The sequence below is a fragment of the Pseudomonas sp. Teo4 genome (assembly GCF_034387475.1).
GTDB lineage: Bacteria > Pseudomonadota > Gammaproteobacteria > Pseudomonadales > Pseudomonadaceae > Aquipseudomonas.
On sequence record NZ_JAXCIL010000002.1, the window covers coordinates 1,494,544 to 1,552,214 of the forward strand.

Below are 57,671 nucleotides of genomic sequence, written 5' to 3' on the forward strand. Positions count from 1 at the left end.
CCCGGAACAAGCCGTGGGTGGGGCGGGGGCGATGCTGGGGTTGGCGCGTAACAACCTGAGCGGCGACGACTTGGCCAGCTGACCAAGGCCGTGCCTGGGCTTGACCTGTTGGCAGGTGCCAGCGCGTTGGGTGGGCTGAGTGGTTTGGGTGAGTTGCTGGGCAAGAACAGTGAGAACCCGTCGGCCTTGAGCAATGCCCTGGGCAACGACGTGCAGAATCGCAGCGACCTGGACACCGCCTTCAAGGCGCTGGGCATGGATACTGGGATGATCGGGCAGTTTGCTCCGCTGATTCTTTCGTACCTTGGCCAGCAGGGGATTGCCGGGTCGTTGTTGCAGAACCTGGGTAGCCTGTGGACAACCCCGGCGGTGGCTGCCGTACCTTCCGTCTAAAGGCCTGGCGGGGCCCCTGTGGGAGCGGGTTTACCCGCGAAAGCGTAGGTGAATTCGCCGACGTCTTCGCGGGTAAACCCGCTCCACAGGGAGGCGCGCTGTTCAAGCGGTCTCGGAGAAGTCGACAAGCTGCATTGGCCGACGGAAGCCCGCGGTAAGTACAGCCAGGTAAGCCAGCCCCAGGGCGAACCAGCACAACCCAATCACCAATGTCAGCGCCGACAGGCTGGTCCACAGCCACAACGTAAGGCTCAATCCCACCAACGGCACCACGCCATAGCACAGCAGCCCCTTGAGGTTGCGCTGAGCGCCGTCGCCCATCAGGTGCGTCTTCACCACCGCCAGGTTCACCGCCGAGAATGCCACCAGCGCGCCAAAGCTGATCAGCGAGGCCAGGGTAGACAGGTCGATCACCAGCGCCAGCAGTGAAAACGCCGACACCAGCAAAATGGCAAACACTGGCGTGCCAAAGCGCGGCGACAGGTAGCCGAAGCTGCGCTGCGGCAGCACGTTGTCGCGGCCCATGGTGAACAGGATGCGCGACACTGCCGCCTGCGAGGCCAACGCCGAACCCAGACTGCCGGCGACATAGGCGGCGGTGAAGAAGTTGGTCAGGAACTGCCCACCCGCCTTGAACATCACCTCGTTGGCCGCCGCATCGGCGTTGGCGAAGCTGCTGCCCGGCAGCACCAGCTGGCTTACATAGGCCAGAACTGTGAACAGCAAGCCGGCGAACAGAGTGGTGAGGATGATCGCCCGAGGCACGTCGCGGCGGGCGTCGCGGCATTCCTCGGCCAAGGTCGAGACGGCGTCGAAACCGAGGAACGACAGGCACAACACCGCAGCGCCCGCCATCAGGTGGCCGAAGCCTGGCTTGCTATCGTCGCCCAGCAGCGGCGACAGCAGGTCGAGAGGCTGGCCCGCCAAGGTTTTGCACGACAGCGCGACGAACACGCCGATGAACACGATCTGCGCGCCGACGATCAGGTTGCTGGTCTTGGCCACCGAGTTGATGCCGACCACATTGAGCAGGGTCACCAGCGCGATCGAGGCGAGCACGAAGGCCCAGGCGGGTACCGCCGGGAACGCGATGTTGAGGAACAGGCCGATCAGCAGGTAGTTGATCATCGGCAGGAACAGGTAATCGAGCAGCAGCGACCAACCGGCGAGGAAGCCTGCGTTAGGGCCGAAGGCCATGTTGGTGTAGGAATACGCCGAGCCCGCGACCGGGAAGCGCTTGACCATGAAGCTGTAGGAAGTGGCGGTGAACAGCATGGCCAGCAGGGTGACCAGATAGGCCCCGGCGGTGCGGCCTCCGGTGATTTCGGTGACGATGCCGTAGGTGGTGAAGATGGTCAGCGGGACCATGTACACCAGGCCGAAGAACACCAGGGCGGGTAGGCCAGGACGCGGCGGAGTTGGGCGGGGGCGGAGCTAGGTTGGTTGGCCATCGATCGATCCAGGCATTTTTGTAGTTGTGCTTTGGTCGATTTTTATCCAGCTAGGTGGGTGATGACAAAAAAGTAATCCTTATGCTGATTATTAGCCTGGGTTTTAATTGGGTTTTTTATAGTGGGTTTACTGGCCCTATCGTCGGCAAGCCGGCTCCTACAGGTATTGCGCCGATCTCAACTTTGTGGGAACCGGCTTGCCGGCGATAGGCCATGAGCCTCAGCCCATTTCGTTGCGCAACTGCTCGATCCGCTGGTCCTTCTCCACCCACAACTGGTTCACCCAGGCCTGCACGGTCTGGCGGAATTCGGGTCGTTCTCGTAATCCCCAGCCCACAACGCCGGGTCTAGCTCGCGCACTTGAATGTCGATAATCACCCGACTAATGCTGCCATTGAGCAGGTCCCAGAACCCGGGCGCCTTGTTGCCTGGGTAAACGATGGTCACGTCCAGCAGCGCGTCGAGCTGCTCACCCAGAGCCGCCAGCACGAACGCCACGCCGCCTGCCTTGGGCTTGAGCAAATAGCGGTACGGCGACTGCTGCGCCTGGCGCTTGGCTTCCGTGAAACGCGTGCCCTCCAGGTAGTTGACCACCGTCACCGGCTGGCGCTTGAACAGCTCGCAGGCGGCCTTGGTGATCTCCAGGTCCTTGCCCTTCAGCTCGGGGTGTTTTTCCAGGAAGGCCTTGCTGTAGCGCTTCATGAAGGGATAATCCAGCCCCCACCAGGCCAGGCCCAGCAGCGGCACCCAGATCAGCTCCTTCTTCAGGAAGAATTTGAAGAATGGGGTACGGCGATTGAGGCTTTCGATCAACGCGGGAATGTCGACCCAGGTCTGATGGTTGCTCACCGCCAGATAGGACGTGTCCCGACGCAGATTCTCGACGCCACGGATGTCCCATTGTGTGGGGATGCACAGCGAGAAGATGACCTTGTCGATCTCCGACCAGGTCTCGGCAATCCACATCACCGCCCACGAGGCATAGTCCCGTCCACGGCCTGGCAACACCAGTTTGAGCAGGGCGAAGACCAACAGCGGGCAGATCATCACCACCGTATTGAGCAACAGCAGGGTGGTCGTAAGAATGCCGGTAAACAGGCGACGCATAAGGAGACTCTTGTTGTGTGAATTTTGCGGTCGGCAATGATAAGCAGGGTAGTGCTCTACGCCAAACGTCGAATGCCCGGTGGTTGGTACAAATGTTTCACATTGTGTTGTTTAAGGTGTGACAACGAACCTATCCTCCTCGTGCAGTCTAAGCACTGACCCTTCTCAAGGAAGTTTGCCCGTGAAACGTCTGCTTGCCCTGTTGTCGCTGTTCGCACTGCCGGTGATGGCCGCTGAGCCCACCCTTTACGGTCGCTATGAAAACATTGCCCTGCCTGAGATCGGCGAAACCCTGAAAGCCAAGATGGATACGGGCGCCTATACCGCCTCGCTGTCGGCCAAGGACATCGAACTGTTCACCCGCGATGGCGAAGAGTGGGTGCGCTTCCGCCTGGCGACCAAGGATTCCGACGGCAAGGTCTACGAGCACAAGCTGGCGCGCATCAGCAAGATCAAGAACCGTGCTGACGAAGAGGAAGAAGGCGATGCGCCGGAGCTCTCCAAACGGCCGGTGGTCGACCTGGAGCTGTGTTTGGGGGATGTGAAGCGTACCGTCGAGGTCAACCTGGTCGATCGCAGCAGCTTCAACTATCCGCTGCTGGTTGGCGCCAAGGCACTGCGTGAGTTCAAGGCTGCGGTGAACCCGGCCAAGCGGTTCACGGCGGGCAAGCCGGATTGCTGATAGCTCTTGGTCTGTAACGGCCCTATCGCCGGCAAGCCGGCTCTCACATGATCGTGGCGAACCTTTAGGAGCCGGCTTGCCGGCGATGGGCCGGTAGGCTAAAAATCCAGCTTTGCCTCAGCAAGGCCGGATTCCATGCCCCATATCCTTATCGTCGAAGACGAAGCGGCCATTGCCGATACCCTCATCTATGCCCTGCAGGCCGATGGCCACAGCACTGAATGGGTGACGCTAGGCAGCGCAGCTGTCGAGCAGCAGCGTCTGAAACCTGCGGACCTGGTGATTCTGGACATCGGCCTGCCCGACATCAGTGGTTTCGAAACCTGCCGCCAGTTGCGTCGCTTCACTGAAGTCCCGGTAATGTTCCTCAGCGCCCGCGATGGTGAGATCGACCGGGTGGTCGGCTTGGAAATCGGTGCCGACGACTATGTGGTCAAACCCTTCAGCCCCCGTGAGTGACTGCCCGGGTTCGGGCAATCCTCAAACGCATGGCGCCACGTGTCGAACCGGTGGCCGAAACGGCACTGTTCCAGCTCGATACCCTGCGCATGCTGATCACTTACCGTGGGCAGCCGCTGACGCTCACCCGCCATGAGTTCCGCCTGCTGCAATGTCTGCTGGAACAGCCGCAGCGGGTGTTCAGCCGCGAGCAATTGCTCGATGCCCTTGGCGTGGCCTCGGACGTGGGTTACGAGCGCACCATCGACAGCCACATCAAGAGCCTGCGAGCCAAACTGCGCCTGGTGCGCGCCGATGCCGAGCCGATTCAGACCCATCGCGGCCTCGGCTACAGCTACAGCCGGACCACGCCTGATGCGCCTGGGTATCCGAATCTTCCTCGTGTACTTCCTGTTCGTCGGGTTTGCCGGCTATTTTCTGCTCAATACGGTGCGCGAGCAGATTCGCCCGGTGGTGCGCCAGTCGTCGGAGGAAACCCTCGTGGATACCGCCAACCTGCTGGCCGAGATTCTTCACGATGACGTCAAGGCGGGCACCTTGACGCAAAGCCGCTTGCCGCAGGTGCTCAAGGCTTACGGCCTGCGCAGCCCTGGCGCGCAGATCTGGGGCTTGGCCAAGAACCAGGTCAGCCACCGTATCTACGTGACCGACGCCAAGGGCATCGTCCTGCTCGATTCCAGCGGCCAAGACCTGGGTAAGGATTATTCGCGCTGGAATGACGTCTACCTGACCCTGCGTGGCGAATATGGCGCCCGCTCCACGCGCAGCGTCGCTGATGATGAAAGCACCTCGGTCATGCATGTGGCGGCCCCAATCCTCGACGAGGGCAAAATCATCGGTGTGGTCACGGTGGCCAAGCCCAATAGCTCGCTGCAACCCTATATCGACCGTTCCGAGCAGCGTCTGCTGACCCTTGGGCTTGGCCTGATCGGCCTGGGGTTGTTGATCGGTGCGGCGCTGTCATGGTGGCTGGCCCGTTCGCTGCGCCGGTTGACTGCCTACGCCCAAGCGGTCAGCGAAGGCCAGCGCGCGGCGCTGCCGCACTACAAGGGCGGTGAGTTGGCGCAGTTGGCCAATGCGGTCGAGCGTATGCGCACGCAACTGGAGGGCAAAGCCTATGTCGAGCGCTATGTGCACACCCTGACCCATGAGTTGAAGAGCCCTCTGGCAGCGATCCGTGGCGCGTCCGAGTTGCTGCAGGGCGACATGCCCATGGAGCAGCGGGCGCGCTTTGCGGGCAACATCGAACGCGAGAGCGAGCGCCTGCAACAAATGATCGAACGGCTGCTCAACCTGGCGCGCGTCGAGCAGATGCAGGCGTTGGAGGATGAGCAGCAGGTGACGCTGGCGCCGCTGGTCGATGGGTTGCTGCTGGCCCATGCGGCGCGGATCGAAAGTGGGGGCTTGCAGGTTCGCCAGCGGGTGCCGACGGGGTACGGTTGTTGTGCGACCCGTTCCTGATGCGTCAGGCGCTGGCAAACCTGCTGGACAACGCGCTGGACTTCACGCCGCCCGGTGGGGCGCTGTTGTTCGAGCTGGAGCGCGAGGGCGAGCGGGTGGCGCTGAGCCTGTTCAACCAGGGGGCAGGAGATTCCCGCATATGCCATCGGGCGGGTTGCCGAGCGTTTCTACTCACTGCCGCGGCCTGGGAGCGGGCGCAAGAGCACTGGGCTGGGGCTCAACTTCGTGGCTGAGGTGATGCAGCTGCATGGCGGGGCGCTGGCGGTGGAAAACATCGAGGATGGGGTGCGGGTAAGGTTGTGGCTGCCTTTGGGGCGGTTCAGTTAAGGCAGATGGCTCTCTATCACCACTGAATCTACACACATTCTCCACAGGCCCTCCCCAAGGCCTCGCCGCCGGCGCACACACGCCCATCGCTAACGGAGGCCCCATGAACAAGACCCTTGGTTTCAAGCTCGGCATGATCGCCCTGCTGATGATGTTGCTGCTGATTCCCCTGATGCTGATCGACGGCTTGATCGACGAGCGCCAGAACCTGCGCGACGGCGTGCTGCGCGACATTGCCCAGAGCGCCAGTTTCGACCAGCAGATCAGCGGCCCGCTGCTGGTGGTGCCGTACCGCAAGTACCAGCGTCGCTGGATCGAGAAGGACGGTCAGAGTGTGCAGGAGACCAGCACGGTCACCGGCCAGCTGTACTTCCTGCCGGAAACCTTCGACACCGACCTGGCCGTCGACACTGAACTACGGGCCGGGGTATCTACCAGGCGCGCCTGTTCCACGCCAAGGGGCGCATCAGCGGGCGCTTCAAACTCCCTGAACGTTGGGGTATCGACAAGGATTTCGACGATTACCGTTTCGACAAGCCGTTCCTGGTTGTCGGGATCAGTGATATCCGTGGCATCGAAAACGGTTTGGAGCTGAGCGTGGACGACCAACGCCAGCCTTTCGAAGCAGGTTCCGGGCTGAGCTGGATGCGCGGTGGTGTGCACGTGGTACTGCCGCAGTTCGATGGCGTGCAGGCACGGGAATTCAATTACGGCTTCGACTTGGCACTGCAGGGCACCGGACAACTGCATGTGCTGCCGGTGGGGCGCACCAGTACCGTCGAGATGCACGCCAACTGGCCGCACCCGAGCTTCATTGGCAGCTACCTGCCGAGCCGCCGCGAGGTCAACGAGCAGGGCTTCAGCGCTCACTGGCAAACCTCGTTCTTCGCCACCAACCTGGAAGAAGCTTTGGTTCAGTGCGCCACAGCCGGGCAGTGTGAGGAGTTCAGCGCACGCACGTTTGGCGTGAGCTTCGTCGACCCGGTCGACCAGTACCTCAAGAGCGAGCGGGCGATCAAATATGCCCTGCTGTTCATCGCCCTGACCTTTGCCGGCTTCTTCCTGTTCGAGGTGCTGAAGAACCTCAGCGTGCATCCGGTGCAGTACATCCTGGTCGGTGTGGCACTCGCGTTCTTCTACCTGCTGTTGCTGTCGTTGTCCGAGCACATTGGTTTTGGCCTGGCGTATGGGCTGTCGGCGTCGGCGTGTGTGCTGCTGATCGGCTTCTACTTGAGCCATGTGCTACGCAGCTTCTGGCGTGGGGTCGGGTTCGCGATGGGGTTGGCGGTGCTGTACGCGCTGCTCTATGGGCTGCTCAGCGCTGAGGACTATGCGCTGTTGATGGGGTCGTTGCTGTGCTTTGGCTTGTTGGGAGTGTTCATGGTGCTGACCCGGCGGCTGGATTGGACGCGGGTGGGGAGGGTGGCGTGAGGGAGGATAGGGAGATCGGGCGGTGGTTGGCCCGGAAAATTGGGCAGTTGTTTCCTGTGATATCGAGTTGAGCTCTTCGCGGGTAAACCCGCTCCCACATTTACGGTGCAAATCTCAGGATCTGCACTGCGCCTGTGGGAGCGGGTTTACCCGCGAAAAGGCCGTCAGACAACCGGTGCTGTAGCCACCATCGACGGCCGCTTGGCCACCTCGGCGTACCACGCCGCCAGCCCAGGCTGGCGCTCACGCCAACCGAACTCCGGCTGGCGCAAGTCCAGGTACCCCAGCGCGCAGGCCACACCAATGGCCGCAATGTCGAAGCCTGACACCAGCTCAGCCAGGTGCTCCTGCTCCAGGTTGGCCAGGCTACGGCGAATCTTCTCGCCTTGGGCGGCAACCCAGCCATCCCAACGTTTGTCCTCAGGCCGCAGGAAGGTCTCGTAACGCGAAGATACCGCCGCATCCATGATCGCATCGGCCTGGGACGCCAGGGTCATGCGACGCCAGCGTGCCGAGCCTTCACGGGGATCAGCGGGGTGCCGACGTGCTGCAAGTCCAGGTATTCGCAGATGACCCGGCTGTCGTGCAGCACCGTGCCGTCTTCCAGGCGCAGGGCCGGGATCTTGCCGATGGGGTTGCCCCGGTTGAGCTGCTCGTCACCGCTCACCGGGCTGATGTTCACCGGCTGCAGCGCCACGCGGTCAAGCTGACCGGTTTCGTGCAGCACCACCATGACCTTGCGCACGAACGGCGACAGAGGCGAATGGAACAGGGTCATCGTGCTCATGGTTCAGTTGCCTTGCAGGCTGGGTGGCAAGCAAACGCCGGTGCCACCGATGCCGCAGTAGCCATCGGGGTTCTTGGCCAGGTACTGCTGGTGGTAGGCCTCGGCGAAGTAGACGGTTGGCGCCTGGTCGATTTCGGTGGTGATTTCGCCGAAACCGGCCTTGCTCAGCTCGGCCTGGAAGGCATCGCGGCTGGCCTTGGCCTGCTCCAGTTGCTCGGGGCTGGTGCAATAGATGGCCGAACGATACTGGGTGCCAATGTCGTTGCCCTGGCGCATGCCTTGGGTCGGGTTGTGCAGTTCCCAGAACATGGCCAGCAGTTCGCGGTAGCTGACTTTGTCTTTGTCGAACACCACCAGTACCACTTCGGTGTGGCCGGTCAGGCTCGAGCAGACTTCTTCGTAGGTCGGGTGGGGAGTGAAGCCACCGGCATAGCCGACCACGGTGCTGACCACGCCTTCACGCTGCCAGAAGCGGCGCTCGCGCCCCAGAAGCAGCCCAGGCCGAAGATGGCGAAATCGATGCTGCCCTCGAAGAACGGGCCAAGCAATGGGGTGCCTTCGAAGACGTAGTGGAATTCGGGCAGCTTCATAGGGTTTCGCGGCCAGGCAGGGCCTGTTCCGCGGTAGGCATGACGTTTTTGTTCACCAGGATTTCAGAACGCAGGACCATGGCCGTTCCTCTGTGTTTGTTCAGTGAGATGGGTGTTGGCCTCATCGCCGGCAAGCCGGCTCCCACAGGTAAGGCACAGTAACCGAGGCGTGCGGTAATCCTGTGGGAGCCGGCTTGCCGGCGATGAGGCCCGAATGGACTCTATAGTGCCCGAGCTTGGCGCCGCTGTCAGGCCATTGGACCGCGCGGATAGCGCTTGAGTTTTTCCGCAAGCTCCCGGCCTGGGATCGGCCGGTCGAACAGGTACCCTTGGCCCACATCGCACCGATGCCGACGCAGAAACGCCAGCTGTTCTGGCGTCTCGATCCCCTCGGCTACCACCTTGAGCTTGAGGTTGTGCGCCATGGCCACCACCGCCGAGGTGATCTCCATGTCGTCCTGGTTGTCCGGGATCTCGTTGATGAAGCTGCGGTCGATCTTGATGATGTCGATCGGAAACTTCTTCAGGTAGCTCAGCGATGAGTAACCGGTGCCGAAGTCGTCCATGGCCAGGGTCAGGCCAGGGCCTTGAGTTCGTCGAGCTGGCGGTGGGTGTCCTCGGTGGCTTCCAGCAGCAGGCCTTCGGTGAGCTCCAGTTCCAGCAGGTGCGGGGCAGATCTTCTTCCTTGAGGATCGAGCCGATCGAGGCGACCAGGTCGGGGTCGGAGAACTGCTTGGGCGACAGGTTGATGGCCACATGCAGGTTGCCCATGCCGGCTTCGCGCAGTTGCTGGCTCATGCGGCACGACTGGCGCACCACCCACTTACCGATGGGAATGATCAGGCCGGTTTCCTCGGCCACGCTGATGAACTGGTCCGGGCGGATCATGCCGCGCTCTGGGTGGTTCCAGCGCAGCAGCGCCTCCAGGCCCAGCAAGCGGCCGCTGCGCAGGCACAGCTTGGGCTGGTAGAACACCTCCAGCTCATTCTGGGTAAGGGCGCGGCGCAGGTTGTTCTCGACGAACAGCTTGTAGCTGGCTTCGGCGTTGAGCACTTCGGTGAACACTTGCACCTGGTGCTTGCCGTTGGCCTTGGCCTTGTGCAGGGCAAGGCCTGCGTTCTTCATCAGGGAGGTCGGGTCGCTGCCGTGCATGGGCGCGCAGGCCAGGCCCACCGATGCGGTGACGTTGATCAGCTGATTGTCGACGAACATCGGTTTGTCGAGGGTGCGCAGCAGCTGAAGGGCGACGCCCTGGCCGTCTTCCAGGCTGGTGCCGTCCAGCAGCACGGCGAACTCGTTGCTGGCGAAGCGGGCAAGGATGTCATTGGGGCTGAGGCTGTTGCGCAGGCGCCGGGCCAGGCTCACCAGCAGCTTGTCGCCGGTCTGGTGGCCGAGGCTGTCATTGATCCGCTTGAAGTTGTCGATGTCTACCAGCAGCAGGCAGATCGGGCTGTCGCCGCCGCCGGTGAAGTGGGCGTCGAGGTTGCGGATGAATGCCGGGCGGTTGCCCAGATTGGTCAGGTTGTCGGTATAGGCCAGGCGCTCGATACGCTGCTGGGCCAGCTTGGACTGGGTGATGTCCTCGTAAATACCGATGTAGTGGGTCAGCTCACGGTTGTCACCATAAACCTTCGAGATCGACAGCTGGCCCCAGTAGGGTTCGAGGTTCTTGCGTCGGCTCTTGAACTCACCTTGCCAGCTGTTGCCCATCTCCAGGCTCGACGGTGAGTCGAACAGCAGTTCACTCAGGTTCGCTAATGCTGGCAGTTCAGCCAGGTGGTGGCCCTGAACTTCTTCGGTGCTGTACTGGGTGATGGCGGTGAAGCTGGGGTTGACGTACTCCACCACGCCGTCACGGTTGACCAGCAGGAAGGCGCTGGCGCTTTGTTCTACTGCACGCTGGAACAGGTGCAGGGCGCTGGTAGCGGTGCGTCGATTGTGGTTGGTGATGACCTGGGCGAACTGGTCGGCCAGTTCACCGGCAAAGGCAATCTCGTCTGACTGCCAGGCTCGAGGCTGGCCGGTCTGCTCCAGGCACAGCACGCCGACCACCTGGCCATCGACGCGGATGCTGGCATCGAGCATGGCGTTGTTGGCCGGGTAGAGGCTCTCGGCGAGCTCCCGGGTGCGGGGGTCGTGGCTGGCGTTGTGAGCATCGATGGCGCGACTGGCGTGCAGGGCCTCGAGGTAGTCCGGAAAGCGGCTAGCGTCGATCGGCTCGGGAAGCTGATGTTGTTGCTCATGCCGGTGCCAGGCGCTGATCGGGATGAGACGTTGCTCGTCCAGGTGCCAGATGCTGGCGTTGTCGACCTTGTAGATTTCACAGGCGCTGCGGGTGATCAACTCGGCGGCTTCAAGCAGCGAGTTCTCGGCACTGTAGCGTTGGCGGGCCAGGCGCAGGATCAGGTCCTGCTGGCCACGCACTCGCTCAAGATGTTCGAGCTGTTCCTGTTGCGCACGCTGGTTCAATTGCAGGGCCAGCTGCAGCCGGTTGTTGCGCGATTCGAGATCGTTTGCGTCTAGCTCCGAGCTGTCGTCGGCCTGGTCGTCGAGCACCGTCAGGTAGCCGCGCAGCAACTGGCGGTTGTGCTGCTTGTAGGCCTCGCCGACTTCCAGCAGGCGCAGGGGCGACTGCTGCGCATGCAGGGTGTAACGCACGCGGTAGTAGCCACGCTGAGACAGCTGCGCCTGGATCTCGTCGTGCAGCTTGTAGCGGATTTCAGGTGCCATCAGGCTGGCATAGGGCGAGCCGATCAGTGCGCACAGCTCGGAAGCGGGTAGGCCAAACTGGCGCTCGCAGGCAGGGTCCAGGTACAGCATGGCCCAGGTGGCTTCGTTCAGCCTTTCGAAACGCAGCATGCCGAGCCGCGAAGGCACGGGAAGCTGCGTGACGACCTCGGCCACCACACGGCTGGCGGCATCGGGTTGGCTTTTCATCGAAGACTCGCTTGAAGAGGGTGACGCTGCCTTGAACGGCGCATCTGGCAAGGTTGCATCATGTCCCCGAGGCTGGCAAGCGGCCATAGGGCTGTCATGTATATGTTTTCGGCTGCTGGAGGGAAATCCTTAGTTCGCCTGTCGAATTTGCGGGCTGTTGCCTGTACCGGCCTCATCGCCGGCAAGCCGGCTCCTACAGGTACTGCAATGATCTTGAGGTCGTCGCGGTCCTGTGGGAGCCGGCTTGCCGGCGATTTAGTTCTGACAGGCAAAAAAAGCCCCGCCAAACTGACGGGGTTGAGGTACGAGCGTGGCAGCTCGAGGGGTGCCTGCCTCCCCGACCGAGGGGAGGCAGGTCGCTGCCTTACAGCAGCATGGTGCGGATATCGCCCAGCACGTCGCCCAGGCGCTTGGTGAAGCGCGCGGCGGCAGCGCCGTTGATCACGCGGTGATCGTAGGACAGCGACAGCGGCAGCATCAGCTTCGGCTGGAAGGCCTTGCCATCCCAGACCGGCTGCATGGTCGCCTTGGAGACGCCCAGGATCGCCACCTCAGGCGCGTTGACGATCGGCGTGAAGCCGGTGCCGCCAATGTGGCCGAGGCTGGAGATGGTGAAGCAGGCGCCTTGCATCTCGTCGGCCGACAGCTTTTTGGTGCGGGCCTTCTCGGCCAGCGCGGCGGCTTCGGCAGCCAGCTGCAGCAGGCTCTTCTGGTCGACGTTCTTGATCACAGGGACCAGCAGGCCGTCCGGGGTGTCCACGGCGAAGCCGATGTGCACGTACTTCTTGCGGATGATGGCTTTGCCGCTTGGTGCCAGCGAGCTGTTGAAGTCCGGCAGTTCCTTGAGCAGGAAGGCGCAGGCCTTGAGCAGCAGTGGCAGCACGGTCAGCTTGACGCCAGCCTTTTCGGCCACGGCCTTCTGCGCAACGCGGAAGGCTTCCAGCTCGGTGATGTCGGCAGAGTCGAACTGGGTGACGTGCGGCACGTTCAGCCAGCTGCGGTGCAGGTTGGCGGCACCGACCTGCATCAGGCGGGTCAGGGCCACTTCTTCCACTTCACCGAACTTGCTGAAGTCCACGGCCGGAATCGGCGGGATGCCAGCGCCGCCGGTAGCGCCAGCGGCTGCCGGAGCTTCTTTGGCCTTCTGCATCATGGCCTTGACGTAAACCTGCACGTCTTCTTTCAGGATGCGGCCGTGCGGGCCGGTGGCCGCGACAGCACCCAGGTCGACGCCGAATTCACGGGCCAGCTGACGAACGGCCGGGCCTGCGTGGACCTTGGCGTTGCTGCCGGCTGCCGGTGCGGTGGCGACCGGAGCAGGGGCGGCAGCAGGCGCTGGGGCAGCGGCAGGGGCGGCAGCCGGAGCAGGAGCAGCAGCCGGGGCAGCAGCGGCCGGAGCCGGAGCGGCAGCCGGTGCGGCGCCAGCGACTTTCAGCTTGAAGATCAGGTCGCCAGTGCCGACTTCATCTTCCAGCTTGCACAGTACTTCTTCGACCACGCCAGCAGCTGGCGACGGGATCTCCATGGAGGCCTTGTCGGACTCCAGGGTGATCAGCGACTGGTCGGCTTCGACGGTGTCGCCGACCTTGACCAGCACTTCGATGATCTTGGCCTTGCCCGACGAGCCGATGTCCGGCACGTGGATGTCCTGCACGCTGGCGGCAGCCGGAGCTGCGGCTGGGGCAGGGCGGCTTCGGCAGCCGGCGCCGGAGCGGCAGCAGCTGGAGCCGGAGCCGGGGCGGCCGCGGCCGGAGCCTCAGGCGCCGCAGCGGCGCCCTCGGCTTCCAGGACCAGCAGCTCGTCGCCTTCTTTCAGGCGATCGCCCAGCTTGACCTTCAGTTCCTTGATGACACCGGCCTTCGGCGCTGGGATCTCCATGGAGGCCTTGTCGGACTCCAGGGTCAGCAGGCTCTGGTCGGCCTCGATACGGTCACCGACCTTGACGAACAGCTCGATGATTTCACCTTCACCGCTGCCGATGTCAGGTACGCGAATGAGTTCGCTCACTTAAAAATACTCCTCAGCAGTCCAGTGGGTTGCGCTTGTCCGGGTCGATACCGAACTTGACGATAGCGTCAGCCACCACCTTAGGTTCGATCTCGCCGCGGTCAGCCAAGGCTTCCAGGGCAGCCAGCACTACGAAGTGGCGGTCGACTTCGAAGAAGTGACGCAGCTTCTTGCGGCTGTCGCTGCGACCGTAGCCATCGGTACCCAGGACTTTGAACTCTTTGCTCGGGACCCACTGACGAATCTGCTCGGCGAACAGCTTCATGTAGTCGGTGGACGCGATGACCGGACCTTTGCGACCGGCCAGGCACTCTTCGACGTAGGTAGTCTGTGGCTTCTGGCCAGGCTTCAGGCGGTTGGCGCGTTCCACGGCCAGGCCGTCGCGACGCAGTTCGTTGAAGCTGGTGACGCTCCACACGTCGGCACCGACGTTGAACTCTTCACGCAGGATCTTCGCCGCTTCGCGGACTTCGCGCAGGATGGTGCCGGAGCCCATCAGCTGTACGTGGTGCGCGGCTTCGCGGGTGTCTTCTTCCAGCAGGTACATGCCCTTGATGATGCCTTCCTCGACACCGGCCGGCATGGCTGGCTGCTGGTAGGACTCGTTCATCACGGTGATGTAGTAGAAGATGTCCTGTTGCTCTTCGGTCATCTTCTTCATGCCGTCCTGGATGATCACCGCCAGCTCGTAGCCGTAGGTTGGATCATAGGTGCGGCAGTTCGGGATGGTGCCAGCCATCATGTGGCTGTGACCGTCTTCGTGCTGCAGGCCTTCACCGTTGAGGGTGGTACGGCCGGCGGTACCGCCGATCAGGAAGCCACGGGTGCGGCTGTCGCCAGCGGCCCAGGCCAGGTCGCCGATACGCTGGAAGCCGAACATCGAGTAAAAGATGTAGAACGGCAGCATCGGCTGGTTGTGGCAGCTGTACGAGGTACCGGCAGCGATGAACGACGACATGGCGCCGGCTTCGTTGATGCCTTCCTCGAGGATCTGGCCCTTCTTGTCTTCGCGGTAGAACATCACCTGGTCTTTATCGACTGGCTCGTAGAGCTGGCCGACCGACGAGTAGATGCCCAGTTGGCGGAACATGCCTTCCATACCGAAGGTACGGGCTTCGTCCGGGATGATCGGAACGATGCGCTGGCCGATTTCCTTGTCCTTGACCAGCTGCGCCAGAATACGCACGAAGGCCATGGTGGTGGAGATTTCGCGGTCGCCCGAACCGTCCAGGATCGCTTTCAGCGTTTCCAGCGGCGGGGTCGGCACGCTGAAGCTCTTGGCGCGACGCTGTGGCACGAAGCCGCCCAGGGCAGTACGGCGCTCGGCCAGGTACTTGGCTTCGGCGGAGCCTTCTTCTGGTTTGAAGAATGGCAGGTTTTCCAGGTCGGCATCCTTGACCGGGATGTCGAAGCGGTCACGGAAGTGACGCAGGCTGTCGACGTCGACCTTCTTGGTGTTGTGCGCGGTGTTCTTGGCTTCGCCAGCACCGGTACCGTAACCCTTGATGGTCTTGGCCAGAATGACGGTCGGCTGGTCTTTGTGGTTGACCGCCTGGTGGTAGGCCGCATAGACCTTGTACGGGTCGTGGCCGCCACGGTTGAGCTTCCAGATTTCCTCGTCGGACAGGTCTTCGACCATGGCCTTGAGCTCTGGGGTGTTGAAGAAGTGCTGACGGACGTACGCGCCGTCCTTGGCCTTGTAGTTCTGGTATTCGCCGTCGATGACTTCGTCCATGCGGCGCTGCAGGGCACCGTCGGTGTCCTTGGCGAACAGTGGGTCCCAGAAGCGGCCCAGACGACTTTGTTGACGTTCCAGCCACCGCCACGGAACACGCCTTCGAGTTCCTGGATGATCTTGCCGTTACCGCGAACCGGGCCGTCGAGGCGCTGCAGGTTGCAGTTGATGACGAAGATCAGGTTGTCCAGCTTCTCGCGGCCGGCCAGGGCGATTGCGCCCAGGGATTCCGGCTCGTCGCACTCGCCGTCGCCCATGAAGCACCAGACCTTCTGCTTGCCGGCCGGGATGTAGCCACGGGCTTCCAGGTACTTCATGAAGCGTGCCTGGTAGATTGCCTGGATCGGGCCCAGACCCATGGAAACGGTCGGGAACTGCCAGAAGTCAGGCATCAGCCAAGGGTGCGGGTACGAAGACAGGCCGTTGCCGTCCACTTCCTGACGGAAGTTGTTCATCTGGTCTTCGTTGATGCGGCCTTCCATGAAGGCGCGGGCGTAGACGCCTGGCGAAGCGTGGCCTGGAAGAAGATCAGGTCGCCGCCGTGTTCTTCGGTCGGGGCCTGGAAGAAGTAGTTGAAGCCGATGTCGTACAGGGTGGCGCTGGAGGCGAAGCTGGAGATGTGTCCGCCCAGGTCCGAGTCTTTCAGGTTGGTGCGCATGACCATGGCCAGGGCGTTCCAACGCACCATCGAGCGAATGCGGCGTTCCATGAACAGGTCGCCAGGCATGCGTGCTTCGTGGGTGACAGGGATGGTGTTGCGGTATGGCGTGGTGATCGCATACGGCAGCTGGGAGCCACTACGGGTGGCCAGCTCGCCCATACGGGTCATCAGGTAATGAGCGCGGTCTTCGCCTTCTTTGTCGAGGACCGACTCCAGGGCATCCAGCCATTCCTGGGTTTCGATTGGATCGAGGTCTTGCATGGCTTGCTCCAGGGCGGAAAGGCCACCAGAATCGGGGCCTGAGTTTGCGACTGGCCTTATGGGCAGACGTCGTGAATTCTTGGATTACCGGGGTGTTATCCGGCGCCGTGTAGTTTTACTACAAAAGCTTTCGCATTTCATGCTTTTACACGGTCGGGGTAGTAGTAATACTACAGAAATGCGACGTTTGGTCGCACCCTGGGTTGTGAGGAAAAACGTTCATGGTGGTTGGCAATGTGCCGAAAACAGGTGGTTGTTGATGTTTTTTGCCAGTGATTCGTTTTTTTCAGCTATTTCCAACTTTTGTATGACAGTCCAACCGTGGTCCGGCTTCCCCTTGACCGCATCTACCCCTCACTTTCTCGCCGATCAAGGATAGTCCATGCGCCTGCCTTTGCCGCTCGATCTGCCCGCTACCCTGCAACCGCTGGTCGCTCGCAACCAGCAGTTCCTGCTCGATGCCATCGCCGGTCACCCTGGGCTGGACCTGCAGGCCTGAGCCCGACCCATCGGCAACAGTTCGACCAGGTGGCTGCGGCCAGCGACTTTGTCCTGGGCCTGGCCCAGCGCGAACCGGTCATGCTGTTCGAACTGGTCGCCAGCGGCGAGCTCGACCGCCGCTATGCCCCGGGCGAGCTGTGCGCGCACATCGCCTCCGCCGCTCAGGTGGCGCAGAGCGAGGACGAGCTGGCGCGCAACCTGCGTCGCGAGCGCAACCGCCAGCAACTGCGCATCATCTGGCGTGACATTACCCGCCAGGCCGAGCTGGGCGAGACCTGCCGCGATTTGTCCGACCTGGCCGATGCCGCTATCGACCAAGCCTATCAATGGCTGTACCCGCGCCATTGCCAGCAGTTCGGCACGCCCATCGGCAACCGCAGCGGCCAGCCGCAACACATGGTCGTGTTGGGCATGGGCAAGCTGGGGGCGGTGGAGCTGAACCTTTCGTCGGACATCGACCTGATCTTCGCCTTCCCCGAAGGCGGCGAGACCGAAGGGGTCAAGCGCTCGCTGGACAACCAGGAATTCTTCACCCGCCTGGGCCAGCGCCTGATCAAGGCTCTGGACCCGGTGACCGTCGATGGGTTCGTGTTCCGCGTCGACATGCGCCTGCGTCCTTATGGTTCGGCGGGCGCGCTGGTCTTGAGCTTCAACGCGCTGGAGCAGTACTACCAGGACCAGGGGCGCGACTGGGAACGCTACGCCATGATCAAGGCCCGCGTGGTGGCGGGTGACCAGCAGGCTGGCGCCCAGTTGCAGGAGATGCTGCGACCGTTCGTTTACCGCCGTTACCTGGACTTCTCGGCGATCGAAGCGCTGCGGCACACCATGAAGCAACTGATTCAGCAGGAGGTGCGGCGCAAGGGCATGGCCGACAACATCAAGCTCGGTGCCGGCGGCATCCGCGAGGTGGAGTTCATTGCCCAGGCCTTCCAGCTGATTCACGGCGGACGTGACCTGAGCCTGCAGCAGCGGCCGCTGCTCAAGGTGCTGGCAACCCTCGAAGGCCAAGGCTACCTGCCGCCGGCGGTAGTCGCAGAGTTGCGTGAAGGCTATGAATTCCTGCGTTACACCGAACACGCCATCCAGGCCATTGCCGACCGCCAGACCCAGATGCTGCCAGACAGTGAAACCGACCGTGAGCGGGTGGCGTACATCCTTGGCTTTGCCGACTGGCAGAGCTTCCACGACCAGCTCATGTACTGGCGCGGTCGGGTCGACTGGCACTTCCGTCAGGTCATCGCCGACCCGGACGACGAAGAGGGCGAAGGCGAGCTGGTGGTTGGTGGCGAATGGTTGCCGCTGTGGGAGCAAGCCCTGGATGAAGAGGCCGCCAGCCGACAGCTGGAAGAGGCCGGTTTCAAGCAGCCCGCCGAGGCGCTGCGCCGCCTGTCCGGCCTGCGTGCCAGCCCCAGTTGCGCTCGATGCAGCGCATCGGCCGTGAGCGCCTGGATGCGTTCGTACCGCGCCTGCTGGCGCAGACGGTGGAGCACGACAACCCCGACCTGGTGCTTGAGCGTGTATTGCCGCTGGTCGAGGCCGTGGCCCGGCGTTCGGCCTACCTGGTGCTGCTGACCGAAAACCCGGGTGCCTTGCGCCGGCTGCTGACGTTGTGCGCGGCCAGCCCCTGGATCGCCGAGCAGATCGCCCGCTACCCGTTGTTGCTTGATGAGTTGCTCAATGAAGGGCGCCTGTTCAGCCCGCCGCTGGCTCCCGAACTGGCCAGTGAGTTGCGCGAACGGCTGACTCGCATCCCTGAGGACGACCTGGAACAGCAGATGGAAGCGCTGCGTCACTTCAAGCTTGCCCACAGCCTGCGCGTGGCTGCCTCCGAAATCAGCGGTAACCTGCCCTTGATGAAAGTCAGCGACTACCTGACCTGGCTGGCCGAGGCCATTCTCGACCAGGTGCTGGCCCTGGCCTGGCGCCAGACCGTGTCGCGTCATGGTCAGCCCAAGCGCAGCGACGGCAGCCTGTGCGACCCGGGCTTCATCATCATTGGCTACGGCAAGGTCGGTGGCCTGGAGCTGGGCCATGGTTCGGACCTGGACTTGGTGTTCATCCATGACGGCGACCCCCAGGCCGAAACCGATGGCGCCAAACCCATCGACAGTGCTCAGTTCTTCACCCGGCTGGGCCAGCGGATCATCCACCTGCTGACCACCCAGACCAACTCTGGCCAGCTCTACGACGTCGACATGCGCCTGCGCCCGTCCGGCGCCTCGGGGTTGCTGGTCAGTTCGCTGGGGGCGTTCGAGCGCTACCAGCAGAACGAGGCCTGGACCTGGGAGCACCAAGCCCTGGTGCGCGCACGCGTGCTGGTGGGCTGCAAGCAGGTGGCGGCGGCGTTCGAAGGTGTGCGCGCCAAGGTGCTCGGCCAAGCCCGAGACTTGGACAAACTGCGCACCGAAGTCAGCGAAATGCGCGCCAAGATGCGCGATAACCTCGGCACCAAGGCCACTGTCGCGGGCACTGCGGCCAATGCCTTTGATGCAGGCGTTCCATTCGATATCAAGCAGGATGCCGGCGGTATCGTCGATATCGAATTTATGGTGCAATACGCCGCTTTGGCCTGGTCCACGACCATCCGGCCATACTGCGATGGACCGATAACATCCGCATTCTGGAAGAGCTGGAACAGGCGAATTTGATGCCGGCCAGCGATGCGGTGCTGTTGCGTGAGGTGTACAAGGCGTTCCGCTCGGCCTCGCACCGCCAGGCCTTGCAGAAGCAGGCCGGGGTGATCGATGCGGCGCAGTTTGCTGATGAACGCCGCGAAGTGCGGCGGATCTGGGCGCAGTTGGGGTTGAGCTGATACCTCGGTGGCCCATTCGCGGGTAAACCCCGCTCCCACAGGTGTAACACTGTGCCTGTGGGAGCGGGTTTACCCGCGAATGGGCCCTGATGAACAGCATCAGACCCTGAGTGGTACACTGTCCGCCACATAGCCTGAATATAAAGAGGAGGCCAGGCTGTACCGCAGTCTGCAGCCTCCCCGAGCGTTTCTGGACTAAGCATGAGAATACTGATCATTGGCCCCAGCTGGGTCGGCGACATGGTGATGGCGCAGACTCTGTTCCAGTGCCTGAAACAGCAGCACCCCGACTGCGTGATCGACGTGCTGGCGCCCGAGTGGAGCCGGCCGATCCTCGAACGCATGCCCGAAGTGCGCCAGGCCTTGAGCTTCCCGCTCGGCCACGGTGCCCTGGAGTTGGCCACGCGGCGGCGTATCGGCAAGTCTTTGGCTGGCCAGTACGACCAGGCGATCCTGCTGCCGAACTCGCTGAAGTCGGCGCTGGTGCCGTTCTTCGCAGGTATCCCCAAACGCACCGGTTGGCGCGGCGAAATGCGTTTCGGCCTGCTCAACGATGTGCGCAAGCTGGACAAGGCCCGCTACCCGCTGATGATCGAGCGCTTCATGGCCCTGGCCTATGCGCCCGATGCCGAGCTGCCGCAGCCTTACCCACGGCCGAGCCTGCAGATCGAAGCATCCAGCCGCGAAGCCGCCCTGGCCAAGTTCGGCCTGGAGCTGGACCGCCCGGTGCTGGCGCTGTGCCCGGGTGCCGAGTTCGGCGAGGCCAAGCGCTGGCCGGCCGAGCATTACGCCGAAGTGGCGGACGCGATGATCCGCCAGGGTTGGCAGGTGTGGCTGTTCGGCTCGAAGAACGATCACCCGGTGGGCGAGCAGATTCGCGACCGCCTGATTCCGGGTTTCCGTGAAGAGTCGTACAACCTGGCTGGCGAAACCTCCTGGCCGAAGCCATCGATCTGATGTCCTGCTCGGATGCGGTGGTGTCCAACGATTCGGGCCTGATGCACGTGGCTGCGGCGCTGAACCGTCCGCTGGTTGCCGTGTATGGCTCAACTTCGCCGGGCTTTACCCCGCCGTTGGCCGAGCACGTCGAAGTGGTGCGTACCGGCATCGAGTGCAGCCCATGCTTCGAACGCACGTGCCGCTTCGGTCATTACAACTGCCTGCGCCTGCTGGAGCCGGAAAAGGTCATTGCCGCACTCACGCGCCTGGGTGGGCCGAACATCATCGATGTGCTGGCCGAGGTCGACTAAGTGCGGGTACTGATCATCAAAACGTCGTCGCTGGGGGATGTGATTCACACCCTGCCGGCACTTACCGATGCCGCCCACGCGATCCCGGGCATCCGTTTCGACTGGGTGGTGGAAGAAGGTTTCGCCGAAATCCCCAGTTGGCACCCGGCGGTCGACCAGGTGATTCCGGTGGCGATTCGGCGCTGGCGCAAGAACCTTTGGCAGACCATCAAGAGCGGCGAGTGGAAAGCGTTCAAGCAACGCGTTCGCGAGCGCAAGTACGACCTGGTGATCGATGCCCAGGGCTTGGTCAAGTCGGCTTGGCTGACGCGTTACGTCAAGGCGCCGGTCGCGGGGCTTGACCGCTACTCGGCCCGTGAGGGCTGGGCCAGCCGTTTCTATGACCGACGCCTGTCGGTTGCGGTCGGCCAGCACGCCGTCGAGCGCGTGCGCCAACTGTTCGCCATGGCCTTGGCCTACGACCTGCCGGAAGGCCTTGGCCAATACGGCCTGGACCTCGACCGCCTGCAACTGCCGCCGGCCGCACCCTACGTGGTGTTCCTGCATGGCACCACCTGGGCCACCAAGCACTGGCCAGAGGCTTACTGGCGCGAACTGGCCGAACGCATGGGTCAGCGCAACCTGCAAGTTCGCCTGCCCTGGGGCAACCCAGCGGAGAAGGCGCGCGCCGAGCGTATCGCCCAAGGCTTGAAAAACTGCCAGGTGCTGCCCAAGTTGAACCTGGCCGGTGTCGCCCGAGTATTGGCGGCCGCCAAGGCCTGCGTGGCGGTGGATACCGGCCTGGGCCACCTGGCCGCTGCACTGGATGTGCCGACCATTTCGCTGTTCGGCCCGACCAACCCGGCCTCACCGGGGCCTATGGTCGGGCCCAGGTTCACCAGGCCAGCAACTTCCCCTGCGCGCCTTGCCTGCAGAAGAAGTGCACCTACAAACCGAGCGCCGAGGACCTGCGCCGGTTCGACCCCAAACGCGAGTGGCCGCTGTGCTTCACTCGCCTGAATCCCGAGCATGTGGCGAGCCGCTTGAGCGCGTTGCTGCTGGCTGAGGATGTCCGTTGATGCAACTGGCTTTTGTGCTTTACAAGTATTTCCCCTTCGGCGGGCTGCAGCGCGACTTCATGCGCATTGCCCTGGAATGCCAGAAGCGGGGCCACCAGATCCGTGTCTACACGTTGATCTGGGAGGGTGATATTCCGCCTGGCTTCGAGGTGCTGGTGGCGCCGGTCAAGGCGCTGTTCAACCACCGCCGCAACGAGAAGCTCAGTGCCTGGATGGCTGCCGACCTGGCCAAGCGCCCGGTCGACCGCCTGATCGGCTTCAACAAGATGCCGGGGCTGGACGTTTACTACGCCGCCGACGGCTGCTTCGAAGACAAGGCGCAGACGCTGCGTGGTGGCCTGTACCGGCGCTGGGGCCGCTACCGGCACTTCGCCGAATACGAGCGAGCAGTGTTCGCCAAGGACGCCCATACCGAGGTGCTGATGATCTCGGAGGTTCAGCAGCCGCTGTTCATCAAGCATTACGGCACGCCGCTGGAGCGCTTCCACCTGCTGCCGCCGGGTATTCCCAGGACCGCCGGGCACCGGCCAATGCTGCCGAAATCCGCGCCGAGTTCCGCAAGGAGTTCGACCTGGGCGATGACGACCTGTTGCTGGTGCAGATCGGCTCCGGCTTCAAGACCAAGGGCGTGGACCGTAGCCTCAAGGCCCTGGCCGCGCTGCCGTCGGCGTTGCGCAAGCGCACGCGGTTGATGGTCATCGGCCAGGACGACCCGAAGGTGTTCCAGTTGCAGAGCGCCGCGCTTGGCCTTGGCGAGCAGGTGCAGTTCCTCAAGGGGCGCAGCGATATCCCGCGCTTCCTGCTGGGCGCCGACCTGCTGATTCATCCGGCGTACAACGAGAACACCGGCACCGTGCTGCTCGAAGCCCTGGTAGCCGGCTTGCCGGTGCTGGTCTCGCAGGTGTGCGGCTATGCCCATTACATCGCCGAGGCCGACAGTGGCCTGGTGCTGGACGAACCGTTCGAGCAGGAGCAGCTCAACCGCTACCTGCAACGCATGTTGGAAGAACCCCAGGCCCGTGCCGACTGGTCGCGCAATGGCCTGGCCTTCGCCGAAACCGCCGACCTCTACAGCATGCCGCAGCATGCCGCTGATGTGATCCTGGGGCAGAAGACCGCATGAAGCTGATACTGGCCGAACCTTTCAAGCGCCTGTGGGCCGGGCGTGACGCCTTCGAGGCCGTCGAAGCGTTGCAAGGCGAGGTGTACCGCGAGCTTGAAGGCCGCCGCACGTTGCGTACCGAGGTCGATGGCGAAGGCTTCTTCGTCAAGATCCACCGCGGCATCGGCTGGGGTGAGATCTTCAAGAACCTGCTGACCGCCAAGCTGCCCGTGCTGGGCGCCGGCCAGGAATGGCAGGCGATCCAGCGGTTGCATGAGGCCGGTGTGCCGACCATGACCGCGGTCGCCTACGGCGAGCGTGGCAGCAACCCGGCCGCGCAGCATTCGTTCATCGTCACCGAAGAGCTGGCACCGACCATCAGCCTGGAAGACTTCAGTATCGACTGGGTCAAACAGCCGCCTGAGCCGCGTCTGAAGCGTGCGCTGATCGCCGAGGTGGCGAAGATGACTGGCGGCATGCACCGCGCTGGGGTGAATCACCGCGACTGCTACATTTGCCACTTCCTGTTGCACACTGACCGTCCGGTGACGCCCGATGACTTCAAACTGTCGGTCATCGACCTGCATCGTGCGCAGACCCGGGCGAAAATCAGTCGGCGCTGGCGCGACAAGGACCTGGCTGCGTTGTACTTCTCGGCACTGGATATCGGCCTGACCCGGCGCGACAAGCTGCGCTTTTGCGCGGCTACTTCCAGCGCCCGCTGCGCCAGGTGTTGGCCGATGAAGCTGCGCTGCTCGCCTGGCTCGAGCGCAAGGCGCAGAAACTCTACGATCGCAAGCAACGCTATGGGGATGCACTCTGATGGCGGGTTGGACACTGGCGCCAGGCTACGAACACCTGGTGGCGGATTTTGGCAGCCTCGATGCAGTGTTCGCCCTGCAGGGCGAGCGGCTGACCCGCGACCCGCTCAGCGAAGTCATCCGCATCGAGCGCGATGGGGTCAATTACTACGTCAAACGCTATACCGGCGCTGGCAAGCACATGCGTCGCTACCTGGGCCGGCCACGTATCAAGGCGGAATGGCAGAACCTCAAGCAGTTCGCCAAGTGGGGCATTCCCACAGCCGAAGTGGTCGCCTGGGCCTTGAGCGCAAAGGCCTGGCTTTTGGCCGTGGGGCGATGGTCACCCGCGAGCTGCCGCGTACCGAAGACCTCTCGGAACTGGCCAAGCGCAAGGATCCGCGGTTGTCCGACCCTGTATGGGTGGACCATGTCAGCCGCCAGTTGGCGCGACACACGCGAATCATGCATGAGCACCGCTTCGCCCATAACGACCTGAAGTGGCGCAACCTGCTGGTCGATGACCAGGGCACGCTATTCTTCATCGACTGCCCGACCGGCGACTTCTGGCGCGGGTTCATGTGGCGTCACCGGCTGATCAAGGACCTGGCGTGCCTGGACAAGGTCGCCAAGTATCACCTGTCCGCCACCCAGCGCCTGCGCTTCTACCTGCAATACCGTGGGCGCCAGCGTCTGAACCTGCGCGACAAGCGGCGCATTCGCCAGGTGTTGAGCTTTTTCGAGGAAGGGAATGACCGATTACCTGGCCAGCGCGGACCTTGCGCTGCTGCAACGTCATGGCCTGAATGATTTCGAGGCGCTGTGGGCATTGCAGCTCGACGCCGTGGACGAGCCCAATACCGGGCGCGGCGGCTGGAGCAGCGTGTTTCGCCTGGAACTTGAAGGCAAGGGCTACTACCTCAAACGCCAGAGCGACTACCTGACGCGTACCCTGCACAGGCCATTCGGCGAGCCGACCTTCGCCCGCGAGTTCCGTAACATCAGCCGCTACCAGAAGCTGCGCATACCGGCTTTGCAGGCTGTGTTCTATGGTGAGCGCAAGCAGGCCGGCCAGCACCGGGCGATTCTCATGACCCGTGCACTGGACGACTGGAGCGACCTGGACAGCCTGTTGGCCCGCTGGTCGCAACTGGGCGAGCCTGAACGCAAGGGCATTCTCCAGGCCTGTGGTGAGCTGGCCCGCACGCTGCACAGTGCCGGCCAGGTGCATGGCTGCTTCTACCCCAAGCACATTTTCCTGCGTCAGCGCCGTGAGGGCTGGGACGCGCAATTGATCGACCTGGAAAAGACCCGGCCACTGCTGTTCGGCATGCGTGATCGGCTCAAGGACCTGGAGCCCTTGCTGCGCCGTGCCCGCGCCTGGTCCGAAGGTGACGTGCGCAACCTGCTGGCGTCCTACCTGGGCCAGGCGGCGGACAGCACACTGGTCGACACTTGGTTACAACGTCTGACGCAACGCCGTCGTCATAAAGAGGCCCGCTGATGCGTTTGTCCGAATTGAAGAACGCCGGGCGCAGCCTTCGCTGCCCTGTCCGTGACCCTGGCTGATGCGGCCGGCAGTGCAGACCTGCAGCTGCTGAGCCTGCTGCGCGTGTTACCAGGCCAGCGCTATGTGGGCGCCGGTATCTGGCGTGGCACGCCGGTGCTGGCCAAGTTGCTGGTCGGTGGCAACGCCGCTCGCCATTTCCAGCGTGAGCTGGCAGGGGTGAAGCTGCTCGCCGAACAAGGCCTGACCACGCCTGGGCTGTTGGCCGATGGCCTCAAGGAAGGCGAGGGTGGCTGGCTGTTGTTCGAGTTTCTCGACGGCGCCGAGAGCCTGGCCGATGCCTGGGCCGAAGTTGAAGCGCTGCCGGTTCTGGCCGATGAGCAACACCTGGTGCTGGGTGAGGCGCTCACGGCGGTGGCCCAGATGCACGCCAAGGGCCTGTGGCAGGAAGACCTGCACCTGGACAACCTGCTGCGCCACGACGGCAAGCTGTACCTGATCGACGGCGCCGGCATCAAGGCTGAAACGCCCGGCCAGCAACTCTCACGTCCGCGTGTGCTGGAAAACCTCGGTGTGTTCTTCGCCCAGTTGCCCAAGCGTCTGGAGCCGTTCATCGAAGAATTGCTGGTGCATTACCTGCTTGCCAATGCCGAACACGCATTGCCGATGGAAGCGTTGCAGAAGCAGGTGGACAAGGTTCGTAACTGGCGTTTGAAGGACTATCTGGAAAAGGCCGGTCGAGAATGTTCGCTGTTTAGTGTCGAGCGCAGCCTTTCGGGGTTGCGGGCGATCCGGCGTCGCGAAACCGAGGCCATGTTGCCGGTTCTGGAGCAGGCCGACGCGCTGATCGACCAGGGGCACCTGTACAAGACCGGAGGCGCGGCCAGCGTGGCTCGCGTGGAGGTCAATGGGCGCCCGCTGGTGGTGAAACGCTACAACATCAAGAACACCGCCCACTGGTTCAAGCGCTTCTGGCGCCCCAGCCGGGCCTGGCACTCCTGGATCGAAGGCCACCGCCTGGAATTTCTGGACATCGCCACGCCACGCCCATTGGCGGTTCTGGAGCAGCGGGTCATGGGCCTGCGCAGCCGTGCCTATTTGGTGACCGAATACGCCGATGGGCCGGACCTGATCGAGTGTTTCACCCCTTATGTGGAAAACGGCGATGCCCCGGAGGAACAGATCGATGCGCTGGTGCACCTGATGCAGCAGCTGATTCGCGAGCGCATCAGTCATGGCGATTTCAAGGGGCACAACCTGTTCTGGCAGAACGGTCAGTGGTCGTTGATCGACCTCGATGCTATGTGCCAGCACGCCACCCAGCTCAGTTTCGCCCCGGCCTTCGCCCGTGACCGGGCGCGGTTGTTGAGAAACTGGCCAAGTGGCAGTGCCCTGCATCAGCGGCTGGACAGGTTGCTGCCGAGGTTGTCGGAGTAATCGTCCGGAAGTGCCAGCCAGTCGCTGCTGCGGCCGGTCTGGCGCACGCGAATCTGCCATAGCTGGTCGTGCCGGCGCAGAATGGCCCAGACAGGCACGGCAGCCAGCAGGTTTTCAGGTATTAGCAGGTGATAGTGGCAGCTCAGCAGATGACGACGAACGGGAAGTTGTAGGGTGTTGAATTGCAGGTACAGCCTGGTGTCGTGCTCGTATAGCTGAGGCTCGTTTTCAACAGCGGTGCCAGGCAAGGGTGTGGTTAGACGGCAATCGTCCAGCAGTTGTTTGATGTCGGGCAGCCCGTCATACCAGCGCAGCGGCGAGTCTATGACCCAGCGCCCATCCTGGCAGCGCCTGATGGGCAGCTTCAGGTAGGCGCTGGGCTGATTCGGGTCGGTGGCGCGCCAGCGGCTTCCATCGAAGCTGACGTTGTAGTAACGGCCCAGGTTGTCCTTCACGTAATACAGCGACAGCCCTTGGCTCGCCGAGGTTTTCTCGTAAACCGCTTCTCCGCTGCTGGCATCGAGCTGATAGCGCAGCTTTTCTGTTTCAGCGGTGACTTCGAATTGCTTGGGCAGCGGCAGTGGTGGTGGCTTGGGCAGCCCACGCATGACCCGCCTGATCAGCCCCGACCCGGTGACTTCGTTTATGCCTGCGCCAGCATGGCCAAGCGCTGCCACTGCATGATGCAGGGCGCCATTGCGGTCGTCCTGTTCGAGCGCATCAAGGCCATCCCATATCGAAATACCCATACGGCCAAAGGACAGCGCCGCAGTCCCTACTTTGGGCAGCACCAGCGTGACGATGTCCAGCAGCAGCCTGAGCAGGTTGACGGAGAACTCGCCAAGCAGCTCTTCTTCACTGCGTGTGACGAGATTGGCCTGCGCCATCAGGCTTTTGACCTCGGCTCGGTAAAGCTTCATACAGGTTTGCAGTGATGGTTTGTAGTTCGATGTAGGAGCCAAGCCGGCCCTTTCGCAGCAGTTTGTCGAGGGCGTTGCCATTGCCCAGAGGCAACCGTTGGATCACGTAGCGTCGCAGGGTTTCATCGCTGCGCACGGCGCGTATCAGTTCCTGGGGTTACGGTATTCACGCCAGTAGCGTCGGTCGGGTGCATCAGGGCTGTAGACCACGATACGCAGCGAGTTTTCTGGGGAGACCAGCAGCAACACGCCCTGCAAGGTCTGTCCCTGCACCAGCATTTGCCTGACGATAACTTGCTGCCCGTTTTTGTGAGGGCGTGAATGACTGTCGGGCCACTGAATTACAGTGTTGGCCCAGTTATACCCTTGCTCCGTGTGGTCCTTGAAAAAATGTCCCGCGTATCGAGCCTTGACTGCCTCGGCGTTCATGCGTGTGCGCTGCAGTTGAACATATGCCTGCTGGCGCCACTGGCCTTGGGGAGAGTCAAGCAATTGGGTCTGCAGGTAGGCCTGGTAGCCACTGCCAGCGTTCAGCCGACGAATGATCTGCTTGACCCTCAAGGGTGTCAGGGCTGGAAGCGGTGTGTCGTTTTCAAGATGCACATGTGCGGTAAGCCAGTAATCCACATCGAACCAGGCGATGTTAAGCAGCGCCAGTTCATCGAGCCGGTAGGTGTGCTGGACCAGTTCGATGGTCCCACCGGTCTGTTGGCGGCTGCTCACAGGGACGAAACCCGATGTGCTGCCAGGCAGCGGATTGACGATGGCGCCGACCTGGCGAGTCAAGGTCACACTGACGTAAATAGCTTCAGGTGCCACGTCGATGCCGGGGTCGCGCCGGAGAAACTCGCCCATGCGCAGGCGTACCCAGCTCAGCAGTGAGTGCCTCTGCTGGAAATCACCCAAGCTGAGAATGCCTGGGCCTGCGGCGGCTTCGATGGCCATGACCTGCTCTTGCATGGCTTGCATGATATGGGCGACACCTTGTTGTGAAGTCGACAGCAGCCAATTCGGCAGATGCTTCTCAAGCAACAAGCCATAGCGGGTCGCAAGGATGCCCTGGCTGCCGACCTCCGCGCGCAGGTCCAAAGCCTTGGCCAGCTCGGCATCGAGTTGTTCGATGTCGCGTTGGACGCCACGCTTCCAGGCTGTCTGCCAGGCCAGCGACAGGCGTTTGATCTGCGCATCGCGAACCTCCATGGCCTGGCTCAGGGCCAGGTCCTCGGGGTACCAGTCATAGCGCAGGCGTTCTGCACATCTGGCGCGTTGCTGATCGTCCGGGTTGACCATCGGGTTCAACAGGGGGCACTTTGTAGTGGGTCTTCAAGGCGTTCGCACAGCTCCACATGCAGGTCCGCCAGGCTGTCGAAGGCTTCGATACCATGGGCGAGGCTGCACAGAAGCACCTTGCCTACCTGTTCTTGCGCGTCGACCAGGCGCCCTTGCGGGCCTTGCTCCATGACGACCAGCAATCCCGGCAAGTAGCTGCGCCAGTTGGGGCGGCTGTCGACAGCAAAGGCCGGTACAGCTGAGGTCGGGAGCCTTCGGGCAATTCGGCGCGTTGCCAAGGGTAGGGGTGCTCGATGCAGGTAGTCAGCAACCTTACGTGCTCTGGCGACAGGGTTGCATCGGCGCCGCGTAGCTGCATCTCGGTGAGCAGTTGCTCACGTCGCAGAACGGACAACCGCACGACCCGGCTCAGCCCCCGTGGGTCTCGCTCGAGCCAGTAGGCAGCCAGCCGTGCGTGCATGTCCTGGCGAAGGGTTGCACAGAAGGTATTGATTCGGGCAGCGAAGTCGTTGGGCAGTACAAGCTGTGGATGGTCTTCGTGGCGGGCCTGTGTATCGGGTGGAAGCCGAAAGGTGCCGCCGTCGAAGAGGTGAAGGCCAATCAATTGCAGCAGACTGAAGCGGCCAAAGTGCACTGTACGGGTGGTGACCGTTGTACCGGGAAGCAAGGTCGCGAGGTGTTTGTCCAGGCTGTGTTCCAAGCCCTGGAGTGGAGGAAGAAGACTCCAGTTGCCTGTCCAGCTTCTGAAATTCCTGCAGCGGTGTCATGGTCCGTCTCCTGAAGTAAAGGCGGACCATGCTGCGGCGATCAGGCTGTGTGCCTGCGTTACCCAGCTACCTCAGCGCATCCAAAGGCCGCGAATAGCCAGCGCGGCGGGAATGCCCAGGCCCAACCAGGACAGCCCGTCCCAAGCGCCGTCGCCGAGCAGGGCGGCGAATAGGCCGGCGGCACCAAGCACGCCAATCAGCGCTGGCCAGGCAAAAATGCGCAGGGTCGATTGCGACTTGTGGCTCATGGGCGCCCTCTTTGGATTTGCGCTGCTTGGCCCACCAGAGGTACAGGCCGCTGAGCAAGACGATGATGGTCAGCACGTCGAGCACCGCCCAGAGAATTTGCATGGGGCGCCCGCCGTAGTCACCGAAGTGCAGGGGTTGGGACAAGCCCATGGCGTCCATGTACCAGGGGCGGTCACCGACCGCAGTGACTTGCAGGGTCTGCCCATCGATCAGTACGGGTGTGAGCAGATGTGAGGTCAGGTGCGTGGCGCCTTTCATGAATACTGCGTAGTGGTGCTCGCTGGAGAATCGGGTGCCGGGGAAGGCGATGAAATCAGGGCGCATGCCAGGCGCGGCCTGTTCGGCGATCGTCAGCAGGTGTGTCGCCGGGGCGCGTTGGGTGAGCGCCGGGGCGTCGCGATAGGGCGCGACCATCGCCGCCAGGCTGTCGTTGCGCCAAGCGGCGATGACCAGGTCGGACAGGGCGCTGATCACCCCGGTCACACCGACCACCAATGCCCAGGTGAGGGTGACGATACCGATCAGGTTGTGCAGGTCCAGCCAGCGCAGGCGCCGCGACTTGTCCTGACGCACGGTGGCGAATTTCAGGCGTCGCATGAAGGGTGCATAAAGCACGGTGCCGGAGATGATAGCCAGCACGAACAGCACGCCCATGAAGGCCAGCAGCAGTTTGCCCGGGAGGCCGGCGAACATGTCCACGTGCAGGCGCAGCATGGTCAGCATGAAGCCGCCATTGGCCGCTGGCATGGCGACCGCTTCGCCGGTGCGGGCGTCGAGCATGAAGGTGTGCGACGAGTTGGGGTCGGTGCCAGCGGTGGCGGCCATGATCGCCACCACGCCGTTGCGGTCGTCTTCGTCGTAGCCGAAGTACTGCATGACTTCGCCGGGGCGGTGTTGTTCAGCTTTGAGCACCAGCTGTTGCAGGTCCAGGTGCGGGGTGTCTGCCGGCATTTCCCGCAGTTCGGGGGCGTCGCCGAGCAGGTGTTCCAATTCATGGTGGAAGATCAGCGGCAGGCCGGTGAGCGCGAGCAGCAGCAGGAACAGGGTGCAGACCAGGCTGCTCCAGGTGTGGATGACCGACCAGCGGCGGATGGTTTGGCTTTTCATCACGGTTCCGGTTTTGTCTGATAAACCGTGGGGCTGTTTCACGGCCCAATCGCGGGTTCGTCGCCACGACAAGCCAGCTCCCCACACGACCTGTAGGAGCCGGCTTGCCGTGGCGACGAACCGCGGCGATTGGGCTGCATAGCAGCCCCATGGACTCAGAACTTGTAATTGACGCTAGCCACCACGTTGCGCTCGTCGCCGTAGTAGCAGTAGTAACCGTCACAGGTCGACAGATAGTCCTTGTTGAACAGGTTCTTCGCATCCACCGCCACGGTCACGCCTTTGAGTGTGCCGTTCAGGCGACCCAGGTCGTAGTGCACCGACGCGTCATAGACGGTGTAGGAACCCACGTGGCCCCAGTCGGTGTTGGTGGTATTGCCATAGGTGTCGCCCACATAACGCACGCCCATGCCCACGCCAAAGCCGTCGAGCGGGCCGTCATGCCAGGTGTAGTCCGCCCAGGCTGTTGCCTGGTTGCGTGGCACCTGGGCCATGCGCTTGCCTTTCTCGCCGTCGTTGCCTTTGACGATCTCGCTGTCGTTGTAGGTGTAGGAACCGATCAGCTTGAGGTTGCGGGTTACATCGGAGGTCGCTTCCAGTTCCAGGCCTTTGACCCGAACCTCACCCACCTGGCGCGTCACGCCGCCTTCGGTCACCGACATGTTTTCCTGGGTCAGGTCGAACACCGCCGCACTGAGCAGGGTCTTGCTGCCTGGGGGCTGATACTTGATGCCCAGTTCATACTGCTTGCCCTCGGTGGGCTTGAAGCCGTCGGTGCTGTTGACCGTGGCACCGGCTGCGGCCTGGAACGACTCGGCATAGGAGAAGTACGGGGTGATGCCGTTGTCGAAGACATAGCTCAGGGCGGCGTTGCTGGTGAACTTCTTGTCACGCTGGGTATTGGTGGCATCGCCCTTGTTGTGGAAGGTCGTGCCGGTGTGCACCCAGTCCTCGCGTCCGCCCAGGGTCAGGCGCCAGTTGTCCAGGGCCATCTGGTCCTGGATATACAGGCCGGTTTGTTGGGTCTTCTGGTCGTAGTCGTACATGTCGAAGTACTGAACGTTCGAGAAGTCCTGGCCGTAGATCGGGTTGTGGATGTTGCTTGGCGGTACGCCGGCCGAGCCCAGCGCCAGCGGGCATTGCTGTCGGAACGCTGGTGGTCGAGGCCGAGCAGCACGGTGTGGCTGAGCGCGCCGGTCTGGAAGTCGGCCTGGAAGTTGTTGTCCACGGCGAACTGGCTGATGTCTTCCTCGACGATACCGGCAGTACGCTGCACGGTGCCGTCGGCACTGACCGCCTCGTCCGGCCCGGCTGGCCAGATCGAGCCACCGGCGGTGATACCTTTGAAGTCCAGTTCGTTGCGGGCGTAGCGCAGGTTCTGGCGGAACTGCCAGGTGTCGTTCAGACGGGTCTCGAAGGCATAGCCCAGGTGGTAGTAGGTGCGGTCGTAGGATTCCCAGTCCGGGTCACCCAGGTTCTTGTGGTGTGAGATCTTGCCTGCCGGGCTGTCCAGTTTGGTGCCTTGCAGTGGCAGGAACTGGCCAGTGATACCGGTATCGTCGCGGGTGTACTGGGTGATGAAGGTCAGCTTGGTGTCGTCGTTGATGTTCCAGGTCAGGCTGGGCGCAATGTTGTAGCGCTTGTCTGGAATGTGGTCGACAGGCGCGCCACTGTCACGCACGGTGCCGCTCACGCGGTAGAGGAACTGGCCCGCATCATCGACCTTGCCGGTGCTGTCGAAATTGATCTGGCGATGGTTGTTGCTGCCCACCTGGGCTTCACTTCGTGGCTGCTTTCCAGTTCCGGGCGGCGGGAGGTCATGTCCAGCAGGCCGCCGGGTGGGGTCTGGCCGTTGACAGACGAAGCCGGGCCGCGCAGTACGGCGATGCGCTCGAGGTTCCATGGTTCGATCTTGGGTGTGGCGTAGTTGCCCTTGGGCAGGGGCAGGCCATCGAGGAACTGGGTGGGCACGAAGCCGCGCACCAGCAGCCAGTCGCTGCGCGAATCCGAGCCGTAACCGCTGCTCTGCACGCCAGCGGTGTAGCGCAGGGCGTCGTTGAGGTTGAGAACCGGGCGGTCTTCCATCTGCTGGCGGGTGATCACCGTGACCGAACGGGGCAACTCGGCGATGGCGGTGTCGGTCTTGGTGCCGGCCGCAGTGCGGGTCGCAGTGTAACCTTCCACCGGCCCCAGGCGCTTTCATAGTCGGCGTTGGCGTTGATGGCCGTTTCCGGCAGTGCCAGGCTGCCGTCCGGTGTGGCCACCAGGCTGTAGCTGCCGACGCTGCTTTGTTGCAGTTGCAGGCCGGTACCGCGCAGGGCTGCTTGCAGGGCGCCAAGGCCATCGTACTGGCCGCTCACCGGGGCCGAGTTACGGCCGTTGACCAGGGCCGGGTCGATGGCCAGGGCAATGCCCGACTGGCTGGCGATCTGGTTGAGGGTGGTGCCAGCGGTGCGCTGGGCAGGTCATAAGCACGCACGGTGGACTGTTCGGCGGCGAACAGGGCAGGGCTGGCCAACGGGGCGGCCAGGCCGATGGCCAGGCCATCAAGCTGGGACGCAGGAAACGATCAACAGCACGGGACATGCAGCGGCTCTCGACGAATAAGTGCTAACTGCTTCCTTGCCGAGCGAGATTTGAAAAGTGACAGGGGATGTTTGAAAAAAGTGAGAATGATTTAGATCAGGTTTTTGGCCGGGCGTTTATCGCCGGTAAGCCGGCTCCGAGGGAGCAGGCTTACTTGGCTTTGACGGTCACCCACCATGGTGTATGCCGCTCGATCTTCACTGGCAGGGCCGGTACCAGCGAGGCCAGGGCCAGGTCGGTATCGTTCAGCGGGAAGCTGCCGGTCACGCGCAGGTTGGCAACCTCGTCATCCACGCCCAGATGGCCGTTGCGGTATTGGCCCAGCTCGGCGAGCAAGTCGGCCAGGCGCACGTTGTCCACCACCAGCATGCCTCGGGTCCAGGCGTCGGCGCCGGCTGGTACCGGGGTGATCTGGCCAAGGCCGTTGGCACTCATCAGCACTTGCTGGCCTGCAGCGAGGACGTATTCATCACCGCTGTTCTGTGGCATCGCCGCGACCGAGGACTGCAGCACCTCCAGGCGCGTGCCGCGGGTTTCGCGGCGTACCAGGAAGCGCGTGCCCAACGGGCGCAGGCGGCCATCGTCGGTGCGCACCAGCAGTGGGCGGGGTCGTTGTGGCCGGTTTCGACGGATATTTCGCCCTCATGCAGCACCAGCACGCGCTGGTCGCCTTCATAGTCGATATCCACTGCGGTGTGCGTGTTCAGGCTCAGCAGCGTGCCGTCTTCAAGGCGCAGGGTGCGCAGCTCGCCGGTGCCGGTGCGCTGGTCGGCCAGCCAGTAATGCGGTGACAGCGACGGCGCGGCGGCCCAGGCCAGCAGTGAACCGAGCAGGAACATGCTGGCCAACCCGCCGCCGACCTTGCCGATACGTCGCCTGAGGCCGACCCGCGATTGCAGCAACGCCTGGCGCGCAGGGCCAGCGGCGGCGCTGACCCGTTGGTCCAGTGCGCCCAGTTGCTGCCAGGCGCGGGCGTGTTCTTCACTGGCTGCGTGCCAACGCATGAATTCGCCGCGTTCATCGGCTGTGCCGCTGCCGTCATCCAGGCTCAGTTTCCAGGCGATGGCAGCGTCCAGAACACGGGCCGAAACCGGTGAGCTGTTCACGTTGGCTCCCCAGAGCGCCACGTAGCACTGGCGCATGCCTTGGGCGATGTACTGGCGCACACGCGACACCGACACCCCGAGGCGCTCGGCGATTTCAGCATGGCCCATGCCGTCCAGGCGGTTGTGCAGAAACGCAGCGCGGGCCTTGCTCGACAGCTTGCCCAGCAAGCGGTCGATGGCCTTGAGGTCTTCCAGTATCAGCAGTTGGACTTCAGGCGAAGGTTGTTCCGCTTCCGGCACCAATGCCAGTTCGGCCAGGTAGGCCTGTTCCAGCGCCGAGCGACGGAAATGGTCGAACATCAACCCTTTGGCAATGGCCGCGAGAAACGCGCGGGGTTCGCGAGGGGTATCGAGCTGTTCGCGGCCGAGCAGGCGCACGAAAGTATCCTGGCTCAGGTCTTCGGCACGTTGGCGGCAGGCCATGCTGCGTTGCAGCCAGGCAAGCAGCCAGCCGCGATGGTCACGGTAGAGTGCTCCAACCAGCTCGGCGTGTGGGCTCTGTGCAGAAGACAAGCAGCGTCCCCCGGAACGAATGCATTAACTAACGATAATTATTCGCGATTGTTACAGAGGCGGGGGCAGGGTGCAATGGACGCTTATCGGATTGCCAGTATGGAGAGGTGCCAAGTGCATGTCTTGATTCATTTGGCGCCTGTGCGATCGAGCGCCGCCCGCGCGGCGCATCGCGAGCAAGGCTCGCTCCTACGTTTGTTTTTGGCCAGTCATGTCTGTGCCAACGCACGCGACCGCCTTGTTTGTACGACTCGCTATTGAGTCGAACGCCAAAGCGGTCGCGCGCATTTCCCACAGGAATAATTGGCCCGAAACAAACGTAGGAGCGAGCCTTGCTCGCGATGCGCCGCGCGGGCGGCGCTCGATCTCACAGGCGCAGAAACACTCAAGCCCTACATTTCTAAAGCCCGTAATGATGTGCCTTTAGCCTGCGCCACCCGCGCAAGCGCTGTTCCAGCTGCAACGGGCTATCCAACTGCTGGCGGCGGGCCTGGCTGAACAGGATCAAGGCCAGTTCGGCCGTCACCTGGGCATCGGCGCTGGCGTGGTGGCGTTCGTCCACCTGCAAGCCGAAACGTGCCACCCAGTCATCCAGGCTGGCCTCGCGCAGCACCGTGTCGGGGTTGAGCATCGGGGCCAGTTCGGCGATGTCGATGAAGGGGTGCTGCAGCCGATAGCCGAGGCTTTCCTTCAGCGAGCGGGCTAGCATGCGTTGATCGAAAGGTGCATGGAAGGCCAGCACCGGGCTGTCACCGATGAACTCCAGCAGGTCGAGCAATGCCTCGGCTGGGTCGCAGCCCGCGGCCAGAGCGTTGGGGCCAAGACCGTGGATCAGCACGCTGGCATTGGTCTTATGGCCAGGGCGGCGCAGGGTGCGCTCGAACTGCTGGGTGAAATCAATGGCGCCATCGGCGATGGCCACCGCACCGACCGACAATACCTGATCGCGGTTGGTGTTCAGCCCGCTGGTTTCCAGGTCCAAAACCACCCAGCGCTGCTCACGCAGGGTGCAGACGCCCAGCGGCGCAGGCTTGGGCAGCTGCGTCAGGCGTTGGCGCAGTGAGTCCTGCAGCAGGGGACCGTTGGGGCGCAGCCAGGCGAACAGGCTCATAACTGGTACCGCAGGGCCAGGCTGCTTTGCAGGCGCTGGGCTTGGCGCAGGGACTCGCGCAGGATGCGCCGGTCCAGATGGTTGAGGCTGTCCGGGTCAAGCCGGTTGGAGTGCGGCAGGTTTTCGCGGCTCTGGCGTTGGTGCTGCTGCATGCGGGTTTGTTGGATGAAGTGATAGGCCTCTTCGTAGGCGGCGCCGTCGAGCGCTTCGATGATGCCTTTTTCGACCAGCTGGCGCAGGCGCTCCAGGGTATTGCAGGTGCCGATGCCATTGGCCAGCGCCAACAAGCGTGCGCCGTCGACGAAAGGTGTGAGCCCCTGGACTTTGAGGTCGAGGGTGGCGGCTTTGTCACTCCCCTGGCGGGTTAGCACGAACTCGCGCAGACGGCCCACCGGGGGGCGTTGACGCAACGCGTTGTCGGCCATCATGCGCTGGAAAATGCGGTTGTCGGCGACCTGTTCGAGGATGCCCTGGCGAAGTTGTTCACAGCCCTGCTCGTCACCCCAGACCACGCGCAGGTCGAAGTAGATGCTCGACCCAAGCAGGTTTTCCGGGCTGGCTTCGCGAATGAACCCGGCGAAGCGTCGTGCCCATTCCGTGCGCGACAGGCACAGCTCGGGGTTGCCTGCCATGATGTTGCCTTTGCACAGGGTGAAGCCGCACTGGGCGAGGCTCTGGTTGATGTATTGCGCCAGCGGCAGCAGTCGGGCGCGAATGGCGTCGGCCTCGGCGCTGTCGGCCGCATCGAACAGGATGCCGTTGTCCTGGTCGGTGTACAGGGTCTGTTCGCGGCGGCCTTCGCTGCCAAAGCACAGCCAACTGAAGGCAACCCCAGGGTCACCGCGTTCGGCCAGGGCCAATTCGATCACTCGGCAGACTGTGTGGTCGTTGAGCAGGGTGATGATCTGGGTGATCTGCGTCGACGACGCGCCATGGGCGAGCATGCGTTCGACCAACTGGCCGATTTCGCCACGCAGGGACACCAGGGTCTCCAGGCGTGGCGCGTGGCGAATGGTTCGTGCCAGGTGCACCAGGTCGACCCGCTGCAGGGAAAACAGATCGCGCTCGGAAACCACGCCGCACAGCCGGCGGTTGTCCACCAGGCAGACATGGGCGATGTGCCGTTCGGTCATGGCGATGGCTGCGTCGAAGGCCGAGGCTTGGGGGCTGAGGTAGAACGGTTTCGCCGTCATGTGCTGGTCGATGGGGGCACCCAGGTCGGCATCGGCTGCGGCCACCACCTGGCGCAGGTCGCGCAGGGTGAAGATGCCGACTGGGTAGCGCTGCGGGTCGACTACCACGATGCTGCCAACTTGCTGCTCGTGCATCAGGCGTACGGCATCGCGCAAGGGGGTATCGGGTGCGCAGACCACCGGGTGACGCATGGCCAATTCGCCCAGCGGGGCATTCAGCGAATATTGGGTGCCCAGCGTCTCCACGGCACGCTGGCGCACCTGCTGGTTGAATTGATCGAGCAGACTGCTGACGCCGCGCAGGGCGAAATCGCGGAACACGTCCGACAGTGAGAACAGGCGTATGAACGCGGCTTTGTTCAGTTGCAGGCAGAAGGTGTCCTCACCGGCCAGGTGCTCGGTGCGGGTGGCGCGCTCGCCCAGCAGTGCCGCCAGGGGGAAGCACTCGCCGCTGGTGATCTCGAAGGTGGTTTCCACGCCGGGCTTGACCAGGTGCTGGCGCTCGCCCACCACGCGGCCTTGCTTGACGATGTAGAAGTGCTCCACTGGCCCGTCGGCGGGCTTGAGGATGCTTTCCCCTTCGGCATAGAAGCGCAGCTGGCACTGTTCCACCAGATAGGCCAGGTGGCTGTGCTCCATCTGGTTGAACGGCGGAAAACGCTGCAGAAACTGCAACGTGCCCTGAATGTTCTGCAGAACAGCCGTCCTGCCCGCCTGGCTGTAGGCGTCCTTTTTGCTCATGAAACTGACCGTATCGCTACGCCGAACTATATATATCTATATATAGGTGCCGGCCTTGTTGTTCTCTGCCTCCATGGTCGGCTGGTAGCGGTGTGGTGCCCATTGGACGTAAGTCTATGGGGCGGGTGTGAACAACATCACAAGGCGTTGTCCTAGCGATTGGACGTGATATTTCTGACGAGATGACCATGGTTGAGCATGACGACATCCTGAGCGAAGCCGAACGTGAAGCACTGGCCGTGGTGAGTGCGCCTGTGGCGTCCAAGCCGGTGGTGCTGGTTGTGGATGACAACCCGGTGAACAGCGAGGCGCTATGCCTATACCTGAAAAGCCGGGGGATCGACTGCATGAAGGCGGACGGTGCTCAGGAGGCGATGTTCAAACTGCATTACGAACCGAGAATCAGCTTGATGATCACCGACTTGCGCATGCAACCCAAGGACGGTCTGGAGTTGATTCGGCAAATCCGTGAGTCGGAGCGGGCGGCGCTGTCGATCATCGTGGTGTCGGGTGACACCGATGTGAAAGAGGCGGTGGATGTGATGCACCTGGGGGTGGTGGATTTCCTGCTCAAGCCGGTGGACTTGGGCAAGTTGCTGGGGTTGGTGAGGAAAGAACTGAAGTTGGGTTAAAGGCAGTGCAGGCCTCATCGCCGGCAAGCCGGCTCCCACAGGTATTCCACTGGTTTCAGGCAAGTGGTCTTTCTGTGGGAGCCGGCTTGCCGGCGATGAGGCCGCACAGCGGCCTCTTACGGCTTACAGCCCGTTACGCGCCTTGAACTCGCGACGACGACGGTGCAGCACTGGCTCGGTATAACCGTTCGGCTGCTTGGCACCCTCTACCACCAGCTCGACAGCCGCCTGGAACGCGATGTTGTCGTCGAAGTTCGGCGCCATCGGGCGGTACTGGGCGTCACTGGCGTTCTGCTTGTCCACCACCGCGGCCATGCGCTTGAGGCTTTCCAGCACCTGCTCCTGGGTGACCACGCCATGACGCAGCCAGTTGGCCAGCAGTTGGGCCGAGATACGCAGGGTGGCGCGGTCTTCCATCAGGCCGACGTCGTTGATGTCCGGCACCTTGGAGCAGCCCACACCCTGGTCGATCCAGCGAACCACGTAGCCAAGGATGCCTTGGGCGTTGTTGTCCAGTTCGTTGCGGATCTCTTCGGCCGACCAGTTGGTATTGGCCGCCAGCGGGATGGTCAGGATGTCGTCGACCGAAGCCGGCGTGCGCGACGCCAGCTCGCGCTGACGCGCCTGCACGTCCACCTTGTGGTAGTGCAGCGCATGCAGGGTGGCGGCGGTTGGCGATGGAACCCAGGCAGTGTTGGCGCCTGCCAGCGGGTGAGCGATTTTCTGCTCGAGCATGGCAGCCATCAGGTCCGGCATGGCCCACATGCCCTTGCCGATTTGCGCACGGCCTTGCAGGCCGGTGGCCAGGCCAACGTCGACGTTGTTGTTTTCGTAGGCGCCGATCCACTTCTCGTTCTTCATGGCGCCCTTGCGCACAACGGCGCCAGCTTCCATGGAGGTGTGGATTTCGTCACCGGTGCGGTCGAGGAAGCCGGTGTTGATGAACACCACACGCTCGGCGGCCGACTTGATGCAGGCCTTGAGGTTGACCGTGGTGCGGCGCTCTTCGTCCATGATGCCGACCTTGACGGTATTGCGCGGCATGCCGAGCAGGTCTTCGACGCGGCTGAAGATCTCGGCGGCGAACGCCACTTCTTCCGGGCCGTGCATCTTCGGCTTGACGATGTAGACACTGCCAGTGCGGGTGTTCTTGCGGCTGGTGTTGCCGTTGAGGTTGTGCAGGGCGATCAGGTTGGTGAACAGGCCGTCCTGGATGCCTTCCGGAATCTCGTTGCCTTGGCCGTCGAGGATCGCCGGGTTGGTCATCAGGTGACCAACGTTACGCACGAACAGCAGCGAGCGACCGTGCAGGGTGACGCTGCCACCGTTCGGTGCGGCGTACTCGCGGTCCGGGTTCATGGTACGGGTGAAGGTCTTGCCGCCCTTGCTCACGCTTTCGGCCAGGTCGCCTTTCATCAGGCCCAGCCAGTTGCGGTAGACGATGACCTTGTCATCGGCATCGACGGCGGCAACCGAGTCTTCGCAGTCCATGATGGTGGTCAGTGCCGATTCCATCAGGATGTCCTTCACGCCGGCGGCATCGGTGCTGCCTACCGGGGTGCTGGCGTCGACCTGGATCTCGAAGTGCAGGCCATTGTGCTTGAGCAGCACGGCGGTCGGGGCCGCGGCGTCGCCGTGGAAGCCGATCAGTTGGGCGTCGTCACGCAGGCCGCTGTTGCTGCCGCCTTTGAGGGCGACGATCAGCTTGCCGCCTTCGATGCGGTAACCGGTGGAGTCGACGTGTGAGCCGGCAGCCAGCGGCGCGGCTTCGTCGAGGAAGGCACGGGCGAAGGCGATGACCTTGTCGCCGCGGACCTTGTTGTAGCCCTGGCCTTTTTCGGCGCCGCCTTCATCGCTGATGGCATCGGTGCCGTACAGCGCGTCGTACAGCGAACCCCAGCGGGCGTTGGCGGCGTTCAGGGCGAAGCGGGCGTTCATCACCGGCACCACCAGCTGCGGGCCGGCCATGTGAGCGATTTCTTCGTCGACGTTTTGGGTAGTGGCCTGGAAATCGTCGGCTTGTGGCAGCAGGTAGCCGATTTCCTGGAGGAAGCTTTTGTAGGCTACGGCGTCGTGTGCCTGGCCTTTGCGTGCCTGGTGCCAGGCGTCGATCTTGGCTTGCAGCTCGTCGCGCTTGGCGAGCAGGGCTTTGTTCTTCGGAGCGAGGTCATTGATGATCTTCTCGGCACCGGCCCAGAACTGCTCGGCGACGATGCCGGTTCCCGGAATGGCTTCGTTGTTGACGAAGTCGTACAGGGCCTTGGCGACCTGAAGGCCACCGACTTGAACGTATCCAGTCATTGCTTGCCTCACCTCTGCTCAGCTATTTCGCTCTTCTGTATTAAGCCTGTAGCGCTTCTCTAAACACGGCACCAGTGCATGCCCCCGGAGCGAGTCCGAGCGCGGCTGGGTGCGGCCTGCCAGACGGGCTGGCGGGCAGTGTACGTATTTTCACAGGCGCCTTGGCAGACATCCAAACAACGCTTTTGTAGTCCGCGCCACGGCATACTACATGAAGCAGTAGGCGGGGGAAAATCAGACTAAAAGCGTCGTTGTGCGACCGGTTGGTCGCATAGGGTCACGCTGGGAGTGGCTATGTTCGCAAAAAACTGGTGGATTGTTCCAGATAAATCTTGAAACAGTACACGATTCGTTGGTCAGACTGTCCTGCGGCAGGTTGCCGCGCCTTGCCTATACTGAGTCGATCCCCCCGATTTTCGCCGCCCAAGGCGGCTTTCAGCAGAGGAACGGCCTGTGGATCATCTTGTACTGACCGTGATTGCCCCTGACAAGGCCGGCCAGGTCGAACGCATTGCCGAGTGCATCGCCAACCATAGCGGCAACTGGTTGGAGAGCCGTATGTCGCGCATGGCTGGGCAGTTTGCCGGGATCTTGCGGGTTGCCGTACCTGCAGAAAATTACGATGAGCTGGTCGAGTCGCTGCAAAAGCTGGCCAAGTACGATATTCGCGTGCTGATTGCCGAAAGCGGGATCGAGCCGTCTTGTACCTGGAAGCCGATCGCCATGGAGCTGGTGGGAAATGACCGGCCGGGGATCGTGCGTGATATCACCAAACTGTTGGCCGAACTGGGCGTGAATCTTGAGCGTTTCACGACTGAGGTGCGTCCGGCGCCGATGAGCAGCGAGCCGTTGTTCGTTGCCGATGCCTTGTTGGCATTGCCACTGACGCTGTCGCTGGAGGAGCTGCAGCGGCGCCTGGAGAGCCTGGCGGATGACCTGATGGTGGAGTTGAAGCTGCGGCCGGAGGAGTGATCTGGATTTCCCAAGGCGTGTAGCAGCTTTGTATGGGTTATCCCGTTTTCACGGGGACGGCCCTGTGGATAACCTGGGGGCCTTGTGCTCTAGCCCAGACGGGCCAAGGCTTGCACCGCTTTGATCAAAAAACACCCAAAAATCAGTAGCTTGTGCACAAAGCACGGGGACGAGGGTGTGGATAACCTTTGGAGATGTTTCTGTAGGCCACGGATCGCGTGGCCTGCAGAGTTTTGATCGTTTTTTGATCAGCTTCGTTTGCGCAGGCTGAGCCAGGCATCGACGCTGTAGATGGCCAATCCGGCCCAGATGCAGACGAACGCCATCAGGTTGCTAGGTGACAGGTGTTCACCGAACAGCAGCACGGCCTGCAACAACACCAGCGTCGGCGCAAGGTACTGCAGGAAGCCCAGCGTGGTGTAGGGCAGGTGGCGCGCGGCGGCGTTGAAGCACACCAGCGGCACCAGAGTGACCGGGCCCGCCGCCATCAGCCACAAGGCCTCGCTACTGGAATAGAACGACCCTTGGGCGCTCATCGCCGTGGGGTTCAACAGCAACCAGCCCAGCGCCAACGGCACCAGCATCCAGGTTTCCACCACCAGGCCCGGTAACGCCGCCACGGGGGCTTTCTTGCGGATCAACCCGTAGAAACCGAAGCTCAGGGCCAATGCCAGCGATACCCACGGCAGGCTGCCGACCTGCCATACCTGCTGCGCTACCCCCAGTGCCGCCATGCCCACCGCCAGCCATTGCAGGCGGCGCAGGCGTTCGCCAAGCAGCATCATGCCCAAAAGTACGTTGATCAGCGGGTTGATGTAGTAACCCAGGCTGGCCTCGAGCATGCGCCCGTTGTTCACCGACCACACGTAAGTCAGCCAGTTGGCGGCAATCAATGCCCCGCTGAGGGCGAGAATGCCCAGGCGTTGCGGGTTGTCGCGCAGTTCGCGCCACCAGCCCGGGTGTTTCCAGACCAGCAGCAACAGTGAGCCGAATAGCGCAGACCAGAGCACCCGGTGGACGATGATCTCCACGGCGGGAATGCTCTGGATTGCCTTGAAGTAGAGTGGGAACAGGCCCCAGATGATGTAGGCACCTAGGCCCAATAAGTACCCGCGACGCGGGTTTGCGGCGTGCATGCAGAATCCTTGCTTAGGTAGCTAAATAGCGCAGCGGCTATTGTAGACAGACGCCGACGCGCTTCTAGAACAATTTCAGCGCAGGCTCTTCCAGCGCCGCCATTTGTTCGCGCAGTGCGAGAATCTGATCGCCCCAGTAGCGTGGCTGGCCGAACCACGGGAAACTCGGCGGGAACGCCGGGTCGTCCCAGCGCCGTGCCAGCCAGGCGCTGTAGTGCAGCTGGCGCAGGGCGCGCAGGGGTTCGATCAGGGCCAGTTCGCGGGGGTCGAAGTCATGGAATTCGTTGTAGCCGTCGATCAGCTCGGCCAGTTGCCCGAGGCGTTCTTCGCGGCTACCGGCGAGCATCATCCACAGGTCCTGAACCGCCGGACCCATACGGCAGTCATCGAGGTCGACCACGTGATAAACCTCGTCGCGGTGCATCAGGTTGCCGGGGTGCAGGTCGCCGTGCAGGCGAATGACCTGATGCGGCGTGCGAGCGTAGATGTCCTCGACCCGCTTGAGCAGGTCACGGGCCACGGATTCGAATGCAGGTAGCAGCTCGCGGGGTACGAAGTCGCCGTCCAGCAGTGTTTTCAGCGAGGCATGCCCAAAGTTGTCCACAGCCAGTGCTTCACGGTGCTCGAATGGGCGCGCCGCGCCGACGGCGTGCAGGCGGCCGAGTAGCTGGCCAAGGCGGTAGAGCTGGTCGAGGTTGCCGGGTTCCGGGGCATGTCCGCCGCGTCGGGGGAACAAGGTGAAGCGAAAGCCCTGGTGTTCGAACAACGTTCTGCCGTCGTGTTGCAGGGGGGCGACAACGGGCACTTCGCACTCGGCAAGTTCGGCGGTGAAGCAGTGTTCTTCGAGGATCGCTTCGTCGCTCCAGCGACCAGGGCGGTAGAACTTGGCGATCAGCGGTTGCGCCCCTTCGATGCCCACCTGGTAGACGCGGTTTTCGTAGCTGTTCAGCGCCAAGACCCGGGCATCGCTGAGAAAGCCGAGGCTTTCCACAGCGTCCAGGACCAGGTCGGGGGTGAGGGTGTCGAAGGGGTGGGACATGGAGACTCCGGGAGGTGTGCGGCGTAAGGCCATGGTAGCAGTGCCGGCCCCATCGCCGGCAATTCGGCTCCCACAGGTAATGCAGTGAACCCGAGGTTGGTGCGGGCCTTGTAGGAGCCGGCTTGCCGGCGATCCGCGCAAAGCGCGGGCAGACTACACCGGCACTCCCAGCAATACATAGGACGGGTGAAACTGCACACGTACCTGATTGCCCGTGCTCACCCCTTGGCGCGCCAGCCAGTGCGCTTCGGCGAACGCACACAAGGTTTGCCCATTGCCCAATGCCAGCCGCACTTCACAAGGGCCTTGTTCATCCGCCAGCACGTCCTCGACCACTGCGGTCAGGCAATTGCTGCCAGCTTCAGCCTCATCGCCCTTACCCAGCAACTGCACCCAGCCGGCCTTGAGCAGCGCCACCACCATGGTTCCCAGCGTCAACTCCAGGCGGGCGGTGCTGTCGTGGGTAATCAGTGCCTCAATCTCCAGCCCGCCGCCCAGAGCCAGGCTTACGCGGTCATGCCGGCCTTCACGGCGTAAGCCGCTGACCTGGCCTTGCAGTTGGTTACGCGCACTGGTGCGCAGCATCAGGCGCCCCAGCAGGTCAAGGTCGCTGGACTCCTCGGCCGTCTCCAGGACTTGCGCCTGCAGCGCCTGCAGGCGTTGGTAGAGGCGCAATACGCGCTCACCCTCTGCCGACAGCCTGGCGCCGCCACCACCGCGTCCACCCGTACTGCGCTCGACCAGTGGTCGGCTGGCCAGGTTGTTGAGTTCATCGATAGCGTCCCAGGCGGCCTTGTAGCTGATGCCGGCGGCCTTGGCGGCGCGGGTTATCGAGCCTTGTTCGGCAATGTGTTGCAGCAGGGCGATACGCTGGGGGCGCCGGGCGATGTGTTGGGTAAGCAGGGCAGGTAGGGACATGGGCGTAGCGTGCTTGATGTTGATGAAGGGACGTTGCCTGTCTGATCCGGGGCAGTCAAGTTTGCAAGGCCGTCAGGCTTGGCCAGGCTTAGGCGTGCGAGCCAGGCAATAGACATCCACCCGTCGCGCCCCGGACTTGCGTAACAACTGTGCGATTGCCTGAGCAGTGGCGCCGGTGGTCAGCACGTCGTCGACTACCGCGATATGCCGGTTTTCGATCATGCGGCCATGCATGACGCTGAACGCTGCCCGCAGATTTCTCCGACGTGCCTTGGCGTGCAGGTCCTGCTGTGCGGTCGTTTCGCGTATTCGTACGAGCAGCCGTTCGTCGCAGGGTATCGCCAGCGGCACCGACAACCAGCGCGCCAGCATGCCCGCCTGGTTGAAACCACGTTCACGCTGTCGACGCTTGGCCAGAGGTATGGGCAACAGGAGGTCGGGCTTTTCCAGCCCTTCGTCGTAGCGGTGCTGCAGGCCATGGCCGAGCAGTTCGGCCATCAGCCTACCCAGCGGCCACTGGCGATTGTGCTTGAAGCGGCTGATCAACGAATCCACCGGGAAGCCGTAATGCCACAAGGCAACCACTTGCTCGAATGCTGGAGCCCGCTGGCAGCATTGGACACAGGTCAGTCCCGCCATGGGTAAAGGCAGGGCGCAGCGGGAGCAATGCTCATCCAGCCAAGGCAGTTCATGTTCGCAAGCAAGGCACAGGGGATGGTGTTGTTCGCTGGGTTCGTCGCACAGCAAACAGGCGTGATCAATATTTAGACACTTGTAAACCAGTTGTTTTATGAGTGGTTGACAGTCCATGAGCCTTCCGTGAGTATGCGAGCTATCCGTGATGCGCTGGCGGGCCGTTCCTGTCCCGGCGCTAGAAACAGCCTAAACAAGGAAACGCCGATGAGCGCCAGCACAACTGCAACAACACGTCACGACTGGTCCCTGGCCGAGGTCAAGGCGCTGTTCCAGCAACCGTTCAATGACCTGTTGTTCCAGGCGCAGACCGTGCATCGCGCGCATTTCGACCCTAACCGCGTGCAGGTATCGACGCTGTTGTCGATCAAGACCGGCGCCTGCCCGGAAGATTGCAAATATTGTCCGCAGTCCGGTCACTACAACACCGGGCTGGAAAAACAGAAGCTGATGGAAGTGCAGAAAGTCCTGGAAGAAGCTGCCCGCGCCAAAGCCATCGGCTCGACGCGCTTCTGCATGGGTGCGGCCTGGAAGCATCCGTCGGCCAAAGACATGCCTTACGTGCTCGAGATGGTCAAAGGGGTCAAGGCCATGGGCCTGGAAACCTGCATGACCCTCGGCAAGCTCGACCAGGAGCAGACCAAGGCCCTGGCCCAGGCCGGCCTGGACTACTACAACCACAACCTCGACACCTCGCCAGAGTTCTACGGCAGCATTATCACCACCCGCACCTACAGCGAGCGCCTGCAGACCCTGGCCTACGTGCGCGATGCCGGGATGAAGATCTGCTCGGGCGGCATCCTCGGCATGGGGGAGTCGCTGGACGACCGCGCCGGCCTGCTGATTCAGCTGGCCAACCTGCCGGAGCATCCAGAGTCGGTGCCAATCAACATGCTGGTGAAAGTCGCCGGCACCCCGCTGGCCGAGGAAGAAGACGTCGACCCGTTCGACTTCATCCGCATGCTGGCTGTGGCGCGCATCCTGATGCCGAAATCCCACGTGCGCCTGTCCGCCGGCCGCGAGCAGATGAACGAACAGATGCAGGCGCTGGCATTCATGGCAGGCGCCAACTCGATCTTCTACGGCGAGAAGTTGCTGACCACCGCCAACCCGCAGGCTGACAAGGACATGCAGCTGTTCGCCCGTCTGGGCATCAAGCCCGAAGCGCGCGAAGAGCATGCCGACGAAGTGCACCAGGCGGCCATCGAGCAGGCGCTGGTCGAACAACGCAGCAGCGAGCTGTTCTACAACGCCGCGTCGGCCTGAGTATGGCCTTCGACCTGGCGGCGCGCCTTGCCGAACGGCGCGCCGCAGACCTGTATCGGCAGCGGCCACTGCTGGAAAGCCCGCAAGGGCCGGAGGTTGTGGTCGATGGCCAGCGTTTGCTGGCCTTCTGCAGCAACGACTACTTGGGCCTTGCCAACCACCCTGAGGTGATCGCCGCCTGGCAGGCGGGCGCTGAGCAGTGGGGCGTCGGTGGCGGAGCGTCGCACCTGGTAGTTGGACACAGCACGCCGCACCACCAGGTTGAAGAAGCGCTGGCTGAGCTGACCGGCCGTCCACGCGCACTGTTGTTCTCCACCGGCTACATGGCCAACCTCGGCACCATCACCGCGCTGGTGGGGCAGGGTGACACGGTGTTGCAAGACCGCTTGAACCACGCTTCGCTGCTCGATGGCGGACTGCTTAGCGGGGCGCGTTTCAATCGCTACCTGCACAATGACCCTGTCAGCCTGGCGAGCCGCCTGGACAAGGCCGTTGGCAATACCTTGGTGGTGACTGATGGGGTGTTCAGCATGGACGGCGACCTCGCCGACTTGCCTGCACTGGCCGACGTCGCTCGTGCCCGTGGTGCCTGGCTGATGGTTGACGATGCCCACGGCCTGGGTACGCTGGGCAACCAAGGTGGCGGTATCGTCGAGCATTTCGGGCTGGGTGTCGAAGACGTGCCGGTGTTGATCGGAACCCTGGGCAAGGCCTGTGGTACAGCTGGCGCCTTTGTCGCGGGCAGTGAAGAACTGATCGAAGCCTTGGTGCAGTTCGCCCGCCCCTACATCTACACCACCAGCCAGCCTCCTGCGTTGGCCTGCGCCACCCTCAAGAGCCTGGAGCTGCTGCGCCGCGAAACCTGGCGCCGCGAGCACCTGACAGCATTGATTCGCCAGTTCCGGCAGGGCGCCGAACAGATTGGCCTGACGCTGATGGGCAGCCCGACGGCCATTCAACCGATTCTGATCGGTGAAAGCGCCCAGGCGCTGCGCCTGTCGCAGATGCTGCGTGAGCGTGGCCTGCTGGTGACGGCGATTCGCCCACCCACCGTGCCTGCAGGCAGCGCACGACTGCGCGTCACCCTGAGCGCCGCGCACAGTGAGGCGCAGGTACAGCTATTGTTGAATGCATTGGCCGAGTGTTATCCACAGCTGGAGGCCGCCGATGCGTAACCGACTGATTCTTCTGCCCGGCTGGGGGCTGGGCACCGCTGCTCTGGAGCCGCTGGCCGCCAGCTTGCGCGCTCAGGACCAGCGTCTGCATGTCGAACTGATGCCCTTGCCGGAACTGGCCGACACCGACGTCGAGGCGTGGGTCGATCACCTCGACCGCAAGCTTCCCACCGATACCTGGTTGGGCGGCTGGTCACTGGGTGGCATGTTGGCCAGCGAACTGGCGCGTAAGCGCGGCGATCATTGCTGCGGCTTGCTGACCCTGGCCAGCAACCCGAGTTTCGTGGTGCGGCCGGATTGGCCACACGGTATGCCGGAGGACACCTTCGGCACCTTTCTGGATGGCTGCCGCAGCCACACCCAGGTGACCCTGAAACGCTTCCGCAGTTTGTGCAGCGAGGGCGCGCAGCAGCCTCGCACCTTGTTGCGCCAATTGGGCGTGGGTGTACCGGACACCGATCCGTTGTACCTGGCCAGTGGCCTGGAAGTACTGGCCAAGCTCGATACCCGCGAGGCACTGCAAGCCTATGGCGGGCCGCAGCTGCATCTGTACGCCGGCAGTGACGCGCTTGTGCCGGCAGAGGCCGCCAAGGCTTTGAGCGAACTGCTGCCGGACGTGGAAGTCGGCCTGGTCGAAGACAGTTCCCACGCATTCCTGCTGGAGTACCCGCAGGAATTGGCGGCGGGTATCAAGATTTTCCTGCACGAGAGTGGCGATGACTGACCTTTCCCATCCAAGCCTGCCAGGCGCCCTGCCGGACAAGCGTCAGGTGGCGGCTTCCTTCTCCCGCGCTGCGGCCAGCTACGACAGCGTGGCCGCCCTGCAGCGTGCGGTGGGCGTAAGTCTGCTGGACCAGATGCCCGACGCATTGAAGCCTTCGCGCTGGCTCGACCTGGGCAGTGGCACCGGCTATTTCAGCCGTGTGCTGGCCGAGCGTTTTTCGACGGCGACCGGGGTGGCTGTGGATATCGCCGAAGGCATGTTGCGCCATGCTCGGGGCGAAGAAGGCGGGGCGAGTTACCACGTGGCCGGCGATGCCGAACGGCTGCCGCTGCGCGATGCCAGTGTCGATCTGGTGTTCTCGAGCCTGGCGGTGCAGTGGTGCGACCAGTTCGCTTGCGTGTTGGATGAAGTTCACCGGGTATTGCGCCCGGGTGGGGTAATGGCCTTCAGCAGCCTCTGTGTGGGTACCCTCGACGAGTTGCGCGCCAGCTGGCAGGCGGTGGATGGCCTGGTGCATGTCAACCGCTTCCGCCGCTTTGCAGACTATCAACGGCTGTGCGCCGACAGCGGGCTGGAACAGCTCAGCTTGCAGCAGCGGGCGCATGTGCTGCACTACCCCGATGTGCGCAGCCTGACCCACGAACTCAAGGCCCTGGGCGCCCACAACCTCAACCCTGGCCGGCCTTCGGGCCTGACCGGTCGCGCCCGCATGCAGGGCCTGCTGCAGGCGTATGAGGCGTTCCGTCAGCCTCAGGGGCTGCCAGCCACCTACGAGGTGGTCTATGGTGTGTTGCGCAAGCCAGAGGTGTAAGGGGAGATAGATGAGCCAGGCCTATTTCATTGCCGGGACCGATACCGATGTTGGCAAGACCACCATTGCCGCCGGGTTGTTGCATGCTGCGCGGCTACAGGGCCTGAGCACGCTGGGTGCCAAGCCGGTCGCTTCGGGTTGTACGGTCACTGCAAAGGGGCTACGAAATGCCGATGCCCAGGCGTTGATCGACGAGAGTTCGGTGAAGCTGGCGTACGAAGAGGTCAACCCGTTCGCCTTTGAACCTGCCATTGCACCGCATGTGGCGGCGCGTGAGGCAGGTGTCGCGCTGGAGGTGCCGGTGCTGTTCAAAGCCATGCGCCATGTGCTGGATCAGGGGGCGGACTTCACCCTGGTCGAGGGCGCGGGTGGATGGCGGGTGCCGCTTTCCAACCAGGCCAATCTGTCAGACTTGGCAATTGCCTTGAAACTGCCGGTGATTCTGGTGGTGGGTGTGCGTCTTGGATGCATCAACCATGCGCTGCTTAGCGCCGAGGCAATCGCCCGGGACGGGCTGCAGTTGGCGGGTTGGGTGGCCAACATCATCGAGCCGCGCACCTCGCGTCTGGAAGAGAACCTTGCCAGCCTGGCCGAGCGCTTGCCAGCGCCGTGCCTGGGGCGGGTACCGAAACTTAAGCAGGCGACTGCCGATGCGGTGGCGGAGCATCTGCAGCTGGATTTGCTGGACTAGGATGCCCATGGCCTATCAAATGGCACTGAGCCATTAGGGATTTAAACGAGCCTTTTCGCCGCTGGCCTGCTTTAATTGGCCGTGTTCATATCCAGCGTCAATGGAGTCCTGACATGGAAATCACCGGTAGCTCCGCCTTTTACGCGGGCCTTGGCGCCATCCAGACCGGGCAGAATCGCGTCGATCAGGCTGCCAGCCAGATTGCCAACAGCACTGTCGAGCGTGCTGCCACCAGCCAGTCCAGCGACTATCAGGCCGAGCGCTTGCGAGCGGTCGATCGCAGTCAGCAGATGGACCTGGCAACCAGCACGGTGCAGTTGGCCCTGGGCAAACAGGAAGTCGAACTGGGCGCAAAGGTCGCCAAGGCTTCCGACGAAATGCTCGGTCGGTTCATCGACACCTACGCCTGATCCAGGCCTTTTCCAATATTTGGCACATCCCTGGTGGGAGCTGTTGCCGTGCTCAAAATCCGAACGCTTGCGCGATCCCTGTGGGGGCGGGTTTACCCGCGAATGCGACGATGAATTCATCGACGTATTCGCGGGTAAACCCGCTCCCACAAAGGTATGCATGATGTTCCTGATGTGTGGCGTGGCGTAAATGCCATTTTTCGCGGCGCAAATGGCACCATGGTCCCGTCTTGACAATGGGCAGAGCTAAACGTAAGTTTCAAACAACTGTTTGATCGAAAGCCGCCAAGAGCTGGTCGGTATCAGCGGTCTTCCCACAGAACTCATCACAGAGGTTCATCGCAATGCCTGATTACAAAGCCCCCTTGCGTGATATTCGCTTCGTTCGCGACGAGCTGCTCGGCTATGCGGCGCACTATCAGAGCCTGCCGGGTTGCCAGGACGCCACGCCCGACATGGTCGATGCGATCCTCGAAGAAGGTGCGAAGTTCTGTGAGCAGGTGCTGGCCCCGCTGAACCGTGTCGGCGACCTGGAAGGCTGCACCTGGAGCGAGTCCGGCGTGAAGACCCCGACCGGCTTCAAAGCGGCCTACGAGCAATTCGTCGAAGGTGGCTGGCCGAGCCTGGCCCATGACGTCGCCCATGGCGGCCAAGGCCTGCCTGAGTCGCTGGGTCTGGCCCTGAGCGAAATGGTCGGCGAGTCGAACTGGTCGTGGGGTATGTACCCAGGCCTGTCCCACGGCGCGATGAACACCATCTCTGCGCACGGCACTGACGAGCAGCAGCACACCTACCTGACCAAGCTGGTGTCCGGCGAGTGGACCGGCACCATGTGCCTGACCGAGCCGCACTGCGGCACCGACCTGGGCATGCTGCGCACCAAGGCCGAACCACAGGCCGATGGCAGCTACAAAGTCAGCGGCACCAAGATCTTCATCTCGGCCGGTGAGCACGACATGGCCGACAACATCGTCCATATCGTTCTTGCCCGCCTGCCCGACGCACCGGCTGGCACCAAAGGCATCTCGCTGTTCATCGTGCCGAAGTTCCTGCCCAACGCCGAAGGTGGCGTCGGTGAGCGCAACGGCGTGAGCTGCGGCTCCATCGAGCACAAGATGGGCATCCACGGCAACGCCACCTGCGTGATGAACTTCGACAGCGCCACTGGCTACCTGATTGGCCCAGCCAACAAGGGCCTGAACTGCATGTTCACCTTCATGAATACCGCCCGCCTGGGCACCGCGCTGCAAGGCCTGGCCCACGCCGAGGTGGCCTTCCAGGGTGGCCTGAAGTACGCCCGTGACCGTCTGCAGATGCGCTCGCTGACTGGCCCGAAAGCGCCGGACAAGGCGGCCGACCCGATCATCGTCCACCCGGACGTGCGTCGCATGCTGCTGACCATGAAAGCCTTCGCCGAAGGCAACCGTGCGATGGTGTACTTCACCGCCAAGCAGGTCGACATCGTCAAGTACAGCCAGGATGAGGAAGAGCGCAAGAAAGCCGACGCCCTGCTGGCCTTCCTGACCCCAATCGCCAAGGCCTTCATGACCGAAGTCGGCTTCGAAGCCGCCAACCACGGTGTGCAGATCTACGGTGGCCACGGCTTCATCGCCGAGTGGGGCATGGAGCAGAACGTTCGCGACAGCCGTATCTCGATGCTGTACGAAGGTACCACCGGTATCCAGGCACTCGACCTGCTGGGCCGTAAAGTACTGATGACCCAAGGCGAGGCGCTCAAGGGCTTCACCAAGATCGTGCACAAGTTCTGCCAGGCGCAGGAAGGCAACGAGGCGGTCAAAGAGTTCGTCGAGCCGCTGGCTGCGCTGAACAAGGAGTGGGGCGAGCTGACCATGAAGGTCGGTATGGCCGCCATGAAAGACCGTGAAGAAGTGGGTGCTGCCTCGGTGGACTACCTGATGTACTCCGGTTATGCCTGCCTGGCTTACTTCTGGGCCGACATCGCCCGCCTGGCGGCCGAGAAACTGGCTGAAGGCACCAGCGAAGCGGCGTTCTACACCGCCAAGCTGCAGACTGCGCGCTTCTACTTCCAGCGCATCCTGCCGCGCACCCGCACCCATGTGGCAACGATGCTGTCCGGTGCCGGTAACCTGATGGCGATGAAGGAAGAAGACTTCGGTCTGTCCATCTAAGCCGTCCGCTTGAACAGAAGCCCGTCTGCCTTCGCTGGCAGGCGGGCTTTTGTATTTCTGGGCCGTGCAGCCCCAAAGATCCAGTTACAACAAAAGCTCAAGCCCTCCGGCCCTACTGCCGTTAAACACCCCGTGTACTCATCTATTCATGTGCGCTGCCGATGAAGTAGGGGCACAATGCCATTATTGATCTGCCGGGTCGGAGATTACCCTTGTTTCGTCTAAACGCTGTACGCGCGAGCCATTTCCTGCCTTCGCTGTTTCTCTTGTTGTCGGGGCTCGCGGCGGCGTATGTGAGAGACCTCAGTGTCTTCTTCACGTCGCTGTTCAATGTCCTGCCCACCCTGGTGCTGCTGCTGGGTGGCGCCTACTGCGCGGTGTACCGCCGCCAGCGCGAACTGTTCCTGATGGTGACGGTGTACATCGCCTATTTCCTGCTCGACACCCAGACCGACTTCTACCGTGACAACGGCCGGGTGCGCGAGGACGCGGCGGTGATATTCCATCTGGTGTGCCTGCTGTTGCCCGCACTGTTCGGCCTGTTCGGCGCCTGGCAGGAACGCACTCACCTGGCCCAGGACCTGCTCGCCCGGTTCGCTGTGTTGTTCGCCGTCGGCAGCGTCGCGGTGGCGCTCGAGCAGAGTTTCCCCACTGCGCTGCTGGCCTGGCTTGCGGAAATTCGCTGGCCGGCGCTGCATGGTCAGTGGATGAGCCTGATCCAGATGGTTTACCCGCTGTTCATAGGGGTGTTTGTCCTGCTGGTCGTGCAATACCTGCGTGAACCACGGCCGCTGCATGCCGCGCAGGTCATTGGGCTGATCGGTATCTTCTGGATGCTACCGAAGACCTTCATCCTGCCGTTCACCCTCAACATCATGTGCAGCCAGGTGATGCTGATGATTGCAGCGGCGGTGTCCCACGAGGCTTACCAGATGGCCTTCCGCGACGAGCTGACCGGGCTGCCGGGGCGCCGTGCGTTGAACGAACGTATGCAGCGTCTGGGGCGCAACTACGTGATCGCCATGACCGACGTCGACCACTTCAAGAAATTCAACGATACCCACGGTCACGACGTCGGTGACCAGGTGCTGCGGCTGGTTGCCAGCCGGCTGTCCAAAGTGACCGGGGGCGGGCGTGCCTATCGCTACGGCGGTGAGGAGTTCGCGCTGGTGTTCGCGGGGAAGACGGCCGAGGAGTGCCTGCCGCACCTGGAAGCTGTACGTGAAATGATCGCCAACTATGCTATGCAACTGCGTGACCAGAACAGCCGCCCCCAGGACGACACTGCAGGCCGGCAACGGCGTGGTGGCAATGCGGCCACGACGGTGTCGGTGACCATCAGTATCGGCGTTGCCGAGCGGCTGGTGGAGCACCGTAATCCTGAAGAAGTGCTCAAAGCCGCTGACCAGGCGTTGTACAGCGCCAAAGGCGCGGGGCGTAACTGCGTGATGGTATTCGGGCAACAATCGCGGCGCGGGGCCGTCCGCATGGCGTGACTGAAACTGACTATTCGGTCGCGTGATGACCCTATGTCTCGCAAAAGTTGTTCGGTTACACTGCCTTCAATCCAGTGCCGCGGTTCCGTGAGACCGCCCGACCCTGTTAGCGAGAGGTAGTCATGGCTGAATATAAAGCGCCCCTGCGCGACATGCGTTTCGTTCTGAATGAAGTCTTCAACGTGGCTGAGCTCTGGGCGCAACTGCCCGCCCTGGCCGAAACCGTGGACGCGGACACTGCCATGGCGGTGCTGGAAGAGGCCGGCAAGGTCACGGGCAAGACCATCGCCCCACTCAGCCGCGCGGCGGACGAGGAAGGCTGCCACTGGGACAACGGTGCAGTGCGCACGCCGGCAGGTTTCATCGAAGCCTACAACACCTATGCCGAAGGCGGCTGGGTGGGCGTTGGCGGCGACCCACTGTTCGGCGGCATGGGTATGCCCAAGACCATTTCGGCCCAGGTCGAGGAGATGGTCAATGCCTCCAGCCTGGCCTTCGGCCTGTACCCGATGCTGACTGCTGGCGCTTGCCTGTCGATCAACGCTCATGCCAGTGAAGCGCTCAAGGAAAAGTACCTGCCCAACATGTACGCAGGTGTATGGGCAGGCTCCATGTGCCTCACCGAACCCCATGCCGGTACCGACCTGGGCATTATCCGCACCAAGGCCGAACCCCAGGCTGATGGCAGCTACAAGGTCAGCGGCACCAAGATCTTCATCACTGGCGGCGAGCACGACCTGACGGAAAACATCATCCACCTGGTACTGGCCAAGTTGCCGGATGCCCCGGCCGGGCCCAAGGGCATCTCGCTGTTCCTGGTGCCCAAGTTCCTGGTCAATGACGACGGCAGCCTGGGGGCGCGCAACCCGGCGACCTGTGGCTCGATCGAGCACAAGATGGGGATCCAGGCCTCGGCCACGTGCGTGATGAACTTCGACGAAGCGGTCGGCTATATCGTGGGCGAGCCGAACAAGGGCCTGGCGGCCATGTTCACCATGATGAACTACGAGCGTCTTGGCGTGGGTATCCAAGGCCTGGCTTCGGCCGAGCGCTCTTATCAGAACGCCGTCGAATACGCCCGTGACCGCTTGCAAAGCCGCGCTCCGACCGGCCCGCAGGCCAAGGAAAAAGCCGCGGACCCGATCATCGTGCACCCCGACGTGCGCCGCATGCTGCTGACCATGAAGGCGTTGATCGAAGGTGGCCGTGCCTTTTCCACCTACGTGGCCATGCAACTGGACAGTGCCAAGTACAGCGAGGACGCCATCACCCGCAAGCGCAGCGAAGAGCTGGTGGCGCTGCTGACGCCGGTCGCCAAGGCCTTCCTGACCGACCTGGGTCTGGAGTGCACAGTGCACGGCCAGCAAGTGTTCGGCGGCCACGGCTATATCCGTGAGTGGGGCCAGGAGCAACTGGTGCGCGACGTGCGTATCACCCAGATCTACGAAGGCACCAACGGCATCCAGGCGCTGGACCTGATGGGACGCAAGGTCGTCGCCAGCGGTGGCGCCTATTACCGGCTATTCTCCGACGAGATCCGCCAGTTCATCGCCAGTGCTGGCAGGGAACTGGCTGAGTTCAGCAAACCGCTCGGTGCCAGTCTCGATCAGCTCGACGGGCTGACGGAGTGGGTGCTGGAGCAGGCCAAAGGCAACCCGAACGAAATTGGTGCGGCCTCGGTTGAATACCTGCATGCCTTCGGCTATGTGGCCTACGCCTATATGTGGGCGTTGATGGCCCGGGCGGCCAAGGCGGGTGAAGGGGATGAGGCGTTCTATTCAGCCAAGTTGGGGACTGCGCGGTTCTACTTCGCACGGCTGTTGCCGCGGGTGAATTCGCTGGTGGCTTCGGTGAAGGCGGGGAGTGAGTCGCTCTACCTGCTGGATGCCGAGCAGTTCTGACGCTCTGCGGTTTACACAAATCCCTGTAGGAGCCGGCTTGCCGGCGATTGGAGCAAAGCCAATGCCTGACAATGCCTCCGCTTGTAAGCTTTCTCCTACACGACGTGGTGACTTTTCGCCACTGGCCTAAGATTGGATCCATAGCTAATATTTCCCACATGGACGTTGCGCAGGAAGCGCAAAGGACAGAACAGGGACAACGATGGAATTCCTGCCAGGATGGCGGGGCGATAGGGATGTCACAGGGAAACAGTCTGGAAAACCCCGCTTCGGCGGGGTTTTCTTTGTGCGCGTGTTTTTACCCGAGCACATCCAGGGGCGAAGTCCCCAGCTGGCGCGCATCGGTCTCTTCTTCCAGCAGCGTGCGCAGCAACTCCACTGACGCCTGCTGACGCTGTGCGTCGCGAAAGACCAGGCCAACCTTCAGCGGCACGCGGGGCTCACTGAGGGGTTTCCACAGCAGGCCTTGGTCGTCCTCGGCGGCCTCCTTGGCTCGCCCCGGCAATATGGTCGCCAATGCGGTGTGCGCCAGGCTGTCGAGAATCCCGGCCATGTTGTTCATTTCGGCCTGAACCTGCGGTCGGCGGCCCTGGCTCGCCAGTTGTTCCTTCCAGATCTGGCGGATCTGGAACTCTTCCCCAAGCATCAGCATCGGCAACTCAGCAGCCTGTCGGATGGACACCTTCTTGAAGTCCTTCAAGGGGTGGGTGTCCGGGATGACCAGTTGCAGTTCATCTTCGTACAGCAGCAAACCATGCAGCCCAGGCTGGCGGGGTGGCAGGTAACTGATGCCGATATCCAGGCTGCCGTTGAGCAGGCGCCGTTCAATCTCCAGCCCCGACAGCTCGTAGATCTGCACCACCAGGTGGGGTTGTGCCTTGCGCACCCGTTCCAGCAGACGCGGCACCATGCTTGGCCGCACGGTCTGCAGCACGCCGATGGCCAGCGTACGCAGGGACTGCCCTTTGAAGTTGCGCATGGCCTCATGGGCCCGCTGCAGGCCGTCGAGCAAGG

Annotated in this window: 25 protein-coding genes and 22 pseudogenes (2 of these 47 only partly in view); 25 read left to right on the plus strand and 22 right to left on the minus strand. The window is 62.7% G+C overall.

Features of this window, described 5'->3' with window-relative positions; all coding sequences use genetic code 11:
• Window positions 1–393, plus strand: a pseudogene (locus PspTeo4_RS23160) (DUF2780 domain-containing protein); it begins 200 nt to the left of the window's first position.
• A gap of 102 nt (window positions 394–495) precedes the next feature.
• Here the strand turns inward: PspTeo4_RS23160 and PspTeo4_RS23165 are convergent.
• Window positions 496–1,797 (minus strand): annotated as a pseudogene (locus PspTeo4_RS23165) (APC family permease); the annotation flags it as partial.
• A 267-nt stretch (window positions 1,798–2,064) separates the two neighbouring features.
• Window positions 2,065–2,951 (minus strand): annotated as a pseudogene (locus PspTeo4_RS23170) (acyltransferase).
• 181 nt (window positions 2,952–3,132) lie between these two features.
• Here PspTeo4_RS23170 and PspTeo4_RS23175 point away from each other — a divergent pair.
• The 4 genes and pseudogenes from PspTeo4_RS23175 to creD all read left to right on the plus strand — a co-directional run bounded on the left by PspTeo4_RS23175 (window position 3,133) and on the right by creD (window position 7,311).
• Window positions 3,133–3,633, plus strand: coding sequence for an ATP-dependent zinc protease (locus PspTeo4_RS23175; RefSeq protein ID WP_322366153.1), 501 nt, complete (start codon window positions 3,133–3,135; stop codon window positions 3,631–3,633).
• Between the two features lie 135 nt (window positions 3,634–3,768).
• Window positions 3,769–4,447 (plus strand): annotated as a pseudogene (creB, locus tag PspTeo4_RS23180) (two-component system response regulator CreB).
• Window positions 4,447–5,880 (plus strand): annotated as a pseudogene (creC, locus tag PspTeo4_RS23185) (two-component system sensor histidine kinase CreC). The pseudogenes creB and creC overlap by 1 nt, the downstream one beginning before the upstream one ends.
• Window positions 5,881–5,983: 103 nt before the next feature.
• Window positions 5,984–7,311 (plus strand): annotated as a pseudogene (gene creD, locus PspTeo4_RS23190) (cell envelope integrity protein CreD).
• Between the two features lie 164 nt (window positions 7,312–7,475).
• Here creD and PspTeo4_RS23195 read toward each other — a convergent pair.
• The 5 pseudogenes from PspTeo4_RS23195 to aceE form a co-directional block, all read right to left on the minus strand.
• Window positions 7,476–8,098 (minus strand): annotated as a pseudogene (locus tag PspTeo4_RS23195) (glutathione S-transferase).
• A gap of 3 nt (window positions 8,099–8,101) precedes the next feature.
• A pseudogene (gene msrA, locus PspTeo4_RS23200) lies at window positions 8,102–8,768 on the minus strand (peptide-methionine (S)-S-oxide reductase MsrA).
• A gap of 168 nt (window positions 8,769–8,936) precedes the next feature.
• A pseudogene (locus tag PspTeo4_RS23205) lies at window positions 8,937–11,625 on the minus strand (EAL domain-containing protein).
• A gap of 364 nt (window positions 11,626–11,989) precedes the next feature.
• Window positions 11,990–13,632 (minus strand): annotated as a pseudogene (gene aceF, locus PspTeo4_RS23210) (dihydrolipoyllysine-residue acetyltransferase).
• 13 nt (window positions 13,633–13,645) lie between these two features.
• Window positions 13,646–16,289, minus strand: a pseudogene (gene aceE, locus PspTeo4_RS23215) (pyruvate dehydrogenase (acetyl-transferring), homodimeric type).
• Window positions 16,290–16,671: 382 nt separating this feature from the next.
• Between aceE and glnE the strand changes: the two are divergent.
• The 8 genes and pseudogenes from glnE (at window position 16,672) to PspTeo4_RS23255 (ending at window position 26,759) form a co-directional block, all read left to right on the plus strand.
• Window positions 16,672–19,605, plus strand: a pseudogene (gene glnE, locus PspTeo4_RS23220) (bifunctional [glutamate--ammonia ligase]-adenylyl-L-tyrosine phosphorylase/[glutamate--ammonia-ligase] adenylyltransferase).
• A 201-nt stretch (window positions 19,606–19,806) separates the two neighbouring features.
• Window positions 19,807–20,855, plus strand: a pseudogene (gene waaF / locus PspTeo4_RS23225) (lipopolysaccharide heptosyltransferase II).
• Window positions 20,856–21,913 (plus strand): annotated as a pseudogene (waaC, locus tag PspTeo4_RS23230) (lipopolysaccharide heptosyltransferase I).
• Window positions 21,913–23,036: pseudogene (locus tag PspTeo4_RS23235) on the plus strand (glycosyltransferase family 4 protein). Before waaC ends, PspTeo4_RS23235 begins: the two co-directional pseudogenes overlap by 1 nt.
• A pseudogene (gene rfaP / locus PspTeo4_RS23240) lies at window positions 23,033–23,838 on the plus strand (lipopolysaccharide core heptose(I) kinase RfaP). Before PspTeo4_RS23235 ends, rfaP begins: the two co-directional pseudogenes overlap by 4 nt.
• Window positions 23,838–24,625, plus strand: a pseudogene (locus PspTeo4_RS23245) (lipopolysaccharide kinase InaA family protein). Before rfaP ends, PspTeo4_RS23245 begins: the two co-directional pseudogenes overlap by 1 nt.
• Entirely contained in the window at window positions 24,567–25,319 is a 753-nt protein-coding gene (locus PspTeo4_RS23250; protein ID WP_322366154.1) for a lipopolysaccharide kinase InaA family protein, read from the plus strand. The pseudogene PspTeo4_RS23245 and the gene PspTeo4_RS23250 overlap by 59 nt, the downstream one beginning before the upstream one ends.
• Window positions 25,319–26,759: pseudogene (locus PspTeo4_RS23255) on the plus strand (lipopolysaccharide kinase InaA family protein). Before PspTeo4_RS23250 ends, PspTeo4_RS23255 begins: the two are co-directional and overlap by 1 nt.
• Here PspTeo4_RS23255 and PspTeo4_RS23260 read toward each other — a convergent pair.
• The 3 genes from PspTeo4_RS23260 to PspTeo4_RS23270 form a co-directional block, all read right to left on the minus strand.
• A complete protein-coding gene (locus PspTeo4_RS23260) occupies window positions 26,720–27,679 on the minus strand; it encodes a hypothetical protein (protein ID WP_322366155.1) in 960 nt (319 codons plus the stop codon). The pseudogene PspTeo4_RS23255 and the gene PspTeo4_RS23260 sit on opposite strands and share 40 nt — an antisense overlap.
• A 144-nt stretch (window positions 27,680–27,823) precedes the next feature.
• Window positions 27,824–28,969 (minus strand): dermonecrotic toxin domain-containing protein, encoded by a 1,146-nt coding sequence (locus PspTeo4_RS23265; protein WP_322366922.1) that lies wholly within the window; start codon window positions 28,967–28,969, stop codon window positions 27,824–27,826.
• A gap of 5 nt (window positions 28,970–28,974) precedes the next feature.
• On the minus strand, window positions 28,975–29,160 hold the full coding sequence (locus PspTeo4_RS23270; protein ID WP_322366156.1) for a hypothetical protein: 186 nt from the start codon (window positions 29,158–29,160) through the stop codon (window positions 28,975–28,977).
• Between the two features lie 263 nt (window positions 29,161–29,423).
• Here PspTeo4_RS23270 and PspTeo4_RS23275 point away from each other — a divergent pair, with 263 nt between their 5' ends.
• Entirely contained in the window at window positions 29,424–29,750 is a 327-nt protein-coding gene (locus PspTeo4_RS23275) for a hypothetical protein (RefSeq protein WP_322366157.1), read from the plus strand.
• Between the two features lie 241 nt (window positions 29,751–29,991).
• Here PspTeo4_RS23275 and PspTeo4_RS23280 read toward each other — a convergent pair.
• The 6 genes and pseudogenes from PspTeo4_RS23280 to PspTeo4_RS23305 form a co-directional block, all read right to left on the minus strand.
• A pseudogene (locus tag PspTeo4_RS23280) lies at window positions 29,992–31,092 on the minus strand (PepSY-associated TM helix domain-containing protein); the annotation flags it as partial.
• Window positions 31,093–31,247: 155 nt separating this feature from the next.
• Window positions 31,248–33,678, minus strand: a pseudogene (locus PspTeo4_RS23285) (TonB-dependent siderophore receptor).
• Between the two features lie 150 nt (window positions 33,679–33,828).
• A pseudogene (locus tag PspTeo4_RS23290) lies at window positions 33,829–34,784 on the minus strand (FecR domain-containing protein).
• 6 nt (window positions 34,785–34,790) lie between these two features.
• A pseudogene (locus tag PspTeo4_RS23295) lies at window positions 34,791–35,297 on the minus strand (RNA polymerase sigma factor); the annotation flags it as partial.
• Window positions 35,298–35,697: 400 nt separating this feature from the next.
• A complete protein-coding gene (locus PspTeo4_RS23300; protein WP_322366158.1) occupies window positions 35,698–36,408 on the minus strand; it encodes a 3'-5' exonuclease in 711 nt (236 codons plus the stop codon).
• Entirely contained in the window at window positions 36,405–38,342 is a 1,938-nt protein-coding gene (locus PspTeo4_RS23305) for a putative nucleotidyltransferase substrate binding domain-containing protein (RefSeq protein ID WP_322366159.1), read from the minus strand. Before PspTeo4_RS23305 ends, PspTeo4_RS23300 begins: the two co-directional genes overlap by 4 nt.
• 188 nt (window positions 38,343–38,530) lie before the next feature.
• Between PspTeo4_RS23305 and PspTeo4_RS23310 the strand changes: the two genes are divergently transcribed.
• Window positions 38,531–38,974 carry a response regulator gene (locus tag PspTeo4_RS23310; RefSeq protein WP_322366160.1) on the plus strand — a complete coding sequence of 148 codons (444 nt, stop codon included), beginning with the start codon at window positions 38,531–38,533 and terminating at the stop codon, window positions 38,972–38,974.
• A 123-nt stretch (window positions 38,975–39,097) separates the two neighbouring features.
• Here the strand turns inward: PspTeo4_RS23310 and PspTeo4_RS23315 are convergent, their stop codons facing one another.
• Entirely contained in the window at window positions 39,098–41,275 is a 2,178-nt protein-coding gene (locus PspTeo4_RS23315; protein ID WP_322366161.1) for a malate synthase G, read from the minus strand.
• Between the two features lie 453 nt (window positions 41,276–41,728).
• On the opposite strand from PspTeo4_RS23315, the gene PspTeo4_RS23320 reads away from it, so the two are divergent.
• Complete coding sequence (locus PspTeo4_RS23320) at window positions 41,729–42,247, plus strand: glycine cleavage system protein R (protein ID WP_322366162.1); 519 nt, start codon at window positions 41,729–41,731, stop codon at window positions 42,245–42,247.
• A 248-nt stretch (window positions 42,248–42,495) separates the two neighbouring features.
• On the opposite strand, the gene rarD is transcribed toward PspTeo4_RS23320, so the two are convergent.
• The 4 genes from rarD to PspTeo4_RS23340 all read right to left on the minus strand — a co-directional run bounded on the left by rarD (window position 42,496) and on the right by PspTeo4_RS23340 (window position 46,150).
• Complete coding sequence (gene rarD, locus PspTeo4_RS23325; RefSeq protein ID WP_322366163.1) at window positions 42,496–43,383, minus strand: EamA family transporter RarD; 888 nt, start codon at window positions 43,381–43,383, stop codon at window positions 42,496–42,498.
• A 64-nt stretch (window positions 43,384–43,447) separates the two neighbouring features.
• Complete coding sequence (locus PspTeo4_RS23330; RefSeq protein WP_322366164.1) at window positions 43,448–44,422, minus strand: serine/threonine protein kinase; 975 nt, start codon at window positions 44,420–44,422, stop codon at window positions 43,448–43,450.
• 153 nt (window positions 44,423–44,575) lie between these two features.
• On the minus strand, window positions 44,576–45,340 hold the full coding sequence (locus tag PspTeo4_RS23335) for a TOBE domain-containing protein (RefSeq protein ID WP_322366165.1): 765 nt from the start codon (window positions 45,338–45,340) through the stop codon (window positions 44,576–44,578).
• Between the two features lie 72 nt (window positions 45,341–45,412).
• Window positions 45,413–46,150, minus strand: a complete 738-nt coding sequence (locus PspTeo4_RS23340; protein WP_322366166.1) for a ComF family protein — start codon at window positions 46,148–46,150, stop codon at window positions 45,413–45,415.
• Window positions 46,151–46,240: 90 nt separating this feature from the next.
• Between PspTeo4_RS23340 and bioB the strand changes: the two genes are divergently transcribed.
• The 9 genes from bioB (at window position 46,241) to PspTeo4_RS23385 (ending at window position 56,657) form a co-directional block, all read left to right on the plus strand.
• A complete protein-coding gene (gene bioB, locus PspTeo4_RS23345; protein ID WP_322366167.1) occupies window positions 46,241–47,299 on the plus strand; it encodes a biotin synthase BioB in 1,059 nt (352 codons plus the stop codon).
• 2 nt (window positions 47,300–47,301) lie between these two features.
• A complete protein-coding gene (bioF, locus tag PspTeo4_RS23350; protein ID WP_322366168.1) occupies window positions 47,302–48,474 on the plus strand; it encodes an 8-amino-7-oxononanoate synthase in 1,173 nt (390 codons plus the stop codon).
• Window positions 48,467–49,198, plus strand: a complete 732-nt coding sequence (locus tag PspTeo4_RS23355; protein ID WP_322366169.1) for an alpha/beta fold hydrolase — start codon at window positions 48,467–48,469, stop codon at window positions 49,196–49,198. The genes bioF and PspTeo4_RS23355 overlap by 8 nt, the downstream gene beginning before the upstream one ends.
• Window positions 49,191–50,009, plus strand: coding sequence for a malonyl-ACP O-methyltransferase BioC (bioC, locus tag PspTeo4_RS23360; RefSeq protein WP_322366170.1), 819 nt, complete (start codon window positions 49,191–49,193; stop codon window positions 50,007–50,009). Before PspTeo4_RS23355 ends, bioC begins: the two co-directional genes overlap by 8 nt.
• A 10-nt stretch (window positions 50,010–50,019) precedes the next feature.
• On the plus strand, window positions 50,020–50,700 hold the full coding sequence (gene bioD, locus PspTeo4_RS23365; protein ID WP_322366171.1) for a dethiobiotin synthase: 681 nt from the start codon (window positions 50,020–50,022) through the stop codon (window positions 50,698–50,700).
• Window positions 50,701–50,813: 113 nt separating this feature from the next.
• Window positions 50,814–51,110, plus strand: coding sequence for a pyrroloquinoline quinone biosynthesis protein PqqE (locus tag PspTeo4_RS23370; protein ID WP_322366172.1), 297 nt, complete (start codon window positions 50,814–50,816; stop codon window positions 51,108–51,110).
• Between the two features lie 344 nt (window positions 51,111–51,454).
• Entirely contained in the window at window positions 51,455–53,260 is a 1,806-nt protein-coding gene (locus PspTeo4_RS23375; RefSeq protein WP_322366173.1) for a phenylacyl-CoA dehydrogenase, read from the plus strand.
• A gap of 212 nt (window positions 53,261–53,472) precedes the next feature.
• Window positions 53,473–54,756 carry a GGDEF domain-containing protein gene (locus PspTeo4_RS23380; protein ID WP_322366174.1) on the plus strand — a complete coding sequence of 428 codons (1,284 nt, stop codon included), beginning with the start codon at window positions 53,473–53,475 and terminating at the stop codon, window positions 54,754–54,756.
• A gap of 122 nt (window positions 54,757–54,878) precedes the next feature.
• On the plus strand, window positions 54,879–56,657 hold the full coding sequence (locus PspTeo4_RS23385; protein ID WP_322366175.1) for an acyl-CoA dehydrogenase C-terminal domain-containing protein: 1,779 nt from the start codon (window positions 54,879–54,881) through the stop codon (window positions 56,655–56,657).
• A 298-nt stretch (window positions 56,658–56,955) separates the two neighbouring features.
• On the opposite strand, the gene PspTeo4_RS23390 is transcribed toward PspTeo4_RS23385, so the two are convergent.
• A protein-coding gene (locus PspTeo4_RS23390; RefSeq protein ID WP_322366176.1) for a LysR family transcriptional regulator crosses the window boundary here: on the minus strand, window positions 56,956–57,671 show its 3' portion. It continues 208 nt past the right edge of the window; the window shows 716 of its 924 coding nt (coding positions 209–924); the start codon falls outside the window, past its right edge; its stop codon occupies window positions 56,956–56,958.

Coding starts and splice junctions, on each gene's coding strand:
- PspTeo4_RS23340 (WP_322366166.1), bottom strand. CDS start 46,150: ATGGACTGTCAACCACTCATAAAACAACTGGTTTACAAGTGTCTAAAT.
- bioF (WP_322366168.1), top strand. CDS start 47,302: ATGGCCTTCGACCTGGCGGCGCGCCTTGCCGAACGGCGCGCCGCAGAC.
- bioB (WP_322366167.1), top strand. CDS start 46,241: ATGAGCGCCAGCACAACTGCAACAACACGTCACGACTGGTCCCTGGCC.
- PspTeo4_RS23265 (WP_322366922.1), bottom strand. CDS start 28,969: ATGGTCAACCCGGACGATCAGCAACGCGCCAGATGTGCAGAACGCCTG.
- PspTeo4_RS23330 (WP_322366164.1), bottom strand. CDS start 44,422: ATGTCCCACCCCTTCGACACCCTCACCCCCGACCTGGTCCTGGACGCT.
- PspTeo4_RS23305 (WP_322366159.1), bottom strand. CDS start 38,342: ATGAGCAAAAAGGACGCCTACAGCCAGGCGGGCAGGACGGCTGTTCTG.
- PspTeo4_RS23335 (WP_322366165.1), bottom strand. CDS start 45,340: ATGTCCCTACCTGCCCTGCTTACCCAACACATCGCCCGGCGCCCCCAG.
- PspTeo4_RS23370 (WP_322366172.1), top strand. CDS start 50,814: ATGGAAATCACCGGTAGCTCCGCCTTTTACGCGGGCCTTGGCGCCATC.
- PspTeo4_RS23310 (WP_322366160.1), top strand. CDS start 38,531: ATGGTTGAGCATGACGACATCCTGAGCGAAGCCGAACGTGAAGCACTG.
- PspTeo4_RS23385 (WP_322366175.1), top strand. CDS start 54,879: ATGGCTGAATATAAAGCGCCCCTGCGCGACATGCGTTTCGTTCTGAAT.
- PspTeo4_RS23250 (WP_322366154.1), top strand. CDS start 24,567: ATGACCGATTACCTGGCCAGCGCGGACCTTGCGCTGCTGCAACGTCAT.
- PspTeo4_RS23375 (WP_322366173.1), top strand. CDS start 51,455: ATGCCTGATTACAAAGCCCCCTTGCGTGATATTCGCTTCGTTCGCGAC.
- PspTeo4_RS23260 (WP_322366155.1), bottom strand. CDS start 27,679: ATGAAGCTTTACCGAGCCGAGGTCAAAAGCCTGATGGCGCAGGCCAAT.
- bioC (WP_322366170.1), top strand. CDS start 49,191: ATGACTGACCTTTCCCATCCAAGCCTGCCAGGCGCCCTGCCGGACAAG.
- PspTeo4_RS23315 (WP_322366161.1), bottom strand. CDS start 41,275: ATGACTGGATACGTTCAAGTCGGTGGCCTTCAGGTCGCCAAGGCCCTG.
- bioD (WP_322366171.1), top strand. CDS start 50,020: ATGAGCCAGGCCTATTTCATTGCCGGGACCGATACCGATGTTGGCAAG.
- PspTeo4_RS23300 (WP_322366158.1), bottom strand. CDS start 36,408: ATGAGCCTGTTCGCCTGGCTGCGCCCCAACGGTCCCCTGCTGCAGGAC.
- PspTeo4_RS23355 (WP_322366169.1), top strand. CDS start 48,467: ATGCGTAACCGACTGATTCTTCTGCCCGGCTGGGGGCTGGGCACCGCT.
- rarD (WP_322366163.1), bottom strand. CDS start 43,383: ATGCACGCCGCAAACCCGCGTCGCGGGTACTTATTGGGCCTAGGTGCC.